Origin of the sequence: Chelativorans sp. J32, assembly GCF_000518985.1 — a bacterium.
Classification (GTDB): domain Bacteria; phylum Pseudomonadota; class Alphaproteobacteria; order Rhizobiales; family Rhizobiaceae; genus Chelativorans.
This window is the reverse complement of the sequence record NZ_JAEQ01000006.1, coordinates 1-57671: the sequence shown is the minus strand read 5'-3', so window position 1 is coordinate 57671 and position 57671 is coordinate 1. Positions and strand designations below refer to the sequence as shown.

Genomic DNA, 57671 nt, shown 5'->3' with positions numbered 1-57671 from the left:
CGGCTATCGCTTGGAGCTTGTCGCCCTCCTTTCGGTGTGGGACATACTTCTTGACCTCGGTTCTGCCGTGACGGTCGAGGAAGTGCCGAAGTTCCAACATCTGTTCGGCGGTGTAGGAGCGCCGCCCGGAAGGGCCCTGCTCCGGTATCGGCCCTTTCCCCTCAAGATGCAGCCGTTTAAGGTTGTTCTGAGATACGCCTAGATAATGAGCCACTTCCGCCATTGAGAAGGAACGGAGCGTTTTCTTGGCGTTTGGCGGAAATTTCTCCACGCGCAGCTGATCGAGCCTGCGGGAAATCTCCGCCCCCTGTTCGAGTATGGTCTCAGAGAACTCGAATGTTGGTAGCCGGTGCATTAGGTTCATCTTGGCAGAGCCCGGAATTGGCGCTTTTTGCGAGCAAATCAGTCAACAAGCGCCATTAAGATCCCGATTCGGACGTAAGGGCAAGATTTTTAAAGTTAATGAGAAGTTAACGCCCTGGTCCCAACGCCCATCCCGGCTAGCGTGGAGAATTGTCCGAGCTTGCCGGGAGTTCGCCTACAGCGCTGTTTTTATTGATGAAGTCCAACATTTTACCGCAGTAAAATCGGCGTCTTGCACCGCCAGCCGGAGCCGCCCACATCCGTCGACGACCGAGATTGAGGGCAGGGCACATCTCATCATCTGCGACCACGAAGCCGGTAGTCCGGTCCTTCCGGCCGTTCTAGGCCTCCTATTCGGCGGCGCAGATAATCCGTAGCCAACTCGCGGTCTAGCACCATGCCCCCGCCCCACTCGAGGTCGCCTAGGCCTCGATCGCCTTCATGATCTCGCGCGCTTCCAGGAGGTCCGCATATTTCTGTCCAATGTCGAAGAGGTTCGCTCTGTGCGGCTCGATCGCCCGATCGCCGACACAATCGGAGGCGACAACGGTGCGGATATTATTGCTCATGGCATCGATCACGCTCGCCCGCACACAGCCGCTCGTCGTGCACCCGGTAACCACCAGCGTGTCGGTTCCACGAAAAGCCAGCAGGGAAGCAAGCGTCGTGCCGAAGAAGGCGGAAGCCTGTGTCTTCCGCACGATCAACTCACCCCTTTGAGGCGAAAGCGCCTCCACCACCTGACTCGCGCGGGCGTGCTCAGTAAGGTCACGAAGGCGCGGCACCTTCTCGCACCAGAGCCCCGTATCCGATCCATCCTCCGCATAAACGATTCGGGTGAAAATCACCGGCAGTCGCTTTGCGCGAAAGAAGGAAAGCAACGGCACGGTTGCTTCGATCGCGGCCCCTATATTGCCGCCGCCAAGGATCTCGGGATCGTTGAATCCGTTCACGAAATCCACGACCAGGAGGGCAGGGGACCGGCCAAGACCCAGTTTCTGGCCGAAGGTCTGTCGGGCATAAATGTCTGTCTCCGCCATGACGGGGTCCCCTCAGGTCGAAATCATCTTCTTCTCGATGCCGACGCCTTTCTCCATGGCGCGCTTGTATTCGAGCGGGACCGTGGCTGAATCCTGCAAGGCGATGCCGGTGGAATCGAAGATCGTAATCTCGTCGTCTGAGGTGCGGCCTGGCTTCTTGCCCGTGATCACCCCGCCGATCTCGCCAGCGATCCGGTCCTCCGAAATAAGCCCCTCAGATAGGGGGACGTTGATCTCACCATCCGTTCGGCACTGGCGAATATCATCGACGAAGATACGCGCTCTCGTGAGCAAAGTGCCTTCGAGCTCCTGATCGCCCTTCTTGTCCGCACCGACAGCGGCAATATGGGTTCCCGGAGAGATCCACTCGGCCTTCACGATCGGCGCGCGCGCCGGCGTCACCGTCACGACGACATCGGCACCGCGAATGACTTCCTCCAGATCGGTTGAAGGACTGATCTCGAAACTGGAATATTTCGGCTGCTGCTCCTGCACGAAACCATCGAGCGTGGCTTGCGAGCGGCTCCAGACCCGCACCTCGTCCCAGCGAAAAACTTCGTTGCAGGTGGCTAGAGCCCCTTCGGCCATATTGCCTGCGCCGACGATGGCAAGCCTGCGCGAATCCTTTCGCGCCAACCATTTGGCAGAAACGGCCGCCGCCGCCCCTGTGCGCATCACTGTATGATAGCTGCCATCGACGATCGCGAGCGGGAAGCCCGTTTCCGGTTCGGTATAGATCAGGATGGAGAAGACCGTCGGCAGATTGAAGCGCTGCCGGTTCCATTCGCGAATGGAAACCCATTTGCAGGCGGCCGCATGAGGCTCCTCGATATAGGAAGGCATGGCCTCCCACTCGCCGGGAAAGCGGTCGAGCACGATATGGCCCTTCGGGTCCATATAGTAGCGGCCTTCGCCATGCATGCGATAGGCTTGCTCCACGCAATCATTGTATTCAGCCGGCGTCAGCAGGCCGACCATCTCGCTACGTCCCAGGATCAACGTCTTTCGATTTGCCCAATTTTCCACATGCGCCTCCATAGCTGGACGGGACAAAGTGCTTGGGCGGTTGGTCGACAGGGGCCGTGGTCGGCGCGCCGCTTGCGGCTTATCACGACGCAAAGATGCGCTGGCGTCAATTGGTTCTTGAGGGGAGGGCTGTCGTGGTCAGACCTTGGGCAACCGCGCCCCGACCTCTTCGGCAGTCTCGATGAAACGCCGCATTGCCGCGTTGAGCTTTGCGCGGCGCCAGGCGAGGTGAGTCTCCACGAAAGTCGGCGTGGCAGTGAGAAGAGGGCGGGGCACCATGGCCTGCTCACCGCAAAAGCTGGGCATTCCGCAGAAGACGGTGAGCCCGACGCCGCAGGTAACGAGCCCGAGGATCCCGGTAAGGCTCGAGGCCTCCTGGTGTACGGAGAGAACCTGGCCTTCCTTCTGAAAAACATCGACCAGGATGCGCCGAAAGGTGGGCCACTCCGCACTCGTCCCCAACACCAGCTTCTCTTTCGCTATCTCTTGGACGGTGAGCGATTCCTTTGCCGCAAGCGGATGGTTGGGGGGAAGAAGGACCATCAGCCGATGGCGGGCCACGGGGCGGGATTCGATTTCCGAGCTCTGAAAGGAGCCCTCGATGAAGCCCAGATCGATATGGCTCTGCAGGATGCGGTCGCGCTGGACCGGCGAGGTAAGATAGGTGAGTTCCAGGCGCACCTCAGGATTGGCGGCCCGGAACTCTCGCGTGATCGCCGGCACCAGCGAGTGGCCGGTTATGGTCGTGTATCCAATCCGAAGAATGGCCTTGGTGCCGGAGGCAAGCAGCCGCGCCGTGCCGTCGGCAATGTCGATCCGGGCGAGGATCTCCTGCGCTTCCTCGAGCATGTAACGGCCCGCCTCGGTGAGGAGCACCTTGCGCGTAGTGCGTTCGAGAAGCTGAACGCCCAGCCTTTCTTCCAGCTCATGGACGATGCGGCTAACGGCTGGCTGGGCCATGGAGAGCCGTTCCGCCGCCCGGTGGAAGTTAAGCTCTTCAGCCACGGCTACGAAGGTCGACAGATGCCGCAAGTCGTAGCGCATTTGATAACGGATGTTATATCAATCGTCTCGAAATGATTATTTCACAAGGCCCGGCGCTGCGTCTAGCATTTCATTAAATTGACAAAAGAGCCCCTCAGGGGACGTGAGGTGAACATGTTAATGGGTGGTTGCTCCCGTCAGCGGGAGCCGATCGGACATATTGTTCCCCGTTTTTCTCCGCGACAGAACGCGCGAGATCCTGACCAACGAAGTGCCCTCCTCGCATAGGCCTTAAACCGACTGCTGAGGGGTGAGCATGATCAGAGTTGGTGTAGACGTCGGCGGAACCTTCACAGACATCATTCTTGAGCGCGTGCGCCCAGGTACCGGTCCGGACGTCGTCGTCACCAAGGTCCCCAGCACGCCGAAAGATCAGTCCGCAGGCGTAGTGCAGGGCATTCTCAAGGTGTGCCAACTCGCCGGCGCCCGACCGGAGGATATCGACGCCGTCTATCACGGCACGACGGTCGCCACCAACATGGTGATCGAGCGCACCGGCGCGAGGGTGGGCATGATCACCACGCGCGGCTTCCGCGATATCCTACACATGGCCCGGCATAAACGTCCGCACAATTTTTCGCTGCAATTCGACGTGCCCTGGCAGTCCAAACCTCTCATACGCCGGCGCGACCGCCTGCCGGTGACAGAGCGCATCATGCCGCCCACCGGCGAGGTGGCGGTGCCTCTTTCCGAGGACGAGGTAAAACAGGCAGCCGAACTCTTCGCCAAGCGCGGCATGGATGCCATCATCATCGGCTTCCTCTTCTCATTTCTCAACAATGAGCACGAATTGCGCGCCAAGGAGATCGTCTGCTCCGTCTTGCCGGATGCCTTCGTCTGCTGCTCAAGCGAGGTGGTCAACACGATCCGCGAATACGAGCGCTTCTCCTCCACGGCAATGAACGCTTATATCGGGCCACAAACCTCTGCCTATCTCAGGAAGTTGGAAGGGCGATTGCGCGAGATTGGCCTGGGCGCGCACATCCGCATCATGCAGTCGAACGGTGGCATTTCGACCGTTGAGAAATCGAGCGAGTTGCCGATCGGGCTACTGCTCTCCGGCCCTGCGGGCGGGGTCATGGGCGGCCGCTGGACGGGCGAGAATTGCGGCAAGGAAAACATCATCACCATCGATATCGGCGGTACCTCGGCTGATATAAGTGTCATCCAAGGCGGCGAGCTGCGCATTAAAAATCCGCGCGACACCGAAGTTGGCCTGCTGCCGGTGCTCGTGCCGATGATTGACATCGACGCCATCGGCGCGGGCGGCGGCTCGATCGCCTATGTCGACCGGGGCGGCGCGTTTCGGGTCGGTCCGCGCTCGGCGGGAGCCGTTCCTGGCCCTGCCTGCTACGGGATGGGCGGCACGGAACCTACCGTTACGGACGCTCAGGTGGTGCTTGGCCGGCTCGATCCGGAGCAATTCCTGGGTGGCGATATCGAGATCGACGCATCCCTGTCCAGGAAAGCGATCAAGACCCACATCGCCGACCGGCTTGGCCTGTCGGTCGAGGAGGCTGCGCTCGGCATCCTCAAGATCGTCAACAACAACATGGCGCTCGCGATCAACGCGAACTCCGTCGCCAAAGGCATCGATCCGCGCAATTTCAGCCTGATGGGGTTTGGCGGGGCCGGCCCGTTGCACGCGGTCTCGCTTGCGGAGGCAATCCACGCCAAGGACGTCATCTCACCCGTCCAACCCGGGATCACGGCAGCGAGCGGTCTGTTGGTGACGGATCTGCGATACGAATCCACCCATTCCCTGTTGTTTGTGCTCAACACGGCATCGGATGCCGAATACAGAAGCATCAATGGCGCTTTGGAGAGGTTGATTGCCGAGGCGAACCGGCAGTTCGATTCGGATGGCGTGCCGCAGAATGCGCGCCGTTTTCACCGTGTGGCCGAGTGCCGCTATGTCGGCCAGGGCTTCGAACTGAGGGCGAAAATGCCCGATGGCCCGCTGACGCGGGAAAATGTCTCTGAGCTCATCGACAGCTTCTATCACGAGCACAAGAAGGTCTACGGCCACGCGTTTCGCGATCAGCCTGCGGAGCTAGTCACGCTCAGGCTTGTAGCGAGCGCAGCGGTGGACACGCTACGCCTGCCGGAATTGGAACGCGGGGACAGGGAAAACCCGCCGGGCGCCGTCCTTTACACACGCAGAACCGTCTTTGACGACGGGCGATCACTCGACACGCCCCGCTACCATCGCGACCGCCTTTTCGCGGGCGACCGCATTTTCGGTCCCGCAATCGTCATCCAGCACAATTCCACCACGCTCATCCCACCGCATTACGTGGCCGAGGTGATGCGCTTCGGCGATATTCTGATCGGCCGCCATGGAGCGGAAGCATGACGAGGGAAGTCGATCCGATCACACTCCAGGTCATCGGCGGCGCGCTCCATTCCATCGCCGAGCAAATGGGGAATGTGCTCTACCGGATGAGCTATTCCTCCATTATCCGCGAGAGCCAGGATCTGGGGGCAGGCCTGTTCGACCGGGACTTCAATACGCTCTGCGAGAGTGATTCCACACCCATGCATATCGGTTCGCTGCCCGGTTATCTGCGCGGCATCGGGAAATCCGTTCCTCTCGATGCCTGGAAGCCGGGCGACTGCGTCATCCACAACCATCCCTATTACGGTGCCAGCCACTCGCCCGACATGGCCATCGTGATGCCCGTCTTCTTCGAAGGCGATCTCATAGGCTTCTCCGCCAACACGGCGCATCACGTGGATATCGGGGCGGCAACGCCCGGCCTCGTGATCGACATTCCGGACGTTTTCGCCGAGGGCATGCTCTTCAATGGCATCAAGCTCTACGAAGAGGGCAGGCGCAACGAGGCGCTCTGGAGATATATCCGCGACAACACGCGCGTACCCGGCTTGGTGATGGGCGACCTTGAAGCGCAGATCGCCTCGGCAGAACTCGGCGTACAGCGCTTTCAGGAGCTGATGGCCACCTATGGCAAGGAAACGGTCATCCAGGCGACGCGCCAGCTCATGGACTATACGGAGCGGATGCTGCGCAGCGAGATCGCCAGGATTCCGGACGGCGATTACGTGGCTGAAGGTTTTCTCGATGATGACGGCCGCTCCCGCGGCGTCCACCTGCCGGTGAAGGTCACCGTGCGGGTGCGCGGCGACGAGGTGGAAGTAGACCTGACCGGCTCTTCACCGCAGGTGCCTACCGCCTTCAACGTACCCTTTGACGGGTCCACCAAGGTCGCCTGTTATTTCGCCTTCCGCGCGCTCCTTCTCGATACCTACACCCATTCCGAATATATCCCTCAGAACGAAGGTTCGTTTCGCCCGGTGAAGGTCACGGCGCCCCTCGGCTCCATCTTCAACCCCGTTGCGCCCGCTTCTGCAGAGGCGCGCTTCAGCCAGATCCAGCGGGTGGTGGACCTGATCATAAAGGCGCTCGCACCGGTCCTGCCGGACAAATGCACGGCCGGTAACGCGGCTGTGCTCTCCTTTGCCTCCTATTCCGGCGTGCGCGAGAATGGCGACTATTGGGTGTTCCTGGAGGTCAACGAGGCGGCCATGGGCGGTCGGCCTTTCTCCGATGGGCCGGATACGATCGAGGAGCTGATGCGCAACACGCGCAACAACCCGCTCGAGGATCTCGGCATGCATCTGCCGCTCATCTGCGATCGATACGAGGTGCGAGACGACGTTCCTCCAGGCGCGGGAAAGTTCCGTGGCGGCGCGGGCGTGGTGAAATCCCAGCGCTATCTCACCCCCGGCTTCATGACGCACGAGTCCGACCGCCACGACGACGTGCCTTGGGGCATTTTCGGCGGCAAACCGGGCGCCGGCGGCAAGGTGGAAATCCGCAACATCCACACCGGCAGGGTGCGTTACGAGCCGTCAAAATTTTCCGGAATCCGTATGGAGGTTGGCGACGTGGTGTCCTACTATTCGCCTGCCGGAGGTGGCTATGGCGACCCATTGGACCGCGATCCCGAACATGTGCTGGACGACGTCCTCGACGGCTTTATCTCGTCCTACCACGCCCGCGATGACTATGGCGTCGTTCTCCGGGAAACGGAGGACGGCTACGGGTGGGCGCTCGACGCCGAGGCTACTCGGCACCTGCGTTCCCGCATGAGAAACGCGGGGCAGGGGGCAGCGATATGAACGTCCTTGCTGCACATTCCGCCTCTACCTCTCCGCCTTCCGGAGGAATGCTCATGTGAACCGGCTGCTCAATCGGCCTGCCGGCGATGGCCATAACAAAAAGGGGAACCATCGTCTGCACAGCTGGTGAACTCGCCCGAAAGGGCTTTGAAACAATGGGAGACTGTCATGAAAAGGTCAGCGCGTAAGAGGAACTCGAAAGCAGGTACCGGCGTCACCCGCCGCTCGGTGCTAAAGGGCGGCGCAGCAGTCGCCGGCTCGACGCTCATAACCGGATTTCCAACGGTCTGGGCGCAGAACATCAAGGATATCGTTCTTACCCATACCGGCATGTCCTATTCGACGCTGGCCGATATCGGCCGCAAGGCGTCGGAGGATCTCGGCTTTACGGTGAACATGTCGGTCACCGATCATCCGGGTCTGATCAATCGCATCGTCAACGACCCGCAGTCGATCGATATTGCCGACATGGAAATCTGGCAGAGCAAGGTGGCGGTGCCCCAAGGCGCGCTGCAGGGCATCGAGATCGCGAAGATAAAGAACTGGGGCGAGCTGACGCCGCTCTACACCGAGGGCAAGTTCGCCGGCAAGGAAGTCTCCCGGCAAGGCGATGCGCCGATCGAGTTCATGTATCTGGAATCCGCAGACGCTACGAGCTTCGCCTCCGCGCCGACCGAGATCGCCACTTTCGTGCCCGGCGTCTACAATGCGGACACGCTTGGGATCAGGCCCGATCTTGTCGGACGCGAAGTCACGACCTGGGCCGACCTCTTGTCTCCGGACTTCAAGGGCAAGGCGGCGATCCAAAACATTCCCACCAACGGGATCATGGACGCCATGATGGCGTTGGAAGCCATGGGCGAGCTCACCTATGGCGATAAGGGGAACCCGACCCAGGACGAGATCCAGGCCACCATCGCCAAGCTGATCGAGCTGAAGAGGGCCGGCCATTGGCGGGCACTATGGAACACGTTCGACGAATCCGTGAACCTCATGGCTTCGGGCGAGGTGGTTATCCAGTCCATGTGGTCACCCGCCGTCACAGCCGTGCAGACGCAGGGGATCAAATGCGTCTACCAACCACTCAAGGAAGGCTATCGCGGCTGGGGCAACGGGCTCGCCCTCATGCGCCATCTGGAAGGAGCCAAGCGCGACGCCGCTTACGAATATCTCACCTGGTATAATAGCGGCTGGGTCGGCGGCTTCATCGCGAAGCAGGGTTATTACAGCTCCAATCCCAAGACAGCCATGGAGAACCTCGACGAGAACGAACGGGGCTTCTTCTACGAGGGCAAGCCCGCCACCGCCGACATCACCAGCCCGACCGGCGAGAAGACGAACTCCGCCGGCGATGTGCGCGACGGCGGTTCGTATGAGGAGCGTTTCTCGAAGGTGGCGGTCTGGAACAACCTCATGGACGAGGCCGAGTTCCTTTACGCCAAGTGGAACGAGTTCAGCGCAGCATGAGCGCGCCCGCTTTGAAGGAGGGGAGGGTGTCTGCGGCCACCCTCCCGGCATCCCGGATGAAGATGACCGCGGACAGCTCCGGCAGGAAAGCGTGGGCGCCCTACCTGCAGGTAGCGCCGCTCACGCTCGTTCTCCTGCTCTTTTTCGCAATTCCGGTGGCCCTGGTGGTCGTGGTGAGCTTCTTCCGCTACCAGATGCTCGTCGGGCTGGTACCGGACTTCACCTTCAAGAACTATGTCGACATCCTGACCAATCCGACGAACTGGTCGCTTTACCTCTCGACATTCAAGTTCACGATCATCGTGCTCGCCATCACCTTCGTGCTCGGCTTCTGGATTTCCTATTTCCTCGTCTTCCATGTGCGCAACCTGATGACGGCGATCGCGCTGTTTCTCATCTGCACCGTGCCGTTCTGGACGTCCAACATCATCCGAATGATATCCTGGCGTCCGGTGCTCGGCCGCGAGGGGCTGATCAATCAGGCGCTGCAGGGAATGGGTGTCACCGCCCAGCCGTTGGATTGGCTGCTCTATTCCGACTTCTCGGTGATTGTGGCCTATGTGCACCTCTACACGCTGTTCATGATCGTGCCGATTTTCAATTCCATGGCGCGCATCGACAAATCGCTGCTCGAGGCCGCGGTTGACGGGGGCGCCTCGCGCTGGGGCGTGGTGTGGAACGTGGTATTGCCCCTGAGCAAGACCGGCATCGCGCTCGGCTCGCTGTTCGTGGTCACGCTGGTGATGGGAGACTTCTCGGTTGTGACCGTGATGAGCGGAGGTCTGTCGGGCTCCGTGACGTCCGGCATGTTCAACGACCTGCAGTTTCTGAACTACCCGCGGGCCGCCGCCAATGCCGTTATCCTTCTCATTGTCGTCCTGCTCATCGCCGTGGCCATCTTCCGGCTCGTCGATGTGCGTAAGGAACTCGTGAGGTAAGCCGCCATGGCCCTCCCTTCCTACGGAAAGAGACCCTGGACCTTCTACGTCCTGGCCACGCTTTTCACGCTTTTCGTCATCTTCCTTTACGGTCCGATGATCAGCGTGCTGATCCTGTCGTTCCAAGGCCCTTCGGCCGCGCTCAACTTCCCGCTGCGCGACCCATCGCTGATGTGGTTCGACGAGCTCTTCAATCCGCGGCGCGTGGGTGACGTGCCCGGCGCATTCCGGCGTTCCTTGCCGCTGGCGCTGATCACCATGCTTCTCACTGTGGTCATCGCGGTGACGGCCGGTTTCGCATTCCGCCACCGTTTCCGAGGCGCAACGCTCGTCTTCTACATGGCGATCGCAAGCCTCATCATTCCCGGTCTCGTATTGTCCATCGGGATCCTGGTGACCGCACGCTTCCTCGGGCTTTCGGCGAACTGGTACACGACAGCGCTCGGCGCGCATCTGTCGTGGACGCTGCCCTTCGGCCTGCTCATCATGTTTGCCGTGCTCGGTCGGCTCAGCCCCTCTTACGAGGAAGCTTCCTACGATCTTGGCGCCACACGCTGGCAGACGGTCAAAGACGTGGTGCTGCCCATCGTCTTCCCGGGGATCATCGCCGTTGCGCTGTTCGGCTTCACGCTGTCCTATGACGAGTTCCCGCGAAGCTGGCTCACCGTCGGCACATTGAACACGCTGCCGCTCGAAATCTGGACGATGACGACCAATGTCACGTCACCAGCACTCTATGCGCTGGGCACGGTGACCACCATCGTGTCCTTCATCGTGATCGCGCTCGCACTCGGGTCGATCCTCCTCATTCAACGCAGGCGTTCCGGATCATCATGAATTACGCGCCCACCTCCATCTCACCTGCCCATTCCGTCCATACAAAGGGAGCCGGCGAGATCCGCCTGGTCAACCTGACGAAATCCTTTGGCGACATGGATGCGGTCAAGGATATCAATCTCACGATCCCGCACGGGTCCTATTGCTGCCTTCTCGGCCCCTCCGGCTGCGGCAAGACGACCATTCTGCGGATGATCGCAGGCCATGAGACCCCCACCACCGGCGAGATCTATATCGGCGACGATATGGTGGTCGGAAAGACGCCGGTGGAGCGCGGCACGGCGATGATGTTTCAGAGCTACGCGCTGTTCCCGCATCTATCCGTGCTCGACAATGTCGCCTTCTATCTGAAGATGCGCGGCGTGGGGAAGGAGGAGCGCCGGACGCGCGCCCGCGAGATGCTGGAGCGCGTGCAGCTCTCGCATCTGGCCAATCGGATGCCGGCGCAGCTTTCCGGCGGCCAACAGCAACGCGTCGCGCTTGCTCGCTCCCTCATCACCAATCCGAAGGTGCTGCTCCTGGACGAGCCGCTCTCCGCGCTGGACGAGTTCCTGCGCTTGCGCATGCGCGGGGAACTGAAGAACTTGCAAGACGAACTCGGCATTACCTTCGTGCATGTAACCCATACCCAGCCTGAGGCGATCGCGCTCGCCGACATGGTGGTTGTGATGGATACGGGCCGCATAGAGCAGGCAGCGAGCGCCAACGAAATCTACAACCGGCCCGCGACGCCCTATGTGGCGCGCTTCATGGGCGGCCAAAACGTGTTGACGGGGAGGGTGGAGAGCATCTCGCCCACCGGCATGGTGCTGAAAAGCGAAAAGGGCGAGATCTTCAATGCGCCTCTTACGGGTGCTGCGCCGAAGCTGGGCGAACCCGTATCGATATCCATGCGCCGCGACCGCATCAGCATCAGCAAGCCGCAAAACGGCAAGGGCGCGCAGCAGGCTGACGCGGTAACGGGTGTGGTCGATTCCACGGAATACCAGGGCAGCTTCGTGAAGGTCAGCATAGTGCTCGACGGTGGCGAGACCTTCGTCGCAAACATGCCCGACCATGAATTTTTCGCGGAACCGGTGGATCACGGCGTCCCGGTGGTCGCCCGCTGGAAACCGGAGCATGTGCATGTCCTGTCCAAGGCCGATACCGAGGGGACGAAAGACCCCTATGCAGGATCGGGACACTGATCGGCGGGCAGGGCGAAAGGGAGGAGCCACGGCAGGAGCAGCTAGCCAACCGAAATGATCGGCCGAACCGGCAGAACGGGCCGACGGTGCACTGCACGTCGGAGGGTTGATGATTTGCCTGAAGACGCCGTGAGGCCCGGTCGAGACGCAAAACGGCATGGGGATTACCCGTTTACCGGAGGGGTGGATTTTGTCTTCGCAGTCCTTCCGGGCGAGCGGAAAAGCTTCGAGGCGTTGCCGCTGAGACGAAGATTAGACTGGGTTCGGCCGGCGCTTGTCAAAATCGAGCAGGAGCAAAGCTTTGGCACAAATCGAGGAAATCGCAAGCCGCTCGGCCACGGAGATCGGCCTGGCCTTTCGTAACGGGGAGGCAGACCCGGTCGTCGTGACGGAATGCCTTCTAGAGAGGATCGAGAGGGCACGGGGGGACAACACCTTCATCACGGTCACCGCCGAACGAGCGCGCAGGGAGGCCGAGGACGCCCGCGTCCGTTACCGCGAAGGTCGCCCGCTTTCAGCACTTGATGGCGTGCCTATCGCCTGGAAGGACTTGATCGACGTCGCAGGTGCGCCAACAACCGGAGGCTCTCTTCTCTTCAAGGAGACGCCGCCTAAAACAGCCGACCATACATGCGTCGCGAACGCAGCACGCGCCGGCATGGTCTCCATAGGCAAGCTCAACCTGACCGAATTCGCCTATTCCGGGCTCGGCCTCAACCCGCATTTCGGAACGCCGGTAAACCCGAACGATCGCAGCACTCATCGCGCACCCGGCGGTTCCTCGTCCGGTGCCGGCACTGCGGTCGCCGCGCGGCTCGTCCCTTGTGCGGTAGGCTCGGATACAGGAGGCTCCGTGCGGCTTCCGGCAGCCTTCAATGGGGTGACCGGCTTCAAAACGAGCGAGGGCCGCATCGACAAGACAGGCATGCTTGCGCTCTCACGCACGCTCGATACGATCGGGCCTCTCGCCCGCACCGTCGCCGACTGCGTCCATCTCGATATGCTCCTGCGCGGCGCCGTCAGCACCGGCGTGCGGAGGCAGGAACTCGCCGGAGTGCAATTCGTCGCCCCTACAAATGTGGTGCTGGCGGAATGCGAGTCGGCGGTACTGGACAATTTCGAGCGCGTTCTCGAGGAGTTTGAGCGCGCTGGCGCGAAAGTCGAGCGTAGAAAACTAGCCGCGCTCGACAGGCTGGTGGAGATGACGGCCGCACACGGGACGCTTACCAGCGCCGAAGCCTATTGCGAATTCCGCGATATCGTCGAAAGCGAGCAGGGTAGGGCGGTCGACCGACGCGTGGTCCACCGCATCATGCAGGGCAAGTCCATGTCGGCCCATGACCTGCTGTGTATCCAGAGCGGGAGAGAAGCCGCAATTGCGGAATTGCAGCGGGATGTGGGAGACGCCTTCCTCGCTCTGCCCACCACTGCGATCACCGCCCCGGAGGTCGCGCCCCTGGAGGTAGACGAAAAGCTCTTCCATGATGTCAATCTGCGCGCCCTGCGAAACACCACGATGGGCAACCTCCTGCGGGAATGCTGCCTTGCATTGCCGAGCGGACGCGACGCCGCCGGCTTGCCGACGAGCATCATGATCTCGGCACGCCATGGCCAGGACGAGAGGCTGCTTGGGATCGGCCTGGAGGTGGAGCGGCTCGTCAACCGCTTCTTCGAACCCTTGCCGGCGGTCATGCGATCGGATCGAGCCATGGAGCTGAAGAAGTGATCGAACGAACCCAGGCCGGAGGAGCGCGGGCGCGGGGGCATGGCCAGACTGCTCATGCCGCTCGTGTTTCCGGAAGACTGGGCTCGGGAGTCTCGATGGCGCTCATGGCAAAGACGTGCGAACCGCGGCGGACCTCGCGCGTCGGTTGGGCAGGCCCGCCTCAGGGGCCGAGCAGGCGGCTGCCCTGTGGTCGGCGGCCTCGGTCTAGTCTGACCGGGGCGCCGACCACACCGAAATCTACCGCTTCCCTGCAGGCGAAAATACCGTTTCAATGGGCAAGGGGCGGCAAACGGGGTTGAGAAGACCCGGTTTATCGAGGAGGACGAGATGACACGCATCGTCAATGCAGCCGCCGCGCAGATGGGGCCCATCAGCCGGTCCGAAACGCGCAAGGATACGGTCCGGCGCCTGATCGCGCTCATGCGCGAGGCGAAGGCCCGCGGTTCCGACCTTGTCGTCTTTACCGAACTCGCGCTCACCACCTTCTTTCCCCGCTGGGTGATCGAGGACGAAGCTGAGCTCGACAGCTTCTACGAGAAGGAGATGCCAGGGCCCGAAACCCAGCCGCTCTTCGATGAGGCGAAGCGCTTGGAGATCGGCTTCTATCTCGGTTATGCCGAGCTGGCGGAGGAGGGCGGCAGGAAGCGGCGCTTCAACACCTCTATCCTTGTGGACCGCAGCGGCCGGATCGTCGGCAAGTACCGCAAGGTGCACCTGCCCGGGCACAAAGAGCCGCAGCCCGGCAGGAAACACCAGCATCTCGAGAAACGCTATTTCGAGCCCGGCGATCTCGGCTTCGGTGTCTGGCGCGCCTTCGACGGCGTAATGGGCATGTGCATTTGCAACGACCGCCGCTGGCCGGAGACCTACCGGGTCATGGGCTTGCAGGGAGTGGAGATGGTCATGCTGGGCTACAACACGCCGTATGACCATACCGGTCACGACGACATCGATTCACTCACCCAGTTTCACAATCATCTCTCCATGCAGGCGGGCGCCTACCAGAATTCGACCTGGGTGATCGGCACCGCCAAATGCGGCACCGAGGAGGGCTCCAAAATGGTGGGGCAGAGCGTGATCGTTGCGCCCTCCGGCGAGATCGTCGCTATGGCCTGCACGATCGAGGACGAGATCATCACCGCACGCTGCGATCTCGACATGGGCAAGCGCTACCGGGAGACCATCTTCGATTTCGCCCGCCATCGCGAGCCCGACGCCTATCGCCTGATCGTCGAGCGCAAAGGGGCTGTGCCGCCGCCGCAGTGATCGGAACCTGAAAACGAAATATCCCGCCGGACGGTGGGAAGGTGAAAGGAGGAGTCTCCATGACAACAGTTATCAAGGGTGGAACGATCGTCGCCGCCGATCGCAGCTATGAAGCCGATATCCTGATCGAAGGCGAAAAGATCGCCCAGATCGGCAGGGATCTGCAGGGCGACAAGATTGTAGACGCCGAGGGTGCCTATATCATTCCCGGCGGCATCGATCCTCACACGCATCTTGAAATGCCCTTTATGGGCACGACCACTGCCGAGACCTGGGAGTCCGGCACTTTCGCGGCTCTCTCCGGCGGCACCACGATGGTTGTGGATTTCGTCATTCCCGGGCCGGCGGGAATGCTTGCCGCCTTCGATCAATGGCAGGAGAGGGCAGCGCGCCAGGCTTCGTCCGACTACTCGCTGCATATGTGCGTGACCGGCTGGTCAGAGCAGATCTTCGAGGACATGGCGAAGGTGGTCGAGCGCGGTGTCAACACCTTCAAGCATTTCATGGCCTATAAGGGCGCGCTGATGGTGAACGACGACGAGATGTTCGCCTCCTTCCAGCGCTGCGCCGCCCTGGGCGCCCTCCCGCTCGTGCATGCGGAAAACGGCGACATCGTCGCCTCGCTGCAGCAGAAATATATGCAGGAAGGCCTCACGGGTCCGGAGGCTCATGCCTATTCCCGCCCGCCGGAGGTCGAGGGCGAGGCCACCAACCGCGCCATCATGATCGCCGATGCCGCAGGCGTGCCGGTCTATATCGTGCATGTCTCCTGTGAACAGGCGCACGAAGCGATCCGCCGCGCTCGCCAGAAGGGAATGCGCGTCTATGGCGAGCCGCTCATCCAGCACCTGCTGCTTGACGAGTCCGAGTACAAGAGAGCCGACTGGGACGAGGCGGCTCGGCGGGTGATGTCGCCGCCATTCCGCGATAAAAGCCATCAGGACAGCCTCTGGGCTGGGCTCGCAGCGGGCTCGCTGCAGGTCGTGGCAACGGACCACTGCGCCTTTACCACTGAACAGAAGCGGCTGGGACTCAACGACTTCACGAAAATCCCGAACGGCACCGGCGGGTTAGAGGACCGGTTGTCGCTGCTGTGGACCTATGGCGTGAAGACGGGGCGGCTCACGCCTAACGAATTCGTCGCCGTCACCTCCACCAATATCGCACAAATCCTGAAAATCTATCCGCAAAAGGGCGCAATCCTGACTGGGTCCGATGCCGACCTCGTCGTCTGGGATCCAGCCAAATCGAAGAAGATCACTGCTTCCGCTCAGAAATCCATCATCGACTACAATATCTTCGAGGGCTACGAGGTGACCGGCATGCCGCGATACACGCTCTCACGCGGCGAGGTCGTATGGGGCGAGGAAGGCAGCAACGAACCGCGGCCCGGTCGCGGTAGGTTCGTCGAGCGCCGGCCCTTTGCCGCCGTCAGCCGTGCCCTTTCAACCTGGAAGGAGATCGTCGCTCCGCGTGCGGTGGAGCGCTCGGCAAAGCATATGCCGATCGGCGTTTGAACTTTTGAGGCAGGCTCGAGCTACGGCTTGGCCTGCCTCAGGACAATCCATGCAAGAGGATGGCCGATTGATGCCCGAGGAAGCATCAATTCCTTGTCTATGCTATTGTTGTGGCAGGAATTTTTTCAAAATTCGGCGCGCAAATCTTGTTGCATAAACTGGATACTATGATCATCATGGATCGGGAGCCGTTTTCTTTGAAAGCGGCCCTTGGCAGGAATGCCGCGCCAGCCTGGGAATGCGTGGCGCGGTGATAACGGGAACACACGCCGGCTGCAGGCGTAAGAAAGTCCGGCTTGGCAAGAGGAGATTTATAAGTGGCGAAGAAAGAAATCTTTTGCGCATTCGGCACGGATATCGACTCCGTGGCAGGCTGGATCGGCTCTTATGGAGGCGGCGATTCTCCGTCGGACATCCAGCGCGGCGTCTTCGCGAGCGAAGTCGGCGTGCCGCGCCTCCTCCGGCTCTTCAAGAAATACGACCTTAGAACCAGCTTCTTCATCCCCGGCCACTCGCTGGAGAGCTTTCCCGATCAGTGCCGGCAGATCGTTGACGAAGGGCATGAAATCGGCGCCCATGGCTACACGCACGAAAACCCGATCGCGATGACGCCGACCCAGGAGGAGGCCGTCCTGGCCAAATCCGTGGATCTTATCGAGAAGCTGAGCGGCAAGCGGCCTCGCGGCTATGTGGCGCCCTGGTGGGAAATGTCGGCTTCCACGGCGGCGCTGCTGAAGAAATACGGCTTCAAATACGATCACAGCCAGGGCTATCGCGACTTCCAGCCTTTCTATGCGCGCGTTGGCGATAGCTGGACCACGATCGACTACTCCAAGAAGGCCGAAGAGTGGATGAAGCCCATGGAGCATGGTCAGGAAATCGATCTGGTAGAGATTGGAGCCAATTGGTATGTGGATGACTTGCCGCCGATGATGTTCATGAAGAAGTCGCCCAACAGCCACGGCTTCGTCAATCCGCGCGACATAGAGGAGATGTGGCGCGACCAGTTCGATTGGGTCTATCGTGAGATGGATTACGCGGCCTTCTGCTTCACCATTCACCCGGACGTCTCCGGCCGGCCACAGGTGCTTTTGATGTTGGAGCGCCTGATCGAACATATCAACGGCCATGACGGCGTACGCTGGGCGACATTCGAGGAAATCGCCGACGATTTCCGTCAGCGCTATCCCTTTGAAGGCAAGGAGCGGCCGCCGGTTATCTGATGTTGCAGGAGGGCGTCCTTCCCGCCGCCCGAGCTTGAGGAGAAAAGCCATGTGCGCCAATTGCGGTTTTCCTTCCGCGCCGGGCCACTGGACGGAGGCGGGCGCGGCAACGCCCGCCGACCGGCTCCGAGCGCGTTTCCGCCGCGCCGAGCGTCTGCGCGCGATCCTCTTGCCCTATGGGTTGACCGTCCATGATGACGGGATGGTTCCGGGAATGACGGTTTCGACGCTGTCGGGCCACCACGAGATGGTGGCCGATCTCGCGGAGCTCTGGTCCGTCGTCGAACGTATGAGTGGGCGGACGCTCGATCCTCTTGATCCCCGCTTCACCCGGCCCGAGACCGCGCAGTAGATGGAATCCTCGACGGACGGGCGCATTCGGCTTACGATCCTCGGCGGCTTCCTCGGCTCCGGCAAGACCACATGGCTGCGCCATCAACTGCATCGCGGGCTCCTGCGTGATGCAGCCGTCATCGTCAACGAGGCCGCCGAGCGGCCGGTGGACGACGTGCTTCTCGCACAAGCCGCCAAGCTCTCGGTGCTTGCCGGTGGCTGCGCCTGCTGCAGCGGCAGGGACGAACTCATAAGGCTCCTCCGCGCCTTCTGCGACGAACGCCTGGGCGCCGGCACGCGCCTCGCTTCCACCAGGCAGATCGTGCTGGAGACAAGCGGTCTTGCCGATCCCGGCCCAATCGTCGATGCCCTGCGTAGCGATCCGGTTCTCATCCACCACATCGTTGTGAGCGAGATCGTCGTTACGGTGGATGCCCTCCATGGGCTGGCGCAGATGAAGCGGGAGCCCCTGTCCCGTCGTCAGATCGAAACCGCCGATCGTCTGATCGTCACCAAGATGGACGAGGCCGGTCATCCCGAAACCCAGCGCCTGCTCGCCACGCTGGCACAGATCAATCCCGGCGCCATCGTCTCCGGCGCTATCATGGGCAACCCCGCCTCGCTCCCGGATTTCACCGGGACGGCGCCGGAACCCTTAGGCGACTTCTCGCCCGAAGCAGATGCACCCATCATCGCGATGCGGCTCGACCTTTGGGACTCCGTGGACTGGACGGTATTCAGCCTGTGGCTGAGCGCCTTGCTTCATGCCCGGGGCGAGGATGTGATGCGCGTGAAAGGCGTGATCCGAACCCCGGCCGGCCGCCTACTGTTGCAGACCGTGCGCCGGGTCGTCCAGCAGCCGGAGATCCTTCCCGACGGGGACGACGAAGCGGAACGAGAGGACAATTCGGTGGCCTTCATCGGCCGGGGATTTGCTGCAGAAGATCTGCGCAGATCACTGCGGCTTTTCACCGGCGAAGCGTGATACCCGACAAATCATGTCGCGCCGATCTCTACCCTCCCGCCACCCTTGTTCTTGTTGTGCTTTAAGGAGCTGATAAGGCGATGAACGATGCCAAGCCCTTTGCAGAATGGATCGGGCGCCAGAGTGAATCGGTCGATTACGTGACGGAGCGCCTGGTGGCCAGCTTTCGCGCGATATTCGAGCCGCATCTTGCGCAAGTTCCCGACGGTACGGCCCCTTTGGGCATCCATTGGTGCCTGTCGCCTTCCATTGCGCCCATGGCCGAACTTGGGCCCGATGGCCATCCTGCAAAAAACCGTGATTTGCCGCCGGTGCCTCAACCGCGCCGCATGTGGGCGGGCGGGACTGTCGAAACGCTCGGTCCACTGCACATTGGCGACCGGGTCCGCCGGGTTTCGACCATTGCGGATGTGACAGGAAAACGGGGGCGCAGCGGGGAGCTCTGGTTCGTCGCCGTCGATCACGAATATATGACGGAGCGCGGTCCCGCCATCCGTGAGCGCCACGACATCGTCTATCGCGAGGCTTCCAGCATCGTGTCCGCAACGAAGGCGGAAGAACAGGGCCCGTTGGAGCATGAAGCCTCACAACGGTGGGAGATTGATCCCACGCCCACGCTACTCTTTCGATATTCGGCCATAACCTTCAACGGCCACCGCATCCATTACGACCAACCCTACGCGACCCAGGTTGAAGGATATGAAGGCCTGGTCGTGCACGGTCCTCTTCAGGCAACCCTGCTGCTCAACCTCGCGGCCTCTGACGGCAGCACACCGCGCCGGTTCTCATATCGTGGCCTCGCGCCGGCCTTTGCCGGAAACCCGCTTTTCGTCTGCAGAGGGGGTGAGGGGAGAACAGGAGAGCTCTGGACCGCAAATCCATATGGCCGGGTTCACATGAAAGCGATAATAGCCGAAGCAGAATAGTGCAGGGATTCCCGGCGGCCGCTTAGCGACGCGACCGGCGCGAACGATCCGGCAGGCTTCGTTCGAATCCGGCCTCAACACCTTCCCTTTCTGCATATTTCAAGTATGCAGAGCCCGCGCCCGAATTGCGGGCCTACTATGAGGCAAGGAGCGTGCAATGAACCAAGCTGTGACCTTCCCCGTGGAAACTCTGCTGGCCCGCGTCGAAGCGATTTACCGCAGAGCAGGGCTCAACATGGTGCAGGCCACCTCGATTGCCCGGGTGATTGTCGCTGGCGAGCGCGATGCTTGCAAGTCCCATGGGATTTACCGCATCGAGGGAACGCTGCGCACCCTCAAAGCGGGTAAGGTCCGTCCCGATGCGCAGCCTCGGCTGCTTGCGGGGGAGGGGGAGGCTATCCTGCGTGTCGACGCGGATGGCGGCTTTGCCAATCCGGCCTTCGACCTGGGCCTAGGCGAATTGGCGAAGCGTGCCCGCAAGCTGGGCATGGCGGCGCTTGTCATCAATGACTGCACTCATTTTTCTGCGCTCTGGTCCGAGGTGGAAGGCGTAACCAGCGAGGGATTGGCTTGTATCGCCATGTGCCCCAGCTATTCCACCGTCGCGCCGGCTGGGGGCAACCAGGCGCTGCTGGGCACCAATCCTTTTGCCTTCGGATGGCCCCGTCCAGGCGGACACCCTTATGTCTTCGACTTTGCCACTTCAGTTGCGGCGCGAGGGGAGATCGAGCTTTACCGCCGTGCCGGCAAGCCCCTGCCGGAGGGTTGGGCGATCGACGCAGACGGGCAACCCACCACCGATCCTGACGCAGCCCTGGCCGGCGCAATGCTGCCCTTCGGCGGGCACAAAGGTTCAGCCATCGGCACCATGATCGAGCTTCTGTCAGCGGCGATGATTGGCGACATGAACAGCCGCGAATCTCTCGACTATCTTGGCACCACTGCCCTGGCTCCTAAACACGGCGAGCTGATTATCGCCTTCTCGCCCGAGCGTTTTGCCGCCGGTCGCCCGGGCAACCCGTTCGACCGCGCGGAAACCCTGTTCGAAGCCATTGTCGGGCAGGGCGCCCGTCTCCCCTCCCAAAGGCGTTTTCAGGCACGTGACCGCGCGACCAGGGAAGGCATAACCCTGTCGGCTGAAGAAGTTGCCCTCCTCGACCGTCTGCACGATCAGGGTCTCGACGCGATCAGCTGAGCCTTGTTCGGAAGGCAATGCCCTCCCAGAGAGGGGAGGGCAACGTCGATAATTACGGCAGCTCGTGCATCTTTAGGATGCACAAATGAAGGCTGCAGCTTATCGACTGCGCATGAGTTCCGAGCCGGCTCGGTTCTCGGGCGAGGTTATACGCGGTAAGTCTCGACTGCACCGGGCTGGCGGCTCCATGCCGAATACCAGGCTTTGAACTGGCGTAACTGGGACTCCGCATGCGCGCGCTGGCTAGGCGAAAGCTCGTCTGTCGGATTGAAGTGCAGGGCGTATTCGGGGTTCCCCTCGAGCACCATGAGATATTTGTAATAAAGAACGAGATCGGTGCCTTCGTCATACAATGAGAGCACTTCGATCGCTTCGCTCAATTCCCGCGCGCGCAGGCGGGCATCCATGTCGCCTTCCGCCGCCGCCTTGGCCAGCGCCACGAAATGCAGAGTTTCCTTCGGCAGCACATTGCCGATGCCGGTGATCGCGCCTACGGCGCCGCATTTCACGAAGCCGTGAAAGACGCAGGTGTCCACACCCACCATGAGGACCACCCCGTCATCATGGCTGGTGATGTGCTCCGCGGCATAGGTCATGGCGGCAGGGCCGCCAAACTCCTTGAAACCGATCAGATTGGGATGGGCACTGCGCAGCTCGAAGAACAGGTCCGCGCGGGTCTCAAACCCATAATGGGGACTGTTGTAGATGACGGCAGGGGTGTTCGGTGCCGCCGAGAGAATGGCTTTGAAGTGATAGCGCTGGGCCGCAACCGAGCTGCCGCGGGACAGCACGCGCGGTATCACCATGAGCCCGGCAGCACCCACTTTGGCGGCATGCGCCGCAAGCCCCACGGCCGAGGCCGTGTTGACCGCACCGGTGCCGACGATAACGGGAATGCCTGCCGCGACGAGGCGTTCCACCCCTTCCATCCGCTGGCTGTCGGTCAAAAGCGGCCAGTCGCCCATTGAGCCGCAATAGACGACTGCAGACATACCGGTTTCGATGAGTTCCTTCGCCTTTCGGACCAGAGCATCGAAATCCGGGCTCCGGTCTTCCTTGCAGGGTGTCATCAGGGCTGGAATCACGCCGGTGAAAATCGTCGGGGTCATCGAAATTGTTTCCTCTACTTGCGACGGATGCTGGACGGCAGGCGCGCCGAATCTCATGCATGTAACTACATGCACCGCATTGTATTCATATTGTCGACAAGAATCCAGCGAGATTCAGAGGGTGATATGGTGTCGGTTGTCCGTGGCGAAGAGTTGCTGGATTTGTGTGACGATCTGATCGGCGTGAGTGCGTCCAAGCCGATCGGCCAGTTCGACGTCACTCGCCTCGATTGCTGCAATCATTGCCTCGTGCTCATTCACGAACTCGGCTGGCAGACGGTCGTTATAGGACTGGTAGTAGAGACGGAGCAGCCGGCGCCCGTCATTGAGCAGGCGCAGGAAAAGGCTTTAACAATAGGGATGTCGGCCCGTCCTCGGCGATGGCCGTGTGGAAGTCCCGGTTCGTCAGGATCATGGCGACGGCATCCTGAGCGGCGACGGCTGAGGCGAATGCCTCTTGGCGTTTGCAGATAATCTTCAGATCGGCAGGGCGATGAAATTCGGCCGCTAGCCGCGTGGTGAAGCGGTACATCAGCGTGATGCGTCAAAGAACGTGTTCAGGTTGAGAACGTCGATGTTGGACACCATTGTCGACCGGTTTGGCAACGTCGTCACTAGGCCTTCGCCTGCCAGCCTGACCAGAGCTTCCCGGATCGGGGTCCGCGACATCCCGAAACGCTCGGCAAGATGCACTTCATCGACCGGGGAGCCCGGAGGTAAACGCAACTCCAGGATCTCGTCAGGCAGGATGTCATAGACGTATTTTATGCCGACCCACGCTTGCGTTCGGTCGGCTGCCCGGCGGTTTTGGCGGTCATCTCGGCTTCTCTGTCTGGAACGAAAGTCGCTTAGGTACGCCTCTTACGCCGGTCAACTGTGATTTGCAGGCGGCTGGAGGCTTGGAGATCGTAGCAGCGAGATTGAGGTGGCGCCCGGCCCGGCGGGACCAATCCCGCCTGAGCCGGACCGAGCGATAGAACCGTTCAGACCAGGGCAACGTAGCCTTAGAGAAGCTGATCACATCAGCCTGAACAACGATAATATGCCGGTGAGGCCACGTGGTCGCGGACGAAAGCCGTCCGCGCCCATCTATCAGCTGTCGTTCTTTGCCAGCCACTCGCGCATGGTCTCGATCTCGGCCTCCTGGGTCGAAATCACCTCCTCGGCGAGCTTCCGGACCTCGGGGTCGGATCCGTGTTCCAGCACCACCCGCGCCATATCGATCGCGCCCTGGTGGTGCGGGATCATGCTGCGCATAAAATCGATGTCGGGGTTGCCCGTATACTCGATCCCCATGGCCTGGTGCATGCGATCATTGGCAGCCCGATAACCTTGCACGGCCGGGTTTTCCGAACTGTTCGACGGGGCGGCCGCGTCGCCATGGCCCGTATGGGCGCCTGATCTCTCTTGTCCCATCTGGCTCTCCGCTATGGCAAGTCCGGCGCTGACGGCGATCGCACCGGCGATGAACATGATCGAAAGCTTATTCATCAAATCGCTCCAATCACGCCGCGCGAGGCGGATAACCCACCTCCTTCAGCACGTCTTCAATACGCGCGGGCGTCACCGAGGACTGAACCTCCACCTTCCTCGTTTCAGGATCCGCAGTAACTTTCGCGTCAGGATCGACCGAGTGGATGGCTTTGGTCACGCTGCGCACGCAGCCTCCGCAGGTCATGTTTTCAATGTGGAATTGCATGAGAACCTTCCTTTGTCTGTCTCATGCCGGAATAGATGGGGCTTACAACCATGGGAAGGTCAACCCCTCCAAATCGAAAATTCACCTCTTGACCTTCCCACAGTGGGAACCCCCATCTGAGGAAGCGAACAAGGAAACAGACCTATGAACGCTTCAGTCAGAAAAGATCCATCAGCGGTTGCGGCAGTCAGCCTGCCCATTGAGGGGATGACCTGCGCGTCCTGCGTGGGGCGGGTAGAGAAAGCCATCAAGGCAGTCCACGGGGTCAGGAACGCGAATGTCAATCTGGCAACGGAGCGAGCTGACATCGAGCTTGCCGCGCCGGTGGAGCGCGACGCGCTCGTCGCAGCGGTCGAGGCGGCCGGATACTCGGTTCCGGCCGCAGTGACGGAACTCGCGATCGAAGGCATGACCTGTGCCTCCTGCGTCGGCCGTGTGGAGCGGGCGCTTCAGGCCGTGCCCGGCGTGTCCTCCGCGGCTGTCAATTTAGCAACCGAACGCGCAACGGTGCGCGGAAGCGCTCAGGCGGCGGATCTGATCAAGGCCGTGGACGAAGCAGGATATTCGGCAAGGCCGCTTGACCGGAGTGCAGCCGAAGGCGATGAGGCGGCTCTTCGGAAGGATGCCGAAAAGGCCGAACTGCAGAGGGATCTGACGATTGCAGCCGTCCTGACCGTTCCCGTTTTCGCGCTGGAGATGGGAACGCATTTCGTTCCCGGCGCCCATGAGCTGATCATGCGGACAATCGGCACCCAGGTCAGCTGGTACATTCAATTCGTGCTGACCACGCTGGTCCTGTTCGTGCCGGGCATCCGCTTCTACAAAAAGGGGCTGCCCGCGCTTGCCAGGCTGGCGCCGGACATGAACTCGCTCGTCGCGGTCGGCACGTTGTCCGCCTATCTCTATTCACTGGTGGCGACCTTCGCGCCATCCCTATTGCCTGCGGGAACAGTGAATGTCTATTTCGAGGCTGCGGCCGTGATCGTCACCCTCATTCTGCTCGGCCGCTTTCTCGAAGCCCGTGCAAAGGGCCGCACATCCGAAGCCATCAAGCGCCTGGTCGGACTGCAGCCGAAGACCGCTCGGGTCCGGCGCGACGGTCGTGCCGTCGAGGTCGCGGTGGCGGATGTTGCACCCGGCGACGTGATCGAGATGCGCCCCGGCGAGCGTGTTCCCGTGGACGGCGAGGTGGTGGAAGGCGACAGTTATGTCGACGAATCCATGATCACCGGCGAGCCGATCCCGGTGGCCAAGGCCGTTGGAAGCACTGTGGTGGGCGGCACCGTCAACCAGAAGGGGGCGTTCTCCTTCCGGGCGACCGCGGTTGGCGGCGACACGGTCCTCGCTCAGATCATCCGTATGGTCGAGGAGGCGCAAGGCTCCAAGCTGCCGATCCAGGGCATGGTCGACAAGGTCACGATGTGGTTCGTTCCCGCCGTGATGGCGATCGCCGCGCTGACCTTCCTGGCCTGGCTCCTGCTCGGACCTTCTCCGGCACTGACCTTCGCCCTGGTCAATGCCGTGGCCGTTCTCATCATCGCCTGCCCATGCGCCATGGGGCTTGCCACACCCACCTCCATCATGGTCGGCACTGGCCGCGGCGCGGAGATGGGGATTCTGTTCCGCAAGGGCGAGGCGCTCCAGCTCCTGCGCGAGGCGCGCGTCGTCGCGCTCGACAAGACGGGAACTCTGACCCAAGGCAAGCCGGCGCTGACCGATCTGGAACTTGCCGGTGGCTTCGGACGCACGGACGTGCTTGCGCAGGTCGCCGCTGTGGAGGCCAAGTCGGAACATCCGATCGCGCGTGCCATCGTCGAGGCGGCCGAGACAGAAGGGATCGTCCCGCCACAGGCCACGAGCTTTCAATCCATCACCGGATCGGGCGTGCAGGCAGAAGTAAACGGCCGTCGCATCGAGGTCGGCGCTGACCGCTTCATGGCCGGGTTGGGCGTGGACATATCGGATTTCCGCGCCGCTGCCGAACGTCTGGCCGACGAAGGAAAGACACCGATCTATGTCGCGATCGGCGGCCGGTTGGCCGCAGTCTTCGCGGTGGCCGATCCGGTAAAGGAAGCGACACCCCAGGCGATTGCCGCACTTCACGAACAGGGGCTCAAGATTGCGATGATCACGGGTGACAATACCCGCACCGCGAATGCGATCGCGCGCCGTCTCGGCATCGACGATGTGGTGGCGGAAGTTCTTCCCGACGGCAAGGTCGAGGCGGTCCGCCGGCTGAAGGCGGCATATGGCCGGGTCGCCTATGTGGGCGACGGCATCAACGACGCGCCGGCGCTGGCGGAGGCCGATGTGGGCCTTGCCATAGGCACCGGGACCGATGTGGCGATCGAAGCAGCCGATGTCGTGCTCATGTCTGGAAGCCTTACGGGTGTGCCAAACGCGATAGCCCTCTCCAAGGCGACGATCAGCAATATCCGGCAGAACCTCTTCTGGGCCTTTGCCTATAACGCAGCCCTGATCCCCGTGGCCGCGGGAGCGCTCTACCCCTCATATGGAGTGCTGCTATCGCCGGTCTTTGCGGCAGGCGCCATGGCGCTTTCCAGCGTCTTCGTGCTGGGCAATGCGCTGAGGCTGCGCGCGTTCACGGCGCCGCTCGGCGCCGGCGAGCGGTCGGCATCCGCCATGCCTATATAGAAAACTGCCGTGCCGGGGCACCAGACCAAAGCTCCCGGGTAGAGATTTCGCCGGTCCCTCAATCGATCGCAAAAGGAACTGTAAGATGAATATTGGTGAGGCCGCCCGCGCATCGGGCGTTTCGGCAAAGATGATCCGTTATTACGAGCAGACTGGCCTGATACCGCCAGCCGGACGCACCGCCGCGGGCTATCGGGACTACTCGCATTCCGACGTGCATATGCTGCGCTTCATCCGACGGGCAAGGGACCTCGGATTTTCCGTATCCGAGATCAACGAGCTTCTGAACCTCTGGCGGGATCAGGGGCGGCAGAGCGCCGATGTGAAGCGCATTGCGCGCGCCCATATCGAGGATCTCTACCGGAAGATCGACAACCTGAAAGAGATGGCCGATACGCTGCAGACGCTGGTCGATTCCTGCTCGGGCGATCATCGCCCCGACTGCCCGATCCTAGCCGGCCTGGAAAAGCCGGAAGGCGAACCGTCAGCGTCCGTTCGGAAGAGGACGGGCGGCATTGATCGCCTGATGCAGTAGCTGCACTGCGGGCGCAGGGAGAATGACGATGTCAAAGCATGACACGCATCACAGACACCATGATAGCTATAGAATGTCTGCTGCCCAAGGGCATGGTCATGAAGTTTCGCTGAACCGTCTCTCCGTCACCGCAACGCTCCACTGCCTTTCCGGATGTGCCATTGGCGAGATACTCGGCATGGTGATCGGGACGGCACTGGGTTTTGGGAATCTGGAGACGATCGTGCTTGCGGTCGTACTGGCCTTCGTCTTTGGCTACGCGTTCACAATGGTCCCTCTGCTGCGGGCAGGGGTTGCGATTGGCGCGGTTCTCCGGCTGGCGTTGGCTGCCGATACGGTCTCGATTACCGTCATGGAGATCGTCGACAACCTGATAATGCTGTTCATCCCTGGCGCGATGGATGCGGCTCTCGACAGCACTCTCTTCTGGGGTAGCCTTTTTGCGGCCTTGATCATCGCGGGCCTGGTCGCCTTTCCGGTGAATCGCTGGCTGATCGCACGCGGGCGCGGGCACGCCGTGGTCCATGCCCATCATCGGCATTAACCGGGGAGTGCCTGCATTTCTGGCTCACGGAGGGCATTGCGCAGAGAAGACGGAACCCGTTCCAATCGTGGAACGGGATGGAATGCGACAGAATGTTTGTCGCTATGCCTAACTGCGCTGTGAAGGCGCTTCGCCGTCAGCCACTTTCATCATTTGACTGCCTTCCATAGCGGCCCGGCTCCAGTTGCGCCCGTGCCCGATCTGGCATAAGGCAGGCCCATGGTTTCCGGGGACCGAAAGAAAAGCCGCGCAACCCTTCTCGACGTAGCTCGGCGGGCCAATGTTTCGCGCGCTACGGCCTCGCTGGTCATTCGCAATAGCCCACTGGTGGGCGCGGCGACCCGCAGCCGCGTCGAGGCGGCGATGGAGGAACTCGGTTATGTTTACAATATGGGCGCGGCGCGCCTACGTGCGGAGCGCAGTCAAACCGTCGGCGTAATCGTGCCGAATTTGACTAACCCATTCTTCGCCGAATTGCTGGCCGGAATCGAAAGCGTGGTCGATGCCGCCGGCATGGTTGTGTTGCTCGCCAACAGTGCCGATCAGGTGGATCGGCAGAACACCCTCGTGCGCCGCATGCGCGAGCATGGAGTGGACGGCATCATCGTGTGCCCTGCCGCGGGTACCGGAGTGGAATTGTTCGAACGCCTGGCCGACTGGGGTCTGCCGCTTGTGCAGGTGCTTCGCCATTTTTCCGCGCAGGCAGACTATGCCGGCGTCGATTACGCCGGAGGCATGCGGCAGGCGGTCGATTATCTCTCCTCCCTCGGCCACGAACGGATCGCCTTCGCGGTACATGGCCCAGTCCATCCCGCCTATCAGGAACGGGTCGACGGTTTCCGGGACGCGATGTGCTCGCATGGCCATGATGCGAGCATGATCGTACGCGTGCCCAGCAAGATCGCCCAGATTGCCGAGGCCACCCAACTCCTTTTCGAGCAGAAGGCTGAGCCCACGGCAGTGATCTGCTTCAACGATGTCATCGCCCTCGGCCTTGCGGCGGGCCTCTATGATCGTGGAATTGCGATCGGCCGCGACCTGTCGCTCGTGGGCTTTGACGATGTCACTGATGCCGAGGCCGTGCGCCCGCGCTTGACCTCCGTTTCCACCATGCCGGTCGCGATCGGAGAAAACGCCGCCCGGCTCCTCCTGGAACGGTTGGCGGACCCGGCATTGCAACCGCGCCGATTGGTGAACCGGACGACACTGCATGTTCGACAGTCTTGCGGCCCCGCTGCAGTCCTGACACTCTGAACACGCCGCATTAGGTGATTGACGATCGGTCTTTTAACTTTTAGATCGATCTAATGCTTGTGCCTTGGCGAGGCGGGAGTTCAGTGAGGCCCGGGAGGCTGCCTATTGTATGAGTTCAACTTTGCGCCGGTCCTGGCGGCGCTCGATCAGCTTCTTTTGGGAGCTTGGCTCACAATCCGCCTGTCCTGTGCGGCCATGGTGCTCGGTCTTATCGTTTCGATCGTCTGCGCCTGGGGGAAAACCTCCGGTCCCAAGCCGCTGCGCTGGCTGATCGACGCCTATGTCGAGATCATCCGCAACACGCCCTTCCTGGTCCAGATATTCTTCATTTTCTTCGGCCTGCCTTCCTTGGGGCTGCGGCTGTCACCAAACAGTGCAGCGCTCCTCGCCCTTGTGGTCAATTTCGGCGCCTATGGCACGGAGATCATCCGCGCCGGCATTGAATCCATTCACAAAGGGCAGGTCGAAGCTGGCGTCGCGCTCGGCTTGTCGAAGCTGCAGGTCTTCCGATACATCATTATGAAACCGGCCTTGCGCACCGTCTATCCAGCGCTCACCAGCCAGTTCATCTACCTTATGCTGACCTCGAGCGTCGTGTCGGTGATTTCGGCTGACGATCTGGCCGCCGCCGGCAATGACCTGCAATCCGCCACTTTTGCGAGCTTCGAGGTCTATATCGTCGTCACGCTGATGTATCTTGCGATGTCCATCGGCTTCTCGGCAATCTTCTCCGTCATCGAGAAGATGGCGTTCAAATATCCGCTGAGCCGCTAGGAGCCCGACAATGATCAGAGCTTTCGGCTGGAACGAATTCTTCATGATCGTGATGGCGGCACAGTGGACCATCGCGCTCTCGGCCATCGCCTTTGCCGGCGGTGGCATCGGTGGGTTGATAATCGCGCTGGTGCGGGTCTCGGATCTACGGATCCCGCGGCTTCTTGCGATCGGTTTCATCCGGCTGTTCCAGGGCACACCGCTGCTCATGCAACTCTTCCTGGTCTTCTTCGGCATGAACATCTTCGGGTTCGCGATCAACCCATGGCTCGCCGCCACAATCGCGCTGACGCTGCACGCCAGTGCCTTTCTGGGCGAAATCTGGCGTGGCTGTATCGAGGCCGTGCCGCCCGGCCAGCGGGAAGCCGCCACCGCACTCGGGCTACGCTATTTCAACCGCATGCGTTATGTGATTCTGCCGCAGGCCGCCCGCATAGCCGTGGCGCCGACAGTGGGCTTCCTGGTGCAGCTCATAAAGGGAACATCCCTTGCGGCCATCATCGGCTTCACGGAACTCACCCGACAGGGCCAGATCATCAACAACGCAACATTCAGTCCATTCCTCGTGTTCGGCACGGTAGCGGCAGTCTATTTCGTTCTTTGCTGGCCGCTTGCGGTGCTCGCGCGCCGAATGGAGTTCAAGTTTTCCCGTGCGACCGCACGTTGACGGGAACCCTGCCGGGGGGAGGCACCGGCGCACAAACGCAAGGACAGGGAAAATGAGCATTTCTAGACGCATGGCAATGGCTCTGATCGGCGCCGGCTTGATGGCGGGCGCGATCGCCTCGACCGCAGCGGCCCAGACCGTGGAAGACATCAAGGCTGCCGGCACCGTGAAGATCGGCATGCTGGTCGACTTTCCACCGTTCGGCATCATGAACCAGAACAATCAGCCGGACGGCTATGACGCCGATGTCGCAAAGCTGCTCGCGAAGGAGCTGGGTGTCGAGGCCACGATCGTGCCTGTGACCGGTCCGAACCGCATTCCGTATCTGCAGAGCAACCAGGTCGATGTTCTGGTCGCCTCCCTCGGCATCACGGAAGAGCGGGCCAAGAATGTCGACTTTTCCAAGCCTTATGCAGGCATCTCCATCGGCGTGTTCGGAGCAGAGGATGTGGCCGTTTCCAAACCGGAGGACCTGTCGGGCAAGACCATCGGTGTGGCTCGTGCCAGCACACAGGACACCGCAGTCACCGAAATCGCGCCGTCGGATGCAACGATTCAGCGCTTTGACGATGATGCCAGTGCCGTCCAGGCGCTGCTGTCCGGGCAGGTGGAGCTGATCGGCGTATCCAACGTGGTTGCCGCACAGATCGAGCAGGCCGCGCCCGGCCGCTTCAACCAGAAGCTCCAGCTCAGCCAGCAGGTGCAGGGCATCGCCGTGCGCAAGGGCTCGACCGAGCTGCTGAACTTCATCAACCAGTTCATCGACAAGGTGAAGGCGGACGGCGAGCTCAATGCAATTCACGAAAAGTGGCTCGGCTCGCCCCTGCCGGATTTCGTGGCAGAAGCCAAGTAGGAAAGCGCGAGGAGTTCCCCGTATGACACAGGTGACGGCCAGCCCATCGCAAGGTGACCTGCGGGGAGCGTCCGGCTCCGCCGTTCTGATGGAAGGCGTCAACAAATGGTATGGCGGCTTCCATGTCCTGAAGGACATTGATCTATCCGTGAGCCGGGGCGAGCGCATCGTCATCTGCGGCCCCTCCGGCTCCGGAAAATCGACCCTCATCCGCTGCATCAATCAGTTGGAAAAGGTCGAAAAAGGCCGGATCGTCGTGGACGGATACGACATTACCGCCGGCGGCAAGAATGTCGAGTTGGTGCGCCAGGAAACCGGTATGGTCTTCCAGCAATTCAACCTGTTTCCGCATATGACCGTGCTGGAAAACTGCACCTTGGCGCCCATGAAAGTGCGGGGCATATCAAAGGCTGAGGCCGAAAAGACGGCGCGCAAGTTCCTGGAGCGAGTGCGCATTCCCGAACAGGCGGAGAAATACCCCGCCCAGCTTTCCGGCGGCCAGCAGCAGCGCGTCGCGATTGCGCGGGCGCTTTGCATGAATCCAAAGATCATGCTGTTCGACGAACCGACCTCCGCGCTCGACCCGGAAATGGTCAAGGAAGTGCTCGATACGATGATCGATTTGGCGCGGGAGGGCATGACCATGCTCTGCGTGACGCACGAAATGGGCTTTGCCCGCAGCGTCGCCGACCGGGTCATCTTCATGGATCGCGGGGAAATTCTGGAGCAGGGCACTCCCGAAGAATTCTTCGGCGATCCAAAGCATGAGCGCACGAGGAACTTCCTCGGCCAGATATCCTAGCCGGCAATCCGGGCACAGCCTTTTGGATCAGAGCAACAGCATACACCTCGAAGAGGAGCGCAGCGCAAAGTGAAGGAACATATTCTGCTCGTAGAGCCGATGATGAAAAGCATCGAGGATCGGCTGGACGCTGCGTACACCGTGCACCGGCTCTATGACCCGGCCGAGGCGACGGCGATCGAGGCTGCGCTGCCCTCGATCCGCGCGGTGGCGACCGGCGGGGCCTCCGGCCTGTCCAATGCCTGGATCGAACGCCTTCCTCGGCTCGGCATCATCGCCATAAACGGCGTCGGCACCGACAAGGTGGACCTGTCCTTCGCTCGCAGCCGCAACATCCATGTAACCACGACGCCCGGCGTGCTGACCGACGACGTCGCGGATATGGGCATCGCCCTGCTGCTGGCGGTCTTGCGCCGCATTCCCGAAGGCGACCGCATGGTCCGCGAGGGCCGGTGGGCCGGGGGAGAGCTTTTCCCGCTCGGTCGCAGTCCGAAGGGCAAGCGCATCGGGATCGTGGGCCTGGGGCAGATTGGCCGGGCGCTCGGCGAGCGCGCAGAGGCGTTCGGCATGGCTGTCCGTTACTGGAACCGCTCAAACATCACCGATACGGCGTGGGTTCGCCACGAAACGCTCGTAGAGTTGGCCCGCGACAGCGATATCCTGGCCGTCTGCATCGCAGCCAGTCCGGCTACGCAGTCAATCGTCAATGCCGACGTGCTTTCGGCATTGGGCCCCACGGGGATCCTCGTCAACGTCGCCCGGGGAAGCGTGGTGGACGAGGATGCGCTGCTGGCGGCGCTGAACGCCGGTACGATTGCCGGCGCGGGCCTCGACGTCTTCGTGAGCGAACCCAGGATCCGCGAGGACTTCTATCGCGCGCCGAATACGGTGCTGATGCCGCATCAGGGAAGTGCCACCATCGAGACCCGCGAGGCGATGGGAGAGCTCGTGCTCGCCAATATCGCCGCCTATTTGGCCGGTGAGCAGCCGCCGACGGTCGTTAACTGATCTAGAGACGCAATCATGATCATTCGCCAGGCCTTTTTCGAAGGAAGCATTCATCCGGGACATGAAGGCGCGTTCAAATCCTATGTCGCAGAGAAGCTGCTCCCCCTGTGGCGGCAGTTTCCGGGCGTGAAGGAAGTGCGGGTGCTCTACAATACCGAGCGCGATGACGGCGCACCGTCTTATCCCATGGTTCTTTCCACCATGTATGAGAGCCGGGAAGCGCTCGCAGCCGCCCTCGCATCGCCGGTGCGCTACGAGAGCAGGGAGATCACCGAGGGATTGCTGAGGATGTTCGATGGCCACATCCACCATCATGTCTTCGACCTGGTGCATGGCTGATCCTCGTTCGGTCGACTGTCCCCAACATCCATGAGACCAGCTCCGGGAATCGACATGCGGCTCTAACGTCGCCGTCTACTGGCGCGGCGAGCTTGCTGTGGCGAACTGCAGGTTTGAGGAGTATGGCGACGTCTGCACGCCCAAAGCGTCGGGAATGGTAGTTTGGCCTAACGCCGGGGTTCGAAAAGCCGGTCGCGGGAGCCCGTCAGGTGCTCCTTCATCAGGCGTCGGGCAGTATCTGCCTCACCATTGCGGACAGCTTCGAAGATCGCATTGTGTTCGATAAAGACGTGCCGCAGGCCGTCGCTCGTGTTGCGCAGCGAGATGCCGTGAAAGCGCATGCCTACCGCAATGTGGTCCTTGAGCGCGTCCATTGCCGTCGAGAAGTAGGGATTGAACGACGCCTTGGCGATTCCGAGATGGAACATGAAATCTGCGTCCTCGCGGTGAGCATTCCTGTTTGTCGCGTCGCGCAGGAGGTCCAGTGCGGCCTTCAGTTCCTGCAAGGTCTGCTCGTCCCGGCGCATCGCAGCCATGGCCGCTGCCTCGGGCTCGATCGTCAGGCGGAACTCGTAGCAATATTGCAGGTCTGAGATGTTCTCGAGCTGGCCAAAACCAAGCGGCTCCTTGAGACCGTGATTTCGCACAAAGCTGCCAGAGCCGCGACGGGAATAGATCAGGCCCTGGTCGCGCAGGCGCTGCAGAGCATCCCGCACCACGGGGCGGGAAACCTGGAATTCCGCGGCTAGCGCATGTTCGGTCGGCAGCCGCTCGTTGGGACCATAGGCGCCCGACTTGATGGCGCGCTGCATTCTGTCAAAGACAGCGTCGGCCAGGCTGCGCCGCACATTTAAACCATCAGGCATGACGCTCAACCGTCTCCTCCCTCTGTTGAAAGCCGGTCGAGCAACCGGATGAGGGTTTGTCGGTCTCCGAATCCGCCCGACTTGGTGATTATCGTGAACTGTTTGGCGCGGGCAATAGGCAACCCGGGCAAGGCCTCCCCCAACAGTTCGAGCATGTCGATCCCCAAGTGCTGGAGCACGATCTGTGCCGTCGATCCGCCCGAAATGAAGATCGCCTCTCCCTCGCGGGGGCGAAGCCGCAACAGGGTTTCGGCAAGTCTGGCGGCAACTTCCACCGGGTCGGCTTGCGCTGCGGTTTCCAGGGCTTCGATAAGGTTTAGCGTAGATGGTGCGGGTAGATGCTCAGCCGCCACACCGTCAGGGGCTGCCACATAGGTCATGCCGGGCAAAGCCTCCCGCAAAGCTGCGACCTGCGCCTTCGTGATCGGGTCGCGTGAGCCCACGACGAAGGTGATCCTCGTGGCGGTGATGCGCGGTGCAGTCGGCGGTTCAGGCGCCATGCGGCGGGCTATCGCTTCGGCCAAGCCGCGCGCGCCTACCGGCAAGTCGAAGCTCCCCCGCTCGACCGCTGCCTCGATATCATCAGCCGTTCGCGCGTCGGGGATATCTGCCTTCGCTGCGTGGGCGCCGAGCCGCGAGGCAATATCAATCGGCTCGCCCACTCCGAAGCCGCCGAGCCTACCGTTTTCGACCCACCGGCCAAAATCGGGAATGGCGGGCACGACCAGCGCCTTCTGGAACGGGATCGCATCAAGCTCGGCGGAAATATTTCCCTTGAGCCGGGAGTCGATCTTCTTGAAGACCTTCAAGCCGCGAGGCAAACGCCCAATGCACGCCGCAGCACCGCTTCGGGCTCCTTCCGCATCACATTCACGGGTGTTGGTGGAAACACCGACGATTGCCGGTCCCCGATCAAGACAGAGGGGGACGGCTTCCGGTCGCAGCGCTACCATCGTGGCGAGCCCGCGCGCCGCAAAGGGCGCAGCTGCGTCGAGTGCGCCGGTCAGATCGTCCGCCACCACTGCGAGTTTCGTCATGACGGCGTGGCCGCGGCCTGCCGTCGGCCCTCCTGCACATCCGGGTCCGGATCGAGCGCCGCGGCGAGCAGCCTTTGCGTGTATGGGTGCCGCGGCTCATCGAAGATCTGGAGGGTAGGCCCTTGTTCGACGATTTCCCCGGCCTTCATCACGATGACCGTGTCGGCGAAATCGCGCACCACGCCGAGATCATGGGCTATGAACAGGAAGGAGATGCCCAATTCTTCGCGCAGCCGGCCAAGCAGCGTGATCACCTGTGCCTGGATCGAGACGTCAAGGGCGGAAACGGCCTCATCGCAGATAATGAGCTCGGGTTCCAGCGCCAGCGCTCGGGCTATCGCAATGCGTTGTCGTTGTCCGCCGGAGAACTGGTGCGGGTAACGGAGCGCATGTTCCGGAGAGAGCCCGACTTGCACCAAAAGTTCCGTCACCCGGTCCCGACGAGCGGCCCGGTCGGGCATGAGGCCATGAATGTCCCACCCTTCCGAGATGATCTGATAGACCGACATGCGCGGGTTGAGCGACTGGGTCGGATCCTGGAAGATCATGTGCATCTGCCGCCGCGCGGCAAGAAGCTCGCGGGGAGGCATTTTTAGGAGGTCGCGCCCTTTCCATCGGGCCTCGCCGCTGTCTGCCGGCTCGAGCCTCAGGATCGAGCGGGCGAGGGTGGATTTGCCCGAACCGCTTTCTCCGACGATGGCGATGGTCTGTCCCCGCCGCAGCGTGAAGGAGGCCTCCTTCAGCGCGGTGAAGTCGCCATAGCCCTTGCTAAGCGAGCGCACGTCGAGAAGCACGTCGGCTTCCGGCTCGCCGGCGGGTATCTCGCCCTTGCCGGGTGCTGCGGCGATCAGCTTCTTCGTATAGGCATGCTTGGGGTTGTGATAGATGTCGCGTGGCGATCCTTCCTCCACGATCTCGCCGTGGTTCATCACGACGACACGGTCGGCGATGTCGGCCACCACTCCCAGATCATGGGTGATCAGGACCAGCCCCATGCCGGTTTCGGCCTGTAGTTCGCGCAGCAGCGAAAGCACTTCCGCCTGAATGGTGACGTCGAGCGCGGTGGTCGGCTCGTCGGCGATGAGGAGGTCTGGCTTGAGCGCCAGCGCCATGGCGATCATCAGGCGCTGGCGCTGCCCGCCTGAGAACTGGTGCGGATATTTGCGCAGGGCATTGTCGACATCGGGAATTCCGACCCTTGTGAGCAGTTCAAGGCAGCGCCTGCGCGCGTCCTCGGGCTTGCTGCCATGCGCCGTCATTATCTCGGCGATCTGCCAGCCCACCGGATAGACCGGGTTGAGGTGGCCGAGCGGGTCCTGGAAAATCATCGCGATGCGTTTGCCGTTGATCCGGCGGCGCTCTTCGCGGGAGAGCTTGAGCAGGTCCTGCCCTCCGAACAGAATTTCGCCGCTCACGATCTCGGCTGGCGGGATATCCAGCAAATTCATGATCGCCGACGCGGAGACCGATTTGCCCGAGCCGCTTTCTCCAAGGATGGCCAGCGTCTCGCCGCGATCCACGTGCCAGGACACCGAACGCACGGCATCCACCGCACCCCTCGCCGTGTGAAAGCGTACCGACAGGTTGCGGACGGAAAGCAGATAATCAGCCATTGCCGCTGCTCCTTGCCTCCAGCCGCCAACGCTGGGCGGGGTCGAATGCAATCCTCATCCAGTTCGACAAAAGGTTGAGGGAAAGGGTGGTGAGGATGATCGCCAGGCCCGGCCAGAAGGCCAGCCACCAGGCAGATGTGAGATAGGGCCGTCCCTGGCTTACCATGAGCCCCCAAGTGATCTCGGGCGGCTGTATTCCGATGCCGAGGAAGGAGAGAGCCGATTCAGCCAGCATGACGAAAGCGAAATCCAGCGTCGCGATGGTGATCAGCGTAGGCGCCACGACCGGCAGGATGTGGCGCAGGATGACGCGGCCGGGAGAAGCCCCCATGGCTATGGCGGCTTGTACGAACATGCGCTCGCGGATCTCCATTACCTCCGCGCGCGTCGTCCGCATGTAGATGGGCACCCGGGTGATGGCGAGTACCAGTATCATATTGGCCACCGAAGAGCCCAGGATGTAGAGGACCACCACCGCGATCAGCAGCGAGGGGAACGACATGATCACATCCCCCAGCCGCATGATGACTTGAGAGGTGTTCTTCCCGCGATAGCCGGCGATAAGGCCGAGCGCGGTGCCGACGAGCAGGGCAGAGGCCACGGCACCGGCCGCGACCATCATCGTGTTGCGGGCGGCCACTATGACACGTGCCAGCATCGGGCGGCCCAGAGAGTCTCCGCCGAGGACGTAGAGCCATCCTCGAGCCAGATCGAAGGGTGGGCTATTGCGCCCGCGCAGGTTCTGGCTGGAGGCGACATCGCCCAGGAGGGCAGGGCCGAAAATCGCGCAAAGGAGCACCACCAGCAGCACCACCGCGGAGGCGAAGGCGAACTTGTCGCGCCAGAGCATCCGAGGCAGCGCGAGCAGGCGCTCGCGTCCCGGTGCTTCCGTCATCGGCGCGCTTGCTTGAATGTTAGCCACCGTTCTCCTCCCTAGTGACGGATGCGCGGATCGAGGAGCGAATAGGCGATATCGATCAGCAGATTCATCAGGAAGATGGCGATCGCGGTCACCATGATCGCGGCGAGGACGACATTGAAGTCCCGCTGCAGAATGGAATCGATCATCAGTTTTCCGATCCCCGGAAAGCCGAAAATCGTCTCGACCACCACCGCTCCGTTGAGCATGGCTGCCGCCTGGTCGCCAATGACGGTGATCACCGGCAGCATGGCGTTGCGCAGCGCATGAATGAAGATGATCTTGCCCTCCTTCACGCCTTTGGCGCGGGCGGTCTTGACATAGAGCGAGGAGAGGGCGGCAAGCATGGAGCCGCGCACCACCTGAACGATCAGTCCGAAAGGCCGGATGAAGAGCACGGCCACAGGAAGGATCCAGTGCCAAGGCGTTCCCACGCCCGAAGTGGGCAGCCAACCGAGATTGATCGAGAAGATGACGATCGCGACGATGGCGATCCAGAAATCGGGAGCCGAGGCGCCGATCAGTGACACGACGGAGGCGAAGCGGTCGAAGAAGCCTCCGACGTGGAATGCCGCAAGCGAGCCGATCACAATCGCGGCGGCGACAACCAGGCTCATCGTTACCAGCGCGAGCGGGAGCGTCCATGCATAGGCTTCCAGGACCACGTCGATGGCCGGCCGCGCCTTGCGAATGGAATCACCGAGATCGAAGTGGATGAGATCCCATACATACCGGCCGAACTGTACGAGCAGCGGGTCATCAAGCCCGTGCAGGGCTCGAAACTGGTCGCGCATCTCCTGGGATGCATCGATGGGCAGGAAGAGCGAGGTCGGATCGCCCGTAAGACGTGAAAGAAAAAAGACCAGAACGAGCAAGGCAAGCAACGAGAGCAGGCTTGCGATCGCCCGCTGGCCGATGAGTTTCGTCATTGGTGCTTCTCCGTCTCGCCTATGGAGGTCGGTGCCGAGCCAAACCCGGCACCGACCAAGGCATTATTTGAACCCGATTTCCGCAAGCGGGAGCTGCGAGTTCGTCGCGATGGTGGGCCGGAAATCAAGGCGCTCGCTGACGCGGCTGTGCCCGACCATGTGGAAGAGCAGCACATCGGCCACGACTTCATCATGCACATAGGCCATCACCTGCGACCACAATTCAGCGCGTTTGTCACCCGTGGCGGCCGTGGCTTCCTCGATCATCTGGTCGACCTTCGGGTCCGACACCCCCGACTGAGTGCCCTGGCTGTGATACTTGAAGTACATCGAGAACACCGGGTCACCGCGCGAATTGTCGTGCTGGGCGACAATCAACTGGGCCGGTCGGCCTTCGGGGTAAGGCTTCGAGTAGAACTGCTCGTGCTCGGCAACTTCCACCATTCTCAATTTGGCGTTGAAGCCGACTTCGTTGAGCATCTGCACCAGTGCTTCGCCGACCTCCGTCACGTGAGGGAAATTCTCGGTGCGGGCGATCACCTCGATCGGCGCTTCAACATTGACGCCATCGGCCTTCGCCTCTTCAAGCAGCGCCTTGGCGCCCTCCGGATCGTAAGCGTGAGGCTTCAGGTTCGGGTTCCAGCCCAATGTCGTGGGCGGGACGATTGCCGTGGCAAGCTCAGTGCCCTCGGCAAGAATGGTTCCGATGAAGGCTTCCCGGTCGATCGCCTTGTTGAGGGCGAGGCGCACGCGGCGGTCGCCCATCGGTTCGATCGTCTGGTCGATGCGCAGATACACGGTTTCGGAGTTCGGGTAGGTGAAGTCCGTCGCCGGGTTGGTGGCTTCGACTTCCGTGATCTGGGGCGCGATGTCGGCCTCGCCGGTTTCCACCATCGCCGCACGGACTGCCGGGTCGGATCGGAATACGTAACGGGCAGACGTCACCTGGGGCTGCTCGCCCCAATAATCGTCGCGCCGCTTGAGCAGGATGTGCTGCCCGGCAACCCATTCGCTGAGCACGTAAGGACCCGTGCCGACAGGCTCACGTACGAATTCCATCGGCGTTTCCGAAGGGACGATCGTTACCAGTGTCATCAGCAGCGGCAGGATGGGTTGGGCAGGTTCGGCCTTCACGTCGATCGTATGGTCGTCGACGACCGTGAAGGTCAGGTCGGTATCGGCGAAGTAGCGGGCGCTTTCACAGGTGATCTGATCCGAGAAGACGCGATCGAACGAGTGTTTCACATCATTGGCGTCAAAGGAGCTGCCATCGGAAAAGGTCACGCCCTGCCGCAGATTGAAGCGCCACGTGCCGTCACCACGATCTTCCCAGCTTTCCGCCAGGCGAGGCATAAGCCCCTTGCCGCCGCGCACGTCGAGCTGGGTCAGCGTCTCGCTGACGTTCTGCATGATCACGCGTCCGATATTCGAGCGCGTGGCCATGCAGGGCTCGACCAGGTCGAGTTCTTCGCTCAAGACGATGGTGATGTCGGTATTGGTCTGGCCATAGGCCGGGCCCATCGCGGTGGCCGCGAGCAGGGCTCCAAATAACGCATGTCTTAGCTTCACATGATCCTCCCTGGAAGCAGCGTTGCGAGATTGCAACGGCGCCGCTGCTGACCCCGCTGCGGTTTGACCGCCGGCCGCTCCCACGCGACGCGACGGTGTTTTTCATAGCCTGCGCAATATGCACGGCCCATAGCCAAGTTGTCAACATGTTGCGGAATACAGAAAATTTTGGGTGGAAGGCATGCAGGTAACATCCTGTTATTCTTATATCTTTTGACCTTTTTCCGTGCGCTATGCGGCATTTTTGCGATCTGGATAACTTGACAACTTTTCATACTGCGGCGAATGTACGGCTGAATTTCCGCGGAGGGGGCATGAAACCTGAACAAATCGCTCAGCGCATGACGGGCCGGGTAAGCCTGCGGCCGCATGGTGTGCAGGAGGCCTTCCTGCCGTCTCCCATGGTGCAGAACCACGCTGCTTTTATGGACTTTTTTGAGGACGGCACTTTGTTCTGCCTCTGGTTTGGAGGCACTCTGGAAGGCAAATCCGATATCTGCATCTATGGCGCCGCTCTCGCACCGGGCGCGAAAGAGTGGGGACCGGTCGCCAAGCTCAGCGACGATCCGAACCGCTCCGAGCAGAACCCGGTTCTGGTCCGCAACCCAAAGGGCGCATGGCAACTCTTCCACACGGCTCAGCCCGCGGGCAACCAGGATGAGTGCATCCTGCGCGCGCGGGACGTGTGGCTTGAGAAGGGAAAGCTCAGGAGTGGCGAGCCGCGTCAGATCGATCTCCCGCTGGGCACTTTTGTGCGCGCCCGTTTCGTTGCGCGCGCGGATGGCGGCTGGATGATGCCGGTCTTCCGCTGCATTCCACGTCTGGGGCAGCGCTGGAACGGCAGTCACGATACCGCCGGAGTGGCGGTGAGCTTCGACCAGGGCGCAACCTGGCGGCTCGATGAGGTGCCGAACTCCATCGGCTCCGTGCATATGACGATCATCCCGCTTGGGGGTGACGAGATGGCCGCCTTCTACCGGCGCCGCCAGGCCGATTTCGTCCACCGTTCGCAAAGCAGCGACGGCGGAATCACCTGGTCAGCGCCGATGCCGACGGATGTTCCCAACAACAACTCGTCCATAAACGTGATCCGCCTGTCCGATGGCCGGCTGGCGATGGTGTGCAACCCGGTCTCCGCCGCGACGTCCGCCGACCGGCGCGCCTCGCTTTATGATGAAATCGAGGAAGGGGACGCTCGGCCTGACGCGACCGGGGGCTGCTCCCCAGTCTGGGGCGTGCCACGGGCTCCGCTGACGCTCTGCGTCTCGGAGGATGGCGGCAGAACTTTTCCCTTGCGCCGCATCATCGAGGACGGGGAGGGCACCTGCCTGACCAACAATTCCGTGGATGGGCGGAACAAGGAGCTTTCCTATCCCTATATCGTGGAGGGACCGGACGGCGACCTGCACGTTGCGTTCACCTATCATAGGCGCGCCATCAAATATGTGCGTCTTCCGAAGGGATGGATCGACGGAGGCGAGCGATGAGTGGAACCATCGGCATCACCATGGGGGATCCCGCCGGCGTAGGGCCGGAGATCGTGGTGCGGGCCGTCGGCGAAATGAACGCAGCCGACCGCGCGCAAACGCGGATTTATGGCAACCGCGCGACGCTGGAAGAAGCGAAGAAAGTCACGGGCGTCGAGTTGGATTTGACCCCGCTTCTCGTTGACCTTCCCGTCGAAGGCGGCGCCCTTGCCTGGGGCAAGCTCGACCCGCGCGCCGGCGATGCCGCCTTCCGTTTCATCGAGAAAGCTGTGCGCGACGCTCAAGCCGGTCAGATCGGCTGCATCGTCACCGCGCCCATCAACAAGGAAGCCCTGAACGCGGCCGGCCATCACTATGACGGGCACACCGGAATGCTGGCTTCGCTGACGGGGAACCGGTCGGCCTTCATGCTACTGGCCTCCGAGCGCCTTAACGTCATTCACGTCTCGACGCATGTATCGCTGCGCACCGCGATCGAAAGGGCAGCGCCCGAGCGCGTCTTGGCCACAATCCGCGCCGGCCACCGGCATTTCCAACGCATCGGCGTTGCCGAACCGCGTATCGCCGTTGCCGGCATCAATCCGCACTGCGGCGAGAACGGGCTTTTCGGTGACGAGGACGACCGGCAGATCGCACCCGCAGTGGCCGCGGCCCAGGCGGAGGGCATCAATGCCGTCGGGCCGATTTCGGCGGATACGGTCTACCACCGGGCCTACAATGGGGCCTTCGATCTCGTCGTGGCGCAATACCACGACCAGGGCCACGTTCCGATCAAGCTCGTCGCCTTCGACACCGCGGTCAATGTCTCCGTCGGACTCCCGATCGACCGTACTTCCGTCGACCATGGCACGGCATTCGATATTGCCGGGACGGGCAAGGCCAAACACATCAACATGAACGCAGCGATCGCCTATGCGCGGCGCCTTGCGGCAGCGAGAACGGCATGAACCCGGCACTGACAACGGAAATTCATGGGGTGTACTGCGCGGCTGCCACCCCGGTGACAGAAACGGGCGCCGTGGATCACACGGTCTTCGCTGCCCATTGCAAGGCGCTGCTTGCGGAGGGCTGCCATGGGATCGCCATGCTCGGCACGACCGGCGAGGCGAACTCTTTGGGCCTGGCTGAGCGTCACGAAATGTTGGAGCGGGTGATCGAGGCAGGCATAGAGCCGTCGCGCCTCTTGCCAGGCACATCGCAGACCAATGTCGCCGATACCTTGGCATTGACGCGTCACGCGGTGCAGGCGGGGGTGAAAGGCGTCGTTCTGCTCCCGCCCTTCTACTACAAGGGCGTCAGCGATGAAGGCCTCTTCCGCTTCTATGCCGAGGTTATCGAGGGCGTGGGAAGCGATGCCCTGCGGGTCGTTCTCTATCATATCCCGCCGATCGCCCAGATAAGCATCTCGCCCCAACTGATCGGGCGCCTGCGCGATGCCTTTCCCGGCATCGTGGTGGGTATCAAGGACAGTTCCGGGCAGTTCGAGAATATGGAAAGCCTCGCCAAAGCCTTTCCGGGCTTCAGCGTTCTTTCCGGTGCTGACCCGCTGATGCTGCCGCTGCTCAAAGCGGGCGGGGCGGGCTGCATCACGTCGAGCTCCAATCTCGTCGCCTCCGACCTCCGCACCGTTTTCGACGGCTGGTGCAAATCGGAAGGGGCCGAGCGAGTAGCGGGAGCGCAGAAGCGGATCGAGGCCTGGCGCAATCTCACCAATGCTTATGTACAGATACCGACGGTGAAGGCCATGCTCGCCCGTCGCCGCAATCATGCGGGCTGGTCGCGTGTACGGCCGCCGCTGGTCGAGCTCGATGAGCAGCAGAAGGGCGATGTTTGGACCCGAATGAGCGCACTTGAGGAAGCAGGCAATGACTGACCTGACCATTAATCTGGCGCGGGCCATCACCCTGCTGCAGCCCGCCCGCGTGGAGGTAGGAGCCGGCACGGCAGCGCGGCTCGGCCCCTGGGCTGCTGCTTACAAGCGCGTATTTGTCCTTACGGCGCCGGCGACCGCGCCGTTTGCGGGCCGGCTGGGTCTCACAGGCGAAGTCGAGATTTTTCAAGACGTCCCGGCCGAGCCCGACATGGCGGCGCTGGAGGTTGCCCTTGCCGCGGCCCGCGCCTTCAAGCCCGATCTCGTCGTGGGATTAGGCGGCGGCTCGGTAATGGACGTGGCCAAGCTCGTCGCCGTGCTGTGGGACACGGAAAAGAAGCTGCTGGACGTCGTCGGCGTCGGCAGGATCGACGGCCGCAGAACAGCGCTGGCTCAGGTCGCCACCACCTCCGGTACCGGTTCCGAGGCAGGCACAAGGGCGCTGATCACCGACCCTGCGACGTTGGCCAAGCACGCGACCGAAAGCATTCACATGCTGGCCGACATCGCCATCCTCGATCCGGAACTCACCTATTCGGTGCCCCCAGCCGTAACCGCCGCCACCGGCATCGATGCGCTTGCCCATTGCGTCGAAGCCTTCACCAGCCTGAAGGCGCATCCGCTGGTCGACGATTACGCTCGCATGGGCATCGCGCTGGTCGGGCGCTATCTGGCGAGGGCTGTAGCCGATGGCGAGGACACGGAGGCCCGCGGCGGGATGATGCTCGCCTCCTATTATGGAGGGCTCTGCCTCGGGCCCGTCAATACGGCGGGCGGCCATGCTCTCGCCTATCCGCTCGGCACGCGTCTCAAGCTACCGCATGGCCTAGCCAACGCCATCGTCTTCCCGCATGTCTTGGCCTTCAACGTGCCGGCCTGCGAGGGGAAGACTGGGGAAATTCTTTCGCTCCTGGGGCTTGGCGGCGCATCGGAAAGACAGGAAATCTTCTCCGCGGCTTACGAATTTTGCCGAAATCTCGGCGTCGAGATGCGCCTTTCGGCACATGGAGCCAGCCGGTCGGACTTGCCCGCCTGGGCGCTCGAGGCGCATGCCATCCGCCGCCTCCTGGACAACAATCCCCGGCCCCTGAGCCCAGAAGATATTTCGGACATCTATGAGGCTGCCTATTAAGCCTCTGATCCACGCTCAGCAGGTGTCCTTAAACGCGCCTTGCCGGATGGGTGGCGGCCGAAACGGAGCCACTTGCCTGGACCGCCACGAAAGGACCACCAACGCAGTGGATCCATCTCAAAAGGAAACCTTGCTGGGCTGGATCCGCGTCGCACCGACGAGGAAATCGAAGTCGGCACCCTGATGGGCCTGTTGCACTGAATTGATGAACATCCGGCCATAGCCGCGCTCGAAATGCGGCTCGGGCAGCACCAGCTCCGCGCGACGCCGGTTAAGTTCGGCCTCGCTCACATTCATTTCCAGGCGGCGGGAAGGGACGTCGAGCACGATCTCATCCCCGGTGCGGACGAGGGCCAGAGGGCCGCCCACGGCCGCTTCCGGTGAGATATGCAGAACGACGGTGCCGTAGGCAGTGCCGCTCATGCGACCGTCAGAGATCCGAACCATGTCCGTCACGCCCCGCGCGAGCAGTTTGGAAGGCAGCGCCAGATTGCCCACCTCCGGCATGCCGGGATAGCCGACCGGACCTGCGTTCTTCAGGATCAGGACGGTGGTCTCGTCCACGTCCAGCTCGGGATCCTCGATGCGTGCGCGATAATCGTCGGCGTTCTCGAAGACGAGAGCCTTGCCGCGATGACGCATCAGGGCAGGGGAGGCAGCCGACGGTTTGAGCACTGCGCCCTCCGGCGCGAGATTGCCACGCAGGACCACCATTCCGCCCTGCTCCGAAACAGGATTGTCGCGGGGGCGGATGACTGCATCGTCGAAACACTCCGCCCGCTCGATACGCTTGCCAAGAGCGGCACCTTCCACCGTCGGTGCGGTGAGATCGAGCCGGTCCTCCATGCGCTTCATCAGCGCGGACAGCCCGCCAGCATAGTAGAAATCCTCCATGAGGAACCGCCCGGAGGGCTTCAAGTCGACGAGACAGGGAACGCCTGCACCGAGCCTGTCCCAATCGTCCAGTGAAAGCGGGACACCAAGGCGCCCGGCCAAGGCGAGGAGGTGGACCACCGCATTGGTCGAGCCGCCTATGGCGCCATTGACGACGATGGCGTTGTCGAACGCGGCGCGGGTCAGGATGCGCGAGATGGTCGTGCCATTGTGCACGAGGCTGACGATGTGACGGCCCGCCTGCTCTGCGAGATGCTGGCGCCTGCTGTCCACAGCGGGTATAGAACCATTCATTGGCAGGGCGATGCCCATTGCCTCCGAGAGCGAGGCCATGGTCGATGCCGTGCCCATCGTCATGCACGACCCGGCGGAACGGCTCATGGCCGCCTCGGCCTCGGCATATTCCTCGCGGGTCAGATGGCCGGTCCTGTAATCCTCGTCGAAGCGGAACACATCCGTTCCCGAGCCGAGCTCGCGGCCGCGAAAGCGCCCGTTGAGCATCGGTCCGCCGGAGACCAGAATGGCGGGAATGTCGCAGCTGGCTGCGCCCATCAAGAGGGCAGGGGTGGTCTTGTCGCAGCCTGCCAGAAGGACGACGCCGTCGATCGGATTTGCCCGGATCGTCTCTTCGACATCCATGCTGACGAGATTCCGGAACATCATCGTGGTTGGGCGCATCAAGGGCTCGCCCAGGCTCATGACCGGAAACTCCAGCGGGTATCCTCCCGCAAGCAGCACACCCCGCTTCACGAACTCGGCCAGGTGGCGCAGATGCTGGTTGCACGGGGTCAGCTCAGACCAGGTGTTGCAAATGCCGATCACCGGGCGCCCATCGAACAGCTCCGGCCCAAAGCCCTGGCTGCGCATCCAGCTTCTCGGGATGAAGCCATATTTGCCTTCACGCGCGAACCATTCGGCGCTGCGCATCGGCTTTCGGGAACGCGGCTCGTCCTGCGGTCTGCTCATAAACAAGCTCCTCGCCGGCACGTCGGTGGCCGGCTGCCATTTTCTGCTTCGGGTGGAGGCTAGGCCAGCGCTCGCTTGCTGGCCATGCGCTTCCACAGCATCACAAGAAGCGGCGAGATCCAGATCAAGATGGTGATGACGCCCACCGTTCCCGCAATCGGCCTTGCGAAGAACTGCAGGAAGTCTCCCTGTGCCTTGATCATCGAGGTGAGGAATGTTTCCTCCAAAAGCCGCCCAAGCACGATGCCGAGAAGTGCCGGCGCAATTGGAAAGCCATTCTCCTCCATGAACCAGCCGACCACGCCAAAAACCAGCATCGTGACCACTGCCGTCAGCGTATTGTCCATCGCGAAGGCCCCGACCACGCAGAAGATCATGATGATTGGCATCAGATAGGATCGCGGCGCATCGAGTATGTAGCGTGAGAGCTTGATCGCGAGATAGCCGAGCGGGATCATCAACAGATTGGCAAGGATGAACGATAGGAAAATTCCGTAGATCAGCGTTGGCTGCGTCTGGAAAATGGTCGGCCCGGGTGTGAGGCCTTTCATGAACAGCACGCCGATCACAATGGCTGTCATGGAATCTCCGGGGATGCCGAGAACTGTGGCCGGCACGTAGCTTGAGGAGACGCTTGCATTGTTCGCCGCGCCCGCCGCCACGATGCCCTCCAGGCTGCCGTCATCAAATTCCTTCCGGTTACGGCTGAAGCGCCTGGCGAGCGCGTAGGATATCCATGCGGCGATGTCTGCGCCGGCCCCTGGGAGCGGTCCCGTTCCGGTTCCGACGATGATGCCGTTCGCAAAGCCGCTGCGATAGCGCCAGAGTTCGGGCATCAAGCCCTTGAAGATGTTGCCGATCTTAAGCTTCGCCATGCTCGGCAGCGGCTCGCGGGACATCGCATAGCGAAGGATTTCCGCGATGGCGAACATTCCGATCAACGTGGCAACCAGGCCAACGCCGCCATAAAGCGCCGTGCTGCCGAAGGTGAAGCGCGGTTGGCCGGTAACGGGGAACACGCCGATCATCGCAATCAGGAGCCCAAGAAGAAGCGATATGGCCCCTTTCACGGGACTGCCCGGCGAGATGAAGGCAGCCGAAGTCAGGCCGAGGCAGACGAACCAGAAATATTCATAGCTGCTGATATTAAGCGCGAAACGGGCGACTGCCGGGGCAAAGAACATGAGGAAAAGGGCGCCGACGAGCCCGCCCACGGCGGAGGTGACGACGCAGACGCCGAGAACCAGTTCTGCCTTGCCCCGCAATGTCAGCCGGTATGCCGCATCCGTATAGGCGGCCGATGCAGGCGTGCCGGGGATGCGCAGAAGGACGGAGGGAATGTCGCCGGCGAAGATCGCCATCGCGCTCGCACTCACGATCGCCGCAATTGCCGGAAGCGGCTCCATGAAAAAAGTGACCGGCACCAGAAGCGCGACGGCCATGGTGGCCGTCAGGCCGGGAATTGCCCCCACGAAAAGCCCGAAGACCGACGCCAGCAGGACGACGAGAAGAACGTTCGGCGCCATCAGCGCAAGGAAGGCCTGATAGATCACCTCCATGTCAGCACTCCCGCATAGGCCTCGAGCAATCCCCACGGCAACGGCACGAGCATCATGTCCTGGAACGTCACTTTCACGACGGCGATCGTGGCGACCGAGACGATGAAAGAGGCGAGGGGAGCGCGGGTGAATTGGAGCATCGTGACAAAGAGCGAGATGAATCCCGCGATAATGAAGCCCAGCCAGCTCGAGGTGAGGATGTAGAAGAGGAGCGCCGCGATCACGACTGCGACATTCGCCAGATGGCGGCGCGAATGGATCCAGCTCTCGAATGCGACGAGAGGAACGGCCGCTCTTTCGCGCCAGCCGTTCCAACTGAGGATGAGGCCGGTGCCGACCAGGCCGATGCCAACGATGGCGGGGAAGAAACCTCCTCCATAACCGCCGCCGAAGATGGGCCTTGGCTGCATTGACGAGGCGATGAGGGCAATGACGCCGAGGGCCACGATGATGGGTCCTAGAACGATATCGGATACCTTCATGAGCCCTCCCTGCTCGTCGTCACTGCGCCTTTGCCACCCGGCCAGTTTTACTGGATCGCGCCGGCGGCCCGCAGCACGGTCTCCGTGTCCTGCTCGTGGGTCTTCATCCAGTCCAGCAGGCCATCGCGTCCGCGATACTGAAGGCCGAAGCCGCGCTCGCTCATGTTCTTCTGGAACGTTTCGCTGTTATAGATCTCCTCCATGGCGACCTCGAGCTTGTCGACGATTTCGTCCGGCAAGCCGGCCGGGCCGACCAGCGCGCGAAAGACGCCGCCGGGGGCAGCATCCGGGATTTGCTCGCCGGCCGTCGGCACGTCCGGAAAGGCCGACAGGCGCTCGGGAGCCAGCACGGCAAGCGTGCGGACCTCGCCCGCATCGAGCATGGATGCGGCCTCCGGAACCGAGGCGGTCAGGATATCGACGCCGCCTGCCACGAGTTCCTGCAGCCCAGCCGCGGCGCCGGCGCTCGGCACCCAGCGCAGGACCTTGATGTCGATACCGTTGTCGATCAGCACCTTGGAGAAGGCGCTGCTCCAGCTGCTGGGGCATACCGCGCCACAACCGATGGCAATCGACTGCGGATCACCCTTCAGTTTCTCGACCACTTTGGCAAGGGTCTTGAATTGACTGTCAGCTTTGACGTGAACGGCGGCAAAGTCGAAATTGTATTGCGCGATCGGCGTATAGGATTCGCTCGTCAGGTTTCCCATGCCGAGATGACGAAACGGCGCATAGTTGAAGAGGATGCCGAGCGTATAGCCGTCAGGCTTCGCGTTGGAGAGCTCGGTAATGCCCGCGATCCCGCCACCCTCGGCGCGATTGACGACGTTGAACGGTTGACCGAACTTCTGTTCCAGCCCGGCCGCGAGCCAGCGCGCCGTTGCGTCCGTGCCGCCGCCTGCACCGGCGGCGACGATCAGCGTCACCGGGCGGTTCGGCCAATCGTCGGCCGATGCCGCCGAGGTAGCCAGACCGAGCGCAAAAGCCGCCACGGTCGCAAGTTCAAGAAGCCTTTTCATCCCAATTTCCTCCCATTGATCGGTATGGCGGTCACGGCAATGCTTCAGACAGCCAGCGGCTTGTGCCACCAGTGTTCGAAGGGATTGGACTGGAGGATCGCGTCGATCGTTTCCTGAGATACCCTCGGAAGGGACGTACCCTCGGTGAAGCGATTTATATTGCGGAGGCCGTCGATCGATTCCTCCACCTGCGCGAAGGGAAAATCCGTGCCCCAGAAGATCTTGTTGCGGTCGGCGATCAGATATTCCTGCGCGGAGATCAGCGCTTGGTAGAATTGCCACGGCCGGTAGCACAGGGCGGACACTTCCGTGTAGACATTGGGACGCTTGCGCGCGACGACGATGCATTCGTCGATCCAGGGATGCCCCATATGCGCCATGATCATCTTGAGATCGGGATAGCGTTGCGCGACCGCGTCCACATGCAACGGGCGCCCGGCATCCAGAAGCGTGTCCCGGGCGAAAGTCGTGCCCATATGCATGGTCAGCGGGATATCGTTCTTCTGGCAATAGGCGTAAACAGGGTCCAGGCGCGGGTCGTCGAGCGGCACGCTGTTGTAGATGGGCCCGAACTTCACACCCTTGAGCTTCAGCGTGCCGATCGCGTGCTGAAGAAGTTCCATATAGTCGGGACGCCGCGGGTCCACGCAGGCAAAGCCAACGAACTTGTCCGGATACCTCTCGACGGCCGCCGCTGTGACTTCGTCATTTCCGTCGACGCCGACTGAATCCTTATAACGAAGCGAAAAGATGATTGCCTTGTCCACGCCACGCATCGCTTCGTAGAGCGTGTCCGCATCCGCCCTCATCTCCACGCCGCCGGGCCGCGCTCCGCCGGTGAGATCGACAGGGGGCGGCGAGAACTGGTCGGCGTTGAATATGTTGACGTGGCAATCGACGATCATGCGTTGAGCTCCCATTCACGATGAACAGCCTGGCGGCCTGAGGCAAATCACTGTGTTCCTGGCGGGACGAGCTGCTGCTCGCCGCTTCTCCTCGGCAGTTCCCGGCTCGACAACGAACATGTTGTTCTTTAGTTGATTTAACGATACATCAATCCGAAGTGTTGTCAAACACGAAGTATCCGAACGCGCCAGGAGGAGGGATGCGATCAGGATGGCGACCGCGTGGAGCGGCCCGGCTGGAACTCGATCGGAAGGACGATTTCGGTTTCCGTGAAGGCTCCGCTTTGCAGGCGCGCGATGAGCTCGGAAGCCGCGCGCTCGCCAATGGCATGCGCGGCCGAACGCACCGTCGTGAGCACCGGATCGACATAGCGCCAGATATCGAACGCGTTGAAACCGGTGATCTGGATCTCGTCGGGAATGCGCAGGCCTTTGGCGGCGCAGGCCTTCATCGCTGCTATCGCCATCTGGTCGTTGCCGCCGATGATCGCATCGGGCGGCGTCAGCCGGTCAAGCGCCTTAAGCGTTTCGCGGTAAGTGACATCGTAGCTTTCGTCACCGCACGAGATTACCTCGATATCCGGAGCGCCCGCTTCCCGGATAACCTGCGAGGCACCTTCCTTGCGGGCGCGCATCGCCGCCCATTCCGTCTGCGGCAGAAGCATCCAGAATTTACGCGCGCCGGATGCGAGCAGATGGCGGGCGACCTGCCTCCCGCCATCCATGTCGTCCTGGCGGATGATGGCGCAATCCGTATCCGGGGGAACACGCTGTTCCTGCAGGAGAACGAAGGGGGCGCGAAGGGTCGCCAGTTCGCGGACGAACCAGTTGCGCTGGTCCTGGTCACCGGAGAGGATCGCCACCATGCCATCGGCCTCGATGTCCTGGAAAAGCCCGGTGGTGCGAAAGTCGGACGGCTTTATCCCGCGAAGGATGAGGCTGTAGGAATTGGCGGTCAGGTAGTTGGTCAGGCCCGTCACCTGCGCCGTGATGAAGGGGTCGCTGAGAAAGTCCGGATCCTCGACGACGATCAGCATCCCGATCGTCCACTGTTGCGAAAGCCGCAGGCGACGTGCTGCAACCGACGGGCGATAGCCGAGCTTCTCTATCACCTTTCGAATGCGCCTGGCGGTGACATCGGACACACGGCCGCGGCCATTGAGCACGTTGGATACGGTCATTGCGGAGACGCCAGCCTCGCGGGCCACATCCTTTATCGTGACAGGCTTGTCCACGGGCTTTCCAAGCTGCGTCAACCTCACACCCCCGACATCGAACCAAACGAAATCGCGATTCCGGCAACGCCGGGATCCTCAATACTGCCGGAGCATGCCCATGACAGATACCACGATCAAGAAAGTCCATTGTCATCTCCTGACGCAGGACATGAGTCAATCCGGCATCAGATGGGCCGGCGGCGACATGCGCTATTGGAACACAGCGCTTGTCGAGGTAGCCACCGAAGGCGGCCTGCGCGGCTTTGGCGAGGCCTATTATCCCGGACTGAGCGCGCCTTTGGCGACGCGGGCGCTCGTCGAAAACTATGCTCCCTTGCTGATCGGCGAGAATGCGTGTGACGCGACGAAACTGTTTCACAGGCTTCGATCGAAATCGCTCGCCTGGGGGAAGGCGGGCCTCCCTTTGATGGTCGCCGGCTCGATCGAAGTGGCGCTCTGGGACATAAAGGCCCAGGCGCTGGGCGCACCTCTCTATCAGCTGCTGGGCGGCAAGGCCCATGATGCGATCACCGCCTATGCGAGCGGCGGAAATGACGTCCCGCGCGAGCAGCTCATCGCCGAGATGGAGAGCTATCTGGAGCGAGGGTTCCGCGCGGTGAAGATCCGCATCGGCCGATCGGTCGCCGAGGATGTCGAGAAAGTGCGGCTTTGCCGCGACGTTCTCGGGCCCGATGTCGAGCTCATGGTGGACGCCGTGATGGGGCACAATCCACGGCCATTTTCGGCCAAGGAAGCGTTGGCCCACATCAACGCCCTGGAGAGATTCGATATCACATGGTTCGAGGATCCCGTCGGCAATCGCGACTATGAAGGATGCGCCTTCGTGCGCAAGCACTCACCCGTCCCCGTCGCGGCGGGCGAGACGGCCGTCGGCGTGCATGAATTCGTACCTTATTTCCAAGCGGGTGCTCTTGATTGGGTACAGCCCGACCCTACCCATTCCGGCGGCATCACCGAATGCCTGGACATCGCCGCCCTGGCACGCGCCCATGGTGTCCGCGTCGTCTACCATTCCTGGGGCATGGCGCCATGTCTGGCCGCCAATTACAGCCTTGCCTTCGCCGATCCGTATGCGCGCTACCTGGAATACCCCACTCATGGTCTGCCGCTCGTCGAGGAACTGGCCGAAACGCCCCTCAAGCTGATCGAGGGCAAGATACCGGCTCCAACGGCACCGGGTCTTGGGGTGAAGTTGAACGAAGATATCCTATCGCGATACGCCTTTGTGGAAGGCAGCACATTCTGGCCGTGAGCCTGCACCTCCAATCCTCTCAGACAGGAGAAACCGATGGGCATCGACATCCTGCAGACCCATGCATTGCGGGAGAGCTGCGAGCACGCTCTCGCCCAGCGCTTCATCGTCCACAAGCTGCACGAGGCACCGGATCGGAAGCGGCTCCTTGCGGAAATCGGCACGAGCGTCCGCGCCATTGCCGGAGGCCAGGTCTCGGCGGGGCTCATGGACCAGCTTCCCAATCTGCAACTGATAGCGAATTTTGGCGTCGGCTACGATTCCATCGACGTGGCGGCTGCAGCAAGCCGCGGCATCAGAGTGACGAACACGCCCGATGTTCTCAATGACGCCATGGCGGAAATCACGATCGGGCTGATGATCGCGCACGCCCGCCGTCTCCCCGAGGCCGACAAATTTGTGCGAGCGGGCCGGTGGCCAAGCGGCAACTTCTATCTGGGCCATGAACTAAAGGGGCGCACGGTCGGTATCGTCGGCCTCGGTCGCATCGGCAAGGAGATCGCCCTTCGCGCCCAGGCCATGAAAATGCGCGTCGTTTATCACGGGCGCAATCAGCAGGCAGACCAGCCATATTCATTCTACCCGGATCTTCTCGATATGGCCCGCGACGCGGATTGGCTGGTTGTCGTCACGCCGGGAGGGGCGGGCACCCAGAAGCTGATCAGCCGCGCGGTGCTCGAGGCGCTCGGGCCTGGCGGCATATTCGTCAATGTCGCACGAGGCACCGTGGTGGATCAGTCGGCTCTCGTTGAACTGCTTGGAAACGGGAAACTTGGCGGAGCGGCGCTCGACGTGTTCGAGGATGAGCCGAATGTGCCCGAGGCTCTCCTCAGCATGAACAATGTAGTGCTCTCCCCGCATCAGGGCAGCGCTACGCATGAGGCACGCGACGCGATGGGGGCGCTCGTCGTCGCCAATCTGGAGGCGCATTTCGCAGGCAAGCCTCTTCTTACACCGGTGGTCTGAATAGAGGGCCGGAAATCCCGGTTTTACTTGTTGACTTAACGTTAAACCTAACCCATTTTCGTTAAGTAAGCCGATTGAAGCCGTCGCCTGGCATTTCAGGCATCGTCGCCCAGCGGCGCCCCATCAACAAAATCGGAAATCGAGGAAATGTCAGAGAATCTCCGCAATAGGGTCGAGAGGCAGCGCCAATTCATCGCCGGCGGCACCATGTCGCTGAACCGCGCAATCAATCCGAGCAAACTGTTTGTCCGCGCAAAAGGTGCCTATCTCTACGATGCGGATGGCAAGGAATATATCGATTACCATGCCGGCTTCGCTCCTTATCTTTTCGGCCATGGCGACGCGGAGGTCGATGAGGCCGTCGTCGAGGCGATCCGCTCCGGCGCATCGCTGATCGGTGCGGGCACGATGCCTTGGGAAGCCGAAATCTCGGAACTGATCGTCGAATGCGTACCGGGCATCGAGCAGCTTCAGCTGACGAGCACCGGTTCGGAGGCCGTGGGCTATGCGCTCCGTCTTGCGCGCGCCTATACCGAGCGCGACGTCGTCGTGGTCATGCAAGGGGGCTACAATGGCTGCTCCGATTATGTCAGCTACAACCTCATGGACCCGGCAACATTCGTCGAGCCACACAAGCCGGGCGAGGAATATCCGCTCAGCGTCATCACGGCGGGGGTCCCGAAGGTCATCGATCAGACCGTCAGGGCAATCGAGTACAATGACCTGGAGGCTGCCGAGCGCACGCTGGCCAAGGGCGACGTGGCGGCGATCATCCTCGAGCCTATTCTCCAGAATATCGGCATCGTGAAGCCGTTGCCCGGCTATCTCGAGGGCCTCCGCGCGCTCTGCGACAAATACGGCACCCTGCTGATCTTCGACGAGGTGAAAACCGGTTTCCGGCATGCGCTCGGCGGGTACCAGGCGCTGTCGGGCGTGACGCCAGACCTGTGCACCTTCGGCAAGGCTGTCGCCAACGGGTATCCTATGGGTGTGGTCGGAGGAAAGCGCGAGATCATGAGCCTGTGCAGCCATCCGTCGCCGGCCAAACGTGTCGTCGTTGCCGGCACCTATAACGGTCACCCCGTGAACGTTGCAGCAGCGAAAGCTTGCCTCACCCGCCTCAAGACGCGTGAGAAGGAAGTCTATGGCGAACTGGAGCGCTTGGGCGCCCGGCTCGAAAAAGGACTGAACGAAGTTTTCGCGGCGAGGAACTATCCCACCACCGTCGTCAGGCAGGGGTCCGCCTTCGTCGTCTACTTCATGGACCACGCGCCCGTCAGCTGGCGCGATCTCGCTCTCAACAACGACATGGAACGCGACCTCGTGTATCGCCGGGCACTGATCGAGGAAGGCATCTTCCAGTTCCCAGTCGTGACGAAGCAAGGGAGCATATCCCTGGCGCATACCGATGCCGATATCGACCGCACCATCGAACTCACGGACAAGGTCGTGCGCACGCTGAACTGAGGAAACAGGTTCGGGCGGGACGACTTGCGTAGAGTGCGGCGGGCGGTGGAAAATGTGCCCGCCCGCCGCATTACTCAGGCGAACGGAATTCAGGGGGAACTCCGACGATGATCATCGACGTCCATACGCATACACCCCAGTACCGCCACGCCGTGCCGGAAGGTCGCCGGCATATCAACACGGCATGGCGGCCGGACACCGCAAGGCCGGCGAACTATTCCTGGGCCGAATACCGGGAGTCCCAGTCGGTGGTGGACAAGTCGATCGTCTTCGGCATCGCGTGGGAGCCAGGCGAGCGTGTGGGCAGCAGCGCCGGTCCCGGAGACGATGGGGACGTGGCTGACACGGTCAACGATTTCACCGCCACCTTCGTTCGCGCCTATCCCGAGGAGCTGATCGGCTTCATGTCGGTCCACCCCTACGATCTCCGGGCAATGGACGAGATGGACCGCAGCCGTGTCGATCTCGGTCTCAGGGGAGTGAAGCTGGGCGCCAACTATCAGAGCTACGATCCTCTCGACCGCCGCGCTCTTGCCATCTACCAATATGCCGAGCGGCACGGCCTGCCGATCCTCTTTCATACCGGCACGTCCGCCGTGAAAAGCGCCCCTATACCGGCTGCGCATCCGCTGATCGTGGACGAGATAGCGATGCGCTATCCCGAGCTCAAGATCATCATGGCCCATATGGGACACCCCTGGACCGTCGACGCCGTCGTGGTGGTGCGCAAGCATGCGAATGTCTACACTGACATTTCCGGCATGATCTTTCGGCCATACACATCATACGAGGCGCTCATCAAGGCAACCGAATGGAACGTGCTCGACAAGCTTCTGTTCGGCTCGGATTTTCCGATCGCCACTCCCGCCGAGACCATGGCTAGGCTCCGCGGCGTCAACGACATCCTGGAAGGCACCAGGATGCCCAGGGTTCCCGAAGACAAGATCGAGGAGATCATCCACCGGGACAGTCTTGCCTTGCTCGGCCTCGAATAGACGCCCGCGCTCTGGGCCGAGCCCACAGTGACTGTGGCCCGCTGTTCAGCCTGGCCGCCAAACAAGGTCTGGAAACCGCGTTCCCAAAAAAGCCGGAATGGCGTGTCGGGCCGACGCAGCCTCGTTCGTCCTTGGGTCGTGAATCGGCGATTATAGAAGCCGCCAATTCGTAACCTGAAAGGAACAACCCGTCATGCCCAGCACCATACGTCTGCATCGCGTTCTGGCAACCAGCCCAGAGAAAGTCTATCGCGCGTTCCTCGAGGGGGATGCCTTGGCGAAATGGCTTCCGCCCAATGGCTTCCTTTGCACCGTGCACCATCTGGAACCGAACGTCGGCGGCACGTTCAGAATGTCGTTTCGCAACTTCACCACGGGAAAGAGCCACTCGTTTGGCGGCGAATATGTCGAGCTCGTCCCGAACGAACGCCTGCGTTACACGGACAGGTTCGACGACCCGAACCTGCCGGGCGAGATGGAAGTCACCGTGACGTTGAAGAAAGTGTCTGTCGGTACCGAGCTGGACATCGTGCAGGCAGGCGTGCCGGATCTCATTCCAGCGGAGGCTTGTTATCTCGGATGGCAGGAGTCGCTGCGAAACCTGGCGAGGCTTGTCGAGCCGGAAATCAATGAATAGCCATCTGAGTGGCGCAAACCCTCCAACATCGGATCGCATGACGGGCTCGGCGATCCGATGCCGCCATTGGGCGTTGAGTCCCATCTACCAGCTATTTCAGTCTGCCGGTCAGATCGTGTGGCGGCAAGGTTGAACTGTCCGCCGTTGGGCAAAGTTGAAATGTCACTTTGGGTGCCTCACCAACCATTTAGAAATGCGACACGCGACATCCCCACTGGCACTGAGCCAAGCCCCCGACCGGACCGGCTGGATCGGGTTGCAAGGGAAGGGAGGGGGCGGGTGAGACGCACCCATCGGCTTTAGCTTTGACAGTTGCAGCAGCCAGTCATTCCGCCGCATCGAGCTCAGAGAGCGCTTGTCGCCGTCGGGCAATGACCGCTGGATCGTTCGTGAAACCCGTCCGCTTGCCCGGCT

At 61.7% G+C, this 57671-nt stretch carries 52 protein-coding genes and 1 pseudogene (1 of these 53 running past the window's edge); 33 read left to right on the top strand and 20 right to left on the bottom strand.

Annotation, left to right across the window (positions count from 1 at the left end; translation table 11 throughout):
* From repA to CHEJ32_RS24380, 4 genes are all read right to left on the bottom strand, one after another.
* A protein-coding gene (repA, locus tag CHEJ32_RS0110510) for a plasmid partitioning protein RepA (RefSeq protein WP_028033848.1) crosses the window boundary here: on the bottom strand, positions 1-364 show its beginning. 839 nt of this gene lie to the left of the window's left edge; only the first 364 of its 1203 coding nucleotides appear in the window; the start codon lies at positions 362-364; the stop codon falls past the left edge of the window.
* Between the two features lie 421 nt (positions 365-785).
* Positions 786-1403, bottom strand: coding sequence for an isochorismatase family protein (locus tag CHEJ32_RS0110505; protein ID WP_028033847.1), 618 nt, complete (start codon positions 1401-1403; stop codon positions 786-788).
* 12 nt (positions 1404-1415) lie between these two features.
* Positions 1416-2429 (bottom strand): ornithine cyclodeaminase family protein, encoded by a 1014-nt coding sequence (locus tag CHEJ32_RS0110500; RefSeq protein ID WP_051469587.1) that lies wholly within the window; start codon positions 2427-2429, stop codon positions 1416-1418.
* A gap of 138 nt (positions 2430-2567) precedes the next feature.
* Positions 2568-3473 carry a LysR substrate-binding domain-containing protein gene (locus CHEJ32_RS24380; RefSeq protein ID WP_051469586.1) on the bottom strand — a complete coding sequence of 302 codons (906 nt, stop codon included), beginning with the start codon at positions 3471-3473 and terminating at the stop codon, positions 2568-2570.
* Positions 3474-3729: 256 nt separating this feature from the next.
* Between CHEJ32_RS24380 and CHEJ32_RS0110490 the strand changes: the two genes are divergently transcribed.
* The 14 genes from CHEJ32_RS0110490 (at position 3730) to CHEJ32_RS0110425 (ending at position 21216) form a co-directional block, all read left to right on the top strand.
* Positions 3730-5829 carry a hydantoinase/oxoprolinase family protein gene (locus CHEJ32_RS0110490; RefSeq protein ID WP_028033845.1) on the top strand — a complete coding sequence of 700 codons (2100 nt, stop codon included), beginning with the start codon at positions 3730-3732 and terminating at the stop codon, positions 5827-5829.
* Positions 5826-7616: a hydantoinase B/oxoprolinase family protein gene (locus CHEJ32_RS0110485; RefSeq protein ID WP_028033844.1), complete on the top strand. Its 1791-nt coding sequence runs from the start codon at positions 5826-5828 to the stop codon at positions 7614-7616. The genes CHEJ32_RS0110490 and CHEJ32_RS0110485 overlap by 4 nt, the downstream gene beginning before the upstream one ends.
* 168 nt (positions 7617-7784) lie before the next feature.
* Positions 7785-9083: a PotD/PotF family extracellular solute-binding protein gene (locus CHEJ32_RS0110480; protein WP_028033843.1), complete on the top strand. Its 1299-nt coding sequence runs from the start codon at positions 7785-7787 to the stop codon at positions 9081-9083.
* A 56-nt stretch (positions 9084-9139) separates the two neighbouring features.
* Entirely contained in the window at positions 9140-10021 is an 882-nt protein-coding gene (locus CHEJ32_RS0110475) for an ABC transporter permease (protein ID WP_156936677.1), read from the top strand.
* 6 nt (positions 10022-10027) lie between these two features.
* Entirely contained in the window at positions 10028-10858 is an 831-nt protein-coding gene (locus CHEJ32_RS0110470; protein ID WP_028033841.1) for an ABC transporter permease, read from the top strand.
* Complete coding sequence (locus CHEJ32_RS0110465) at positions 10855-12045, top strand: ABC transporter ATP-binding protein (RefSeq protein WP_051469585.1); 1191 nt, start codon at positions 10855-10857, stop codon at positions 12043-12045. Before CHEJ32_RS0110470 ends, CHEJ32_RS0110465 begins: the two co-directional genes overlap by 4 nt.
* Before the next feature lie 301 nt (positions 12046-12346).
* Positions 12347-13771 (top strand): amidase family protein, encoded by a 1425-nt coding sequence (locus CHEJ32_RS24375; RefSeq protein ID WP_051469584.1) that lies wholly within the window; start codon positions 12347-12349, stop codon positions 13769-13771.
* Between the two features lie 327 nt (positions 13772-14098).
* Positions 14099-15037, top strand: coding sequence for an N-carbamoyl-D-amino-acid hydrolase (locus CHEJ32_RS0110455; RefSeq protein ID WP_028033839.1), 939 nt, complete (start codon positions 14099-14101; stop codon positions 15035-15037).
* A 59-nt stretch (positions 15038-15096) separates the two neighbouring features.
* Positions 15097-16554, top strand: coding sequence for a dihydropyrimidinase (hydA, locus tag CHEJ32_RS0110450; RefSeq protein WP_028033838.1), 1458 nt, complete (start codon positions 15097-15099; stop codon positions 16552-16554).
* Positions 16555-16871: 317 nt separating this feature from the next.
* Entirely contained in the window at positions 16872-17777 is a 906-nt protein-coding gene (locus CHEJ32_RS0110445) for a polysaccharide deacetylase (protein ID WP_028033837.1), read from the top strand.
* 49 nt (positions 17778-17826) lie between these two features.
* Positions 17827-18129, top strand: coding sequence for a hypothetical protein (locus tag CHEJ32_RS0110440; RefSeq protein ID WP_028033836.1), 303 nt, complete (start codon positions 17827-17829; stop codon positions 18127-18129).
* The gene (locus tag CHEJ32_RS0110435) at positions 18130-19095 is read left to right on the top strand and encodes a GTP-binding protein (protein WP_034658191.1); all 966 of its coding nucleotides are present in this window, start codon (positions 18130-18132) and stop codon (positions 19093-19095) included. It abuts the gene before it with no gap.
* Positions 19096-19175: 80 nt separating this feature from the next.
* Positions 19176-20021, top strand: coding sequence for a MaoC family dehydratase N-terminal domain-containing protein (locus CHEJ32_RS0110430; protein ID WP_028033834.1), 846 nt, complete (start codon positions 19176-19178; stop codon positions 20019-20021).
* 157 nt (positions 20022-20178) lie between these two features.
* The gene (locus tag CHEJ32_RS0110425) at positions 20179-21216 is read left to right on the top strand and encodes an Ldh family oxidoreductase (protein WP_028033833.1); all 1038 of its coding nucleotides are present in this window, start codon (positions 20179-20181) and stop codon (positions 21214-21216) included.
* A gap of 146 nt (positions 21217-21362) precedes the next feature.
* On the opposite strand, the gene CHEJ32_RS0110420 is transcribed toward CHEJ32_RS0110425, so the two are convergent.
* The 4 genes and pseudogenes from CHEJ32_RS0110420 to CHEJ32_RS0110395 all read right to left on the bottom strand — a co-directional run bounded on the left by CHEJ32_RS0110420 (position 21363) and on the right by CHEJ32_RS0110395 (position 24024).
* The gene (locus CHEJ32_RS0110420) at positions 21363-22325 is read right to left on the bottom strand and encodes a dihydrodipicolinate synthase family protein (protein ID WP_028033832.1); all 963 of its coding nucleotides are present in this window, start codon (positions 22323-22325) and stop codon (positions 21363-21365) included.
* A 114-nt stretch (positions 22326-22439) separates the two neighbouring features.
* Positions 22440-23143: pseudogene (locus CHEJ32_RS24370) on the bottom strand (GntR family transcriptional regulator).
* 274 nt (positions 23144-23417) lie between these two features.
* The gene (locus CHEJ32_RS0110400) at positions 23418-23816 is read right to left on the bottom strand and encodes a DUF305 domain-containing protein (RefSeq protein WP_028033830.1); all 399 of its coding nucleotides are present in this window, start codon (positions 23814-23816) and stop codon (positions 23418-23420) included.
* A 13-nt stretch (positions 23817-23829) separates the two neighbouring features.
* Positions 23830-24024, bottom strand: a complete 195-nt coding sequence (locus CHEJ32_RS0110395) for a heavy-metal-associated domain-containing protein (RefSeq protein WP_028033829.1) — start codon at positions 24022-24024, stop codon at positions 23830-23832.
* A 144-nt stretch (positions 24025-24168) separates the two neighbouring features.
* Here CHEJ32_RS0110395 and CHEJ32_RS0110390 point away from each other — a divergent pair, with 144 nt between their 5' ends.
* The 10 genes from CHEJ32_RS0110390 to CHEJ32_RS0110345 all read left to right on the top strand — a co-directional run bounded on the left by CHEJ32_RS0110390 (position 24169) and on the right by CHEJ32_RS0110345 (position 33455).
* Positions 24169-26679 (top strand): heavy metal translocating P-type ATPase, encoded by a 2511-nt coding sequence (locus CHEJ32_RS0110390; protein ID WP_028033828.1) that lies wholly within the window; start codon positions 24169-24171, stop codon positions 26677-26679.
* 85 nt (positions 26680-26764) lie between these two features.
* Entirely contained in the window at positions 26765-27214 is a 450-nt protein-coding gene (cueR, locus tag CHEJ32_RS0110385; protein WP_028033827.1) for a Cu(I)-responsive transcriptional regulator, read from the top strand.
* 73 nt (positions 27215-27287) lie between these two features.
* Positions 27288-27758 (top strand): DUF4396 domain-containing protein, encoded by a 471-nt coding sequence (locus tag CHEJ32_RS0110380; protein WP_034658190.1) that lies wholly within the window; start codon positions 27288-27290, stop codon positions 27756-27758.
* Between the two features lie 219 nt (positions 27759-27977).
* Positions 27978-29012 (top strand): LacI family DNA-binding transcriptional regulator, encoded by a 1035-nt coding sequence (locus tag CHEJ32_RS0110375; protein WP_028033825.1) that lies wholly within the window; start codon positions 27978-27980, stop codon positions 29010-29012.
* A gap of 105 nt (positions 29013-29117) precedes the next feature.
* Complete coding sequence (locus CHEJ32_RS0110370) at positions 29118-29786, top strand: amino acid ABC transporter permease (RefSeq protein ID WP_028033824.1); 669 nt, start codon at positions 29118-29120, stop codon at positions 29784-29786.
* A 10-nt stretch (positions 29787-29796) separates the two neighbouring features.
* Complete coding sequence (locus tag CHEJ32_RS0110365; protein WP_028033823.1) at positions 29797-30453, top strand: amino acid ABC transporter permease; 657 nt, start codon at positions 29797-29799, stop codon at positions 30451-30453.
* A gap of 52 nt (positions 30454-30505) precedes the next feature.
* The gene (locus CHEJ32_RS0110360; RefSeq protein ID WP_028033822.1) at positions 30506-31306 is read left to right on the top strand and encodes a transporter substrate-binding domain-containing protein; all 801 of its coding nucleotides are present in this window, start codon (positions 30506-30508) and stop codon (positions 31304-31306) included.
* A gap of 22 nt (positions 31307-31328) precedes the next feature.
* Positions 31329-32108, top strand: a complete 780-nt coding sequence (locus tag CHEJ32_RS0110355; protein WP_028033821.1) for an amino acid ABC transporter ATP-binding protein — start codon at positions 31329-31331, stop codon at positions 32106-32108.
* 69 nt (positions 32109-32177) lie between these two features.
* Positions 32178-33116, top strand: a complete 939-nt coding sequence (locus tag CHEJ32_RS0110350; protein WP_028033820.1) for a 2-hydroxyacid dehydrogenase — start codon at positions 32178-32180, stop codon at positions 33114-33116.
* Between the two features lie 15 nt (positions 33117-33131).
* A complete protein-coding gene (locus CHEJ32_RS0110345) occupies positions 33132-33455 on the top strand; it encodes a hypothetical protein (protein WP_028033819.1) in 324 nt (107 codons plus the stop codon).
* 167 nt (positions 33456-33622) lie between these two features.
* Here CHEJ32_RS0110345 and CHEJ32_RS0110340 read toward each other — a convergent pair whose 3' ends face one another.
* The 6 genes from CHEJ32_RS0110340 to CHEJ32_RS0110315 form a co-directional block, all read right to left on the bottom strand.
* Complete coding sequence (locus CHEJ32_RS0110340; RefSeq protein ID WP_084032754.1) at positions 33623-34321, bottom strand: FadR/GntR family transcriptional regulator; 699 nt, start codon at positions 34319-34321, stop codon at positions 33623-33625.
* A 5-nt stretch (positions 34322-34326) separates the two neighbouring features.
* Positions 34327-35358, bottom strand: a complete 1032-nt coding sequence (locus CHEJ32_RS0110335) for a four-carbon acid sugar kinase family protein (protein WP_028033817.1) — start codon at positions 35356-35358, stop codon at positions 34327-34329.
* Positions 35355-36971, bottom strand: coding sequence for an ABC transporter ATP-binding protein (locus CHEJ32_RS0110330; RefSeq protein WP_028033816.1), 1617 nt, complete (start codon positions 36969-36971; stop codon positions 35355-35357). The genes CHEJ32_RS0110335 and CHEJ32_RS0110330 overlap by 4 nt, the downstream gene beginning before the upstream one ends.
* Positions 36964-37866, bottom strand: coding sequence for an ABC transporter permease (locus CHEJ32_RS0110325; protein WP_028033815.1), 903 nt, complete (start codon positions 37864-37866; stop codon positions 36964-36966). The genes CHEJ32_RS0110330 and CHEJ32_RS0110325 overlap by 8 nt, the downstream gene beginning before the upstream one ends.
* Positions 37867-37904: 38 nt before the next feature.
* Positions 37905-38819: an ABC transporter permease gene (locus CHEJ32_RS0110320; RefSeq protein ID WP_028033814.1), complete on the bottom strand. Its 915-nt coding sequence runs from the start codon at positions 38817-38819 to the stop codon at positions 37905-37907.
* 63 nt (positions 38820-38882) lie between these two features.
* A complete protein-coding gene (locus tag CHEJ32_RS0110315; protein ID WP_051469583.1) occupies positions 38883-40340 on the bottom strand; it encodes an ABC transporter substrate-binding protein in 1458 nt (485 codons plus the stop codon).
* A 362-nt stretch (positions 40341-40702) separates the two neighbouring features.
* On the opposite strand from CHEJ32_RS0110315, the gene CHEJ32_RS0110310 reads away from it, so the two are divergent.
* The 4 genes from CHEJ32_RS0110310 to CHEJ32_RS0110295 are packed head-to-tail and all read left to right on the top strand — an operon-like array spanning position 40703 to position 44877.
* Positions 40703-41875: an exo-alpha-sialidase gene (locus CHEJ32_RS0110310; RefSeq protein ID WP_028033812.1), complete on the top strand. Its 1173-nt coding sequence runs from the start codon at positions 40703-40705 to the stop codon at positions 41873-41875.
* Positions 41872-42822, top strand: coding sequence for a 4-hydroxythreonine-4-phosphate dehydrogenase PdxA (gene pdxA, locus CHEJ32_RS0110305; RefSeq protein WP_028033811.1), 951 nt, complete (start codon positions 41872-41874; stop codon positions 42820-42822). Before CHEJ32_RS0110310 ends, pdxA begins: the two co-directional genes overlap by 4 nt.
* Positions 42819-43748 (top strand): dihydrodipicolinate synthase family protein, encoded by a 930-nt coding sequence (locus CHEJ32_RS0110300; protein WP_034658188.1) that lies wholly within the window; start codon positions 42819-42821, stop codon positions 43746-43748. The genes pdxA and CHEJ32_RS0110300 overlap by 4 nt, the downstream gene beginning before the upstream one ends.
* A complete protein-coding gene (locus CHEJ32_RS0110295) occupies positions 43741-44877 on the top strand; it encodes an iron-containing alcohol dehydrogenase (RefSeq protein ID WP_034658187.1) in 1137 nt (378 codons plus the stop codon). The genes CHEJ32_RS0110300 and CHEJ32_RS0110295 overlap by 8 nt, the downstream gene beginning before the upstream one ends.
* Before the next feature lie 117 nt (positions 44878-44994).
* Here CHEJ32_RS0110295 and CHEJ32_RS0110290 read toward each other — a convergent pair whose 3' ends face one another.
* The 6 genes from CHEJ32_RS0110290 to CHEJ32_RS0110265 all read right to left on the bottom strand — a co-directional run bounded on the left by CHEJ32_RS0110290 (position 44995) and on the right by CHEJ32_RS0110265 (position 51937).
* Positions 44995-46737, bottom strand: a complete 1743-nt coding sequence (locus CHEJ32_RS0110290) for an IlvD/Edd family dehydratase (RefSeq protein WP_028033808.1) — start codon at positions 46735-46737, stop codon at positions 44995-44997.
* Between the two features lie 59 nt (positions 46738-46796).
* A complete protein-coding gene (locus tag CHEJ32_RS0110285; RefSeq protein WP_028033807.1) occupies positions 46797-48296 on the bottom strand; it encodes a tripartite tricarboxylate transporter permease in 1500 nt (499 codons plus the stop codon).
* Entirely contained in the window at positions 48287-48778 is a 492-nt protein-coding gene (locus CHEJ32_RS0110280) for a tripartite tricarboxylate transporter TctB family protein (protein WP_028033806.1), read from the bottom strand. Before CHEJ32_RS0110280 ends, CHEJ32_RS0110285 begins: the two co-directional genes overlap by 10 nt.
* A gap of 47 nt (positions 48779-48825) precedes the next feature.
* Positions 48826-49770: a tripartite tricarboxylate transporter substrate binding protein gene (locus CHEJ32_RS24365; protein ID WP_198023848.1), complete on the bottom strand. Its 945-nt coding sequence runs from the start codon at positions 49768-49770 to the stop codon at positions 48826-48828.
* A 71-nt stretch (positions 49771-49841) separates the two neighbouring features.
* Entirely contained in the window at positions 49842-50702 is an 861-nt protein-coding gene (locus tag CHEJ32_RS0110270) for an amidohydrolase family protein (RefSeq protein ID WP_034658184.1), read from the bottom strand.
* A gap of 206 nt (positions 50703-50908) precedes the next feature.
* Entirely contained in the window at positions 50909-51937 is a 1029-nt protein-coding gene (locus tag CHEJ32_RS0110265) for a LacI family DNA-binding transcriptional regulator (RefSeq protein ID WP_028033804.1), read from the bottom strand.
* Positions 51938-52037: 100 nt separating this feature from the next.
* On the opposite strand from CHEJ32_RS0110265, the gene CHEJ32_RS0110260 reads away from it, so the two are divergent.
* The 5 genes from CHEJ32_RS0110260 (at position 52038) to CHEJ32_RS0110240 (ending at position 57257) form a co-directional block, all read left to right on the top strand.
* Positions 52038-53192, top strand: coding sequence for a mandelate racemase/muconate lactonizing enzyme family protein (locus tag CHEJ32_RS0110260; RefSeq protein ID WP_034658183.1), 1155 nt, complete (start codon positions 52038-52040; stop codon positions 53190-53192).
* Positions 53193-53228: 36 nt separating this feature from the next.
* Positions 53229-54158, top strand: a complete 930-nt coding sequence (locus CHEJ32_RS0110255; protein ID WP_028033802.1) for a 2-hydroxyacid dehydrogenase — start codon at positions 53229-53231, stop codon at positions 54156-54158.
* A 147-nt stretch (positions 54159-54305) separates the two neighbouring features.
* On the top strand, positions 54306-55625 hold the full coding sequence (locus tag CHEJ32_RS0110250; RefSeq protein ID WP_028033801.1) for an aspartate aminotransferase family protein: 1320 nt from the start codon (positions 54306-54308) through the stop codon (positions 55623-55625).
* Positions 55626-55732: 107 nt separating this feature from the next.
* Complete coding sequence (locus tag CHEJ32_RS0110245) at positions 55733-56620, top strand: amidohydrolase family protein (protein WP_028033800.1); 888 nt, start codon at positions 55733-55735, stop codon at positions 56618-56620.
* A gap of 193 nt (positions 56621-56813) precedes the next feature.
* Entirely contained in the window at positions 56814-57257 is a 444-nt protein-coding gene (locus CHEJ32_RS0110240) for an SRPBCC family protein (protein ID WP_028033799.1), read from the top strand.
* Positions 57258-57671 lie beyond the last annotated feature (414 nt).

Coding starts and splice junctions, on each gene's coding strand:
- hydA (WP_028033838.1), top strand. CDS start 15,097: ATGACAACAGTTATCAAGGGTGGAACGATCGTCGCCGCCGATCGCAGC.
- CHEJ32_RS0110490 (WP_028033845.1), top strand. CDS start 3,730: ATGATCAGAGTTGGTGTAGACGTCGGCGGAACCTTCACAGACATCATT.
- CHEJ32_RS0110345 (WP_028033819.1), top strand. CDS start 33,132: ATGATCATTCGCCAGGCCTTTTTCGAAGGAAGCATTCATCCGGGACAT.
- CHEJ32_RS0110310 (WP_028033812.1), top strand. CDS start 40,703: ATGAAACCTGAACAAATCGCTCAGCGCATGACGGGCCGGGTAAGCCTG.
- CHEJ32_RS0110325 (WP_028033815.1), bottom strand. CDS start 37,866: ATGACGGAAGCACCGGGACGCGAGCGCCTGCTCGCGCTGCCTCGGATG.
- CHEJ32_RS0110420 (WP_028033832.1), bottom strand. CDS start 22,325: ATGACCCCGACGATTTTCACCGGCGTGATTCCAGCCCTGATGACACCC.
- CHEJ32_RS0110335 (WP_028033817.1), bottom strand. CDS start 35,358: ATGACGAAACTCGCAGTGGTGGCGGACGATCTGACCGGCGCACTCGAC.
- CHEJ32_RS0110480 (WP_028033843.1), top strand. CDS start 7,785: ATGAAAAGGTCAGCGCGTAAGAGGAACTCGAAAGCAGGTACCGGCGTC.
- CHEJ32_RS0110355 (WP_028033821.1), top strand. CDS start 31,329: ATGACACAGGTGACGGCCAGCCCATCGCAAGGTGACCTGCGGGGAGCG.
- CHEJ32_RS0110270 (WP_034658184.1), bottom strand. CDS start 50,702: ATGATCGTCGATTGCCACGTCAACATATTCAACGCCGACCAGTTCTCG.
- CHEJ32_RS0110380 (WP_034658190.1), top strand. CDS start 27,288: ATGTCTGCTGCCCAAGGGCATGGTCATGAAGTTTCGCTGAACCGTCTC.
- CHEJ32_RS0110295 (WP_034658187.1), top strand. CDS start 43,741: ATGACTGACCTGACCATTAATCTGGCGCGGGCCATCACCCTGCTGCAG.
- CHEJ32_RS0110300 (WP_034658188.1), top strand. CDS start 42,819: ATGAACCCGGCACTGACAACGGAAATTCATGGGGTGTACTGCGCGGCT.
- CHEJ32_RS0110245 (WP_028033800.1), top strand. CDS start 55,733: ATGATCATCGACGTCCATACGCATACACCCCAGTACCGCCACGCCGTG.
- CHEJ32_RS0110315 (WP_051469583.1), bottom strand. CDS start 40,340: ATGGGCCCGGCCTATGGCCAGACCAATACCGACATCACCATCGTCTTG.
- CHEJ32_RS0110430 (WP_028033834.1), top strand. CDS start 19,176: ATGAACGATGCCAAGCCCTTTGCAGAATGGATCGGGCGCCAGAGTGAA.
- CHEJ32_RS0110395 (WP_028033829.1), bottom strand. CDS start 24,024: ATGCAATTCCACATTGAAAACATGACCTGCGGAGGCTGCGTGCGCAGC.
- CHEJ32_RS0110365 (WP_028033823.1), top strand. CDS start 29,797: ATGATCAGAGCTTTCGGCTGGAACGAATTCTTCATGATCGTGATGGCG.
- CHEJ32_RS0110240 (WP_028033799.1), top strand. CDS start 56,814: ATGCCCAGCACCATACGTCTGCATCGCGTTCTGGCAACCAGCCCAGAG.
- CHEJ32_RS0110440 (WP_028033836.1), top strand. CDS start 17,827: ATGTGCGCCAATTGCGGTTTTCCTTCCGCGCCGGGCCACTGGACGGAG.
- CHEJ32_RS0110250 (WP_028033801.1), top strand. CDS start 54,306: ATGTCAGAGAATCTCCGCAATAGGGTCGAGAGGCAGCGCCAATTCATC.
- CHEJ32_RS0110485 (WP_028033844.1), top strand. CDS start 5,826: ATGACGAGGGAAGTCGATCCGATCACACTCCAGGTCATCGGCGGCGCG.
- CHEJ32_RS0110375 (WP_028033825.1), top strand. CDS start 27,978: ATGGTTTCCGGGGACCGAAAGAAAAGCCGCGCAACCCTTCTCGACGTA.
- CHEJ32_RS0110465 (WP_051469585.1), top strand. CDS start 10,855: ATGAATTACGCGCCCACCTCCATCTCACCTGCCCATTCCGTCCATACA.
- CHEJ32_RS0110455 (WP_028033839.1), top strand. CDS start 14,099: ATGACACGCATCGTCAATGCAGCCGCCGCGCAGATGGGGCCCATCAGC.
- CHEJ32_RS0110255 (WP_028033802.1), top strand. CDS start 53,229: ATGGGCATCGACATCCTGCAGACCCATGCATTGCGGGAGAGCTGCGAG.
- CHEJ32_RS0110475 (WP_156936677.1), top strand. CDS start 9,140: ATGAAGATGACCGCGGACAGCTCCGGCAGGAAAGCGTGGGCGCCCTAC.
- CHEJ32_RS0110435 (WP_034658191.1), top strand. CDS start 18,130: ATGGAATCCTCGACGGACGGGCGCATTCGGCTTACGATCCTCGGCGGC.
- CHEJ32_RS0110390 (WP_028033828.1), top strand. CDS start 24,169: ATGAACGCTTCAGTCAGAAAAGATCCATCAGCGGTTGCGGCAGTCAGC.
- CHEJ32_RS0110260 (WP_034658183.1), top strand. CDS start 52,038: ATGACAGATACCACGATCAAGAAAGTCCATTGTCATCTCCTGACGCAG.
- CHEJ32_RS0110470 (WP_028033841.1), top strand. CDS start 10,028: ATGGCCCTCCCTTCCTACGGAAAGAGACCCTGGACCTTCTACGTCCTG.
- CHEJ32_RS24380 (WP_051469586.1), bottom strand. CDS start 3,473: ATGCGCTACGACTTGCGGCATCTGTCGACCTTCGTAGCCGTGGCTGAA.
- CHEJ32_RS0110290 (WP_028033808.1), bottom strand. CDS start 46,737: ATGAGCAGACCGCAGGACGAGCCGCGTTCCCGAAAGCCGATGCGCAGC.
- CHEJ32_RS0110360 (WP_028033822.1), top strand. CDS start 30,506: ATGAGCATTTCTAGACGCATGGCAATGGCTCTGATCGGCGCCGGCTTG.
- pdxA (WP_028033811.1), top strand. CDS start 41,872: ATGAGTGGAACCATCGGCATCACCATGGGGGATCCCGCCGGCGTAGGG.
- CHEJ32_RS0110400 (WP_028033830.1), bottom strand. CDS start 23,816: ATGAATAAGCTTTCGATCATGTTCATCGCCGGTGCGATCGCCGTCAGC.
- CHEJ32_RS0110505 (WP_028033847.1), bottom strand. CDS start 1,403: ATGGCGGAGACAGACATTTATGCCCGACAGACCTTCGGCCAGAAACTG.
- CHEJ32_RS0110280 (WP_028033806.1), bottom strand. CDS start 48,778: ATGAAGGTATCCGATATCGTTCTAGGACCCATCATCGTGGCCCTCGGC.
- cueR (WP_028033827.1), top strand. CDS start 26,765: ATGAATATTGGTGAGGCCGCCCGCGCATCGGGCGTTTCGGCAAAGATG.
- CHEJ32_RS0110425 (WP_028033833.1), top strand. CDS start 20,179: ATGAACCAAGCTGTGACCTTCCCCGTGGAAACTCTGCTGGCCCGCGTC.
- CHEJ32_RS0110330 (WP_028033816.1), bottom strand. CDS start 36,971: ATGGCTGATTATCTGCTTTCCGTCCGCAACCTGTCGGTACGCTTTCAC.
- CHEJ32_RS0110340 (WP_084032754.1), bottom strand. CDS start 34,321: ATGCCTGATGGTTTAAATGTGCGGCGCAGCCTGGCCGACGCTGTCTTT.
- CHEJ32_RS0110285 (WP_028033807.1), bottom strand. CDS start 48,296: ATGGAGGTGATCTATCAGGCCTTCCTTGCGCTGATGGCGCCGAACGTT.
- CHEJ32_RS0110320 (WP_028033814.1), bottom strand. CDS start 38,819: ATGACGAAACTCATCGGCCAGCGGGCGATCGCAAGCCTGCTCTCGTTG.